The sequence below is a fragment of the Streptomyces sp. NPDC020489 genome, assembly GCF_044386545.1.
Lineage (GTDB): Bacteria > Actinomycetota > Actinomycetes > Streptomycetales > Streptomycetaceae > Streptomyces.
Genome location: NZ_JBIRUZ010000003.1, coordinates 161,241 through 218,911, shown reverse-complemented (window position 1 = coordinate 218,911; position 57,671 = coordinate 161,241). Strand labels below are relative to the sequence as shown.

Here is a 57,671-nt window from a genome sequence, read left to right as displayed (position 1 = left end):
GGGAGCGAACAGAAATCCCGCGACGAACCGGTACTGCCCTTTGCGCATGGCGTTTTCCTGCCCCTGATGTCCCGTTCCGGGCCGGATCCCTCCGGCCCGGAACGCGGTCGGCCTCGCGGGATCAGTCCCGGTGGTTCTTCTTGGACTCCGGGTCCTTGGCCTGCTTGTCCACGGCGGCCTGGGCCCGCTTCAGCCACTCCTTGGGCTGGATGCGCTTGGCCATCAGCTCGTTGGAGGCGTTCTCGATGGCCGTCCCCATCTCGCTGTACCACTCCGTGTACAGGAAGCGGAAGGTGTTCTCCCCGGCCGCCTTGGACGCCTCGACCGTGGACTGGGTGCCCGGGCGCAGCTGGACGCCGGTGTCGACGCCGTCCTTGAGGATGGTCAGCGAGTTCGCCTCCTTGGCGAACGACGTCGACCACTCCTTGGAGAGCATCATCCGCATGAACTCCTTGGCCGCGGGGAGGTTCTTGGCCTTGGACGGGATGATGAAGGGCTCACCGGAGCCGGCCCGGATCGCCTCGAAGGGCAGCTTGCTGTCGGGCAGCAGCGGCATCGGCAGGAACTTCATGTCGAAGTCGGACGGTGTCGTCTTCAGCTGCTCGTTCTCCAGCCAGGAGCCGCTGGTGATGAAGACCGCCTTGTACTGGTTCCACCGGGTCTGGGACTCGGTGTGCGTCAGGCCGTTGGTGCCGGGCATCAAGTAGCCCTTCTCCACGAGCTCGTAGACCGCCTCGACGGCGGCCGCGGCGGCGTCGGAGCCGACGAACGCGTTGGGCTCGAGGTTGTCGATCGCCTTCATGGCCTCCAGGCCGCCGGTCTTGGCGATGAGGTCCATGATCGCGACGTTGATGTAGTACGGGTACTTGCCCTGGTGGGCGAGGCCGCCGATGCCCTGGGACTTGGCGTCCTTGCAGATGGCGAGGAAGTCGTCCCAGGTCTTGGGCTCGGTCCAGCCCTTGTCCTTGAAGAGCTTGCCGGAGTACCACAGGCCCCACACCGTGTAGATGTAGTTCAGGGCGACGACCTTGCCGCCCTGCATGCCCGATTCGAGGGTGCCGGGGACGAGGGTGTCGCGGACCTTCTTGGCCGGGTCGTCGACCGACGGGGCGTCGAGGACCTCCGCGAGGTCGAGCAGCTGGCCGTTCTTGTGGAGCACGTCGATCGGGATCTGCTGGGCGCCCGAGTCGTCCACGATGTCCGGCGGGTTGCCCGCGTTGAAGCGCGGCTGGAGCTTGCCGGTGATCTCCTGGGTGCCGGTGTGGGTGGAGGTGACCCCCCACTTCTTCTGGAAGCTCGCCTCCCACGCCTTGGCGTAGTCGTCGCCGTAGCCGCCCTTGAAGATGACGACGTCGAGCTTGCTGCCCTTCTTGACGCCGAAGGGATTGTCCTTGGACGTCTTGCCCTCGGTGTCGTTGTCGGAACTGTCGTCCCCGCCACCGCTGGCGCAGGCGGACAGGAAGCTCATGGTGGGGACGGTGATCAGACCGAGGGCGGCGGACCGCTTGATCAGATCGCGGCGGCCTACAGAGCTTTCGGTGTTCTCGGCGGAAGTGGATCCCATGCTCAAGTCCTCGCCTTCTCCAGGACTCAGGCGGTGAACCGGATCCTCCCCGGCACCGCGATCGGGTCACGCTGGGTCGTGCAGGAAGTGCGGTGAATCGCCGACAGGTATAGTCCACTTCCCGCCAAGGGAGCAAGATCGAATGCAAGGTTGGCCATGGGTCTTTTCCGAGTTGAGACCTGGCGGAAATATGTACGGCCTGTGCGTTCCCTGACGGAAAAACACGTGTCATTGCGCCCGAATGCCACAGCCAACGCCCTTGACATCCTTGACCACTTGAGACACAACTGATCCTTGCGCATCGAAGTTGACAACGTTGTCCGCGATGGCAGGAGGGTGCTGACGCATGCGGCACAGACGGTGTTCGGCGGTCGTTCTCACGGCCGCCTTCGCTTTGGCGACGAGTGCACAGGGGGCGGCGACGGCACTGCCGGAGGCCCCCGACCGGGGCCGGGCGTTCGCGTCCTCCTTCGAGGCGGACGACCCGCCACCGGACTGGCTCAACACCGTGGAGCGCTCCTCGGGCGTCGACGGCGGCTACAGCACCGGCATCCCCGGCAACGTGACCGACCATGTCACCGACGTCCGCGCGAGCGCCGAGAACACGGGCGGCGGCGAGGTGAAGGAGAACCTCACCGACGGCGAGCCCGGCACCAAGTGGCTGGCCTTCGAGACCACGGGCTGGGTGGAGTTCGACCTGGACAAACCGGTGAAGGTCGCGACGTACGCCCTCACCTCCGCCAACGACCACGCCGAACGGGACCCCCGGGACTGGACCCTGAAGGGCTCGGCCGACGGCAAGGAGTGGAAGACCCTCGACACCCGCGCCGGGGAATCCTTCGCCGAACGCTTCCAGACCAGGTCGTACCAGCTCGCGGACCCGGCCGGGTACCAGCACTTCCGCCTCGACGTCACCGCGAACAACGGCGCCGACGGCCTCCTCCAGCTCGCCGACGTCCAGTTCTCCACCGGCGACGGCGAGGGCCCGGTCCCACCGGAGATGCTCTCGCTGGTCGACCGCGGCCCCAACGGCTCCCCCACCGCCAAGGCGCGGGCCGGCTTCACCGGGAAGCGGGCGCTGCGGTACGCGGGACGGCACACGGCCCCCGGGCGGGCGTACTCGTACAACAAGGTCTACGACGTCGACGTGGCCGTCGTCCGGGACACCCGGCTCTCCTACCGCGTCTTCCCGTCGATGGCGGACGGCGACCTGGACTACGCGGCGACCAACGTGGCCGTGGACCTCGCCTTCACCGACGGCACCTATCTGAGCGCGCTCGGCGCCCGGGACCAGCACGGCTTCGAGCTGTCCCCGCGCGGGCAGGGCGCCGCGAAGGTGCTGTACGTCAACCAGTGGAACGACGTCGCCTCGCGGATCGGCTCGGTGGCGGCCGGGAAGACCGTCGACCGGATCCTGGTGGCCTACGACGCCCCGAGCGGGCCGGCGAGGTTCCGCGGCTGGCTGGACGACGTACGGATCGAGCCGGTGGCCCCCGAGAAGCCGAAGGCCCATCTCTCCGACTACGCGCTGACCACCCGCGGCACCCACTCCAGCGGTGCCTTCTCCCGCGGGAACACCTTTCCCGCGGCCGCCGTGCCGCATGGCTTCAACTTCTGGACGCCGGTGACCGACGCCGGTTCGCTCAGCTGGCTGTACGACTACGCGCGGGCCAACAACGACGACAACCTGCCGACGATCCAGGCGTTCAGCGCGAGCCATGAGCCCAGCCCCTGGATGGGCGACCGGCAGACCTTCCAGGTGATGCCCTCGGTGGCCGCCGGTGTCCCGGACACCGGGCGCCAGGCGCGGGAGCTGGCCTTCCGGCACGAGAACGAGACCGCGCGGCCGTACTACTACGGGGTGCGCTTCGAGAACGGGCTGAAGGCGGAGATGGCGCCGACCGACCACGCGGCGGCGCTGCGCTTCACCTACCCGGGCGACCGGGCGAGCGTCCTGTTCGACAACGTCACGGACCAGGCGGGGCTGACGCTGGACCAGGCGAACGGGGTGGTGACCGGCTACTCGGACGTGAAGTCCGGGCTCTCGACGGGCGCGACCAGGCTGTTCGTGTACGGGGTCTTCGACCGGCCCGTGAAGGACGGCGGGGCGCAGGGGGTGAAGGGCTACCTGCGGTTCGACGCCCCCACCGTGACCCTGCGCCTGGCGACCTCGCTCATCAGCGTCGACCAGGCCCGGGAGAACCTGCGGCAGGAGATCCCGGACGGCACCTCCTTCGAGACCGTCCGGGACCGTGCCCAACGCCAGTGGGACCGGCTGCTCGGCACGGTCGAGGTCGAGGGCGCGACACCGGAGCAGCTCACCACGCTCTACTCCAGCCTGTACCGGCTCTATCTGTACCCCAACTCCGGTTTCGAGAAGGTGGGTTCCACCTACCGGTACGCCTCGCCCTTCTCGCCGATGCCCGGACCCGACACCCCGACGCACACCGGCGCGAAGATCGTGGACGGCAAGGTGTACGTCAACAACGGCTTCTGGGACACCTATCGGACCACCTGGCCGGCGTACTCGCTGCTGACACCCACTCAGGCAGGCGAGCTAGCCGACGGTTTCGTCCAGCAGTACAAGGACGGCGGCTGGACCTCGCGCTGGTCCTCCCCCGGTTACGCGGACCTGATGACCGGCACCTCCTCGGACGTCGCCTTCGCGGACGCATACGTCAAGGGGGTCGACCTCGACGCGGGATCCGCCTACGAGGCGGCCGTGAAGAACGCGACGGTCGTGCCGCCGACGCCGGGCGTGGGCCGCAAGGGCATGGAGGCCTCGCCCTTCCTCGGCTACACGAGCACCGAGACGCACGAGGGCCTGTCGTGGGCGCTGGAGGGCTACCTCAACGACTACGGCGTCGCGCGGATGGGACAGGCGCTCTACGCGAGGACGGGCGAGAAGCGATACCGGGAGGAGTCGGCGTACTTCCTCAACCGGGCCCAGCAGTACGTGAACCTCTTCGACTCCCGGGCCGGGTTCTTCCAGGGGCGCGACCGTGCCGGTGACTGGCGCGTGGACTCCGCGACGTACGACCCGCGCGTGTGGGGCTACGACTACACGGAGACCAACGGCTGGGGGTACGCCTTCACCGCCGCCCAGGACAGCCGGGGCCTGGCCAACCTCTACGGCGGCCGGCGCGGGCTCGCCGACAAGCTCGACGAGTACTTCGCCACCCCGGAGACCGCCTCGCCGGACTTCGTCGGCTCCTACGGCGGCGTCATCCACGAGATGACGGAGGCACGGGACGTCCGGATGGGCATGTACGGGCACTCCAACCAGGTCGCGCACCACGTGACGTACATGTACGACGCGGCCGGGCAGCCGTGGAAGACTCAGCGCACCGTCCGTGAGGTGCTGTCCCGGCTGTACACCGGTAGTGAGATCGGGCAGGGCTACCACGGCGACGAGGACAACGGCGAGCAGTCGGCCTGGTTCCTCTTCTCCGCGCTGGGCTTCTATCCGCTGGTGATGGGCAGCGGGGAGTACGCCGTCGGATCACCGCTGTTCACCAAGGCGACCGTGCATCTGGAGAACGGACGGGACCTGGTGGTGAGGGCGCCGAAGAACAGCGCGCGCAACGTGTACGTTCAGGGCCTGAAGGTCAACGGGAAGACCTGGACGTCCACTTCGCTCCCGCACTCGCTGCTCGCCAAGGGCGCGACGCTGACCTTCGACATGGGTCCCCGGCCCTCTTCCTGGGGCACGGGCAAGAACGCGGCACCGGTGTCGATCACCCAGGACGACGAGGTGCCGACGCCCCGCGCGGACGTGCTGAAGGGTCCGGGCGGCCTCTTCGACGACACCTCGGCGACCGAAGTCATCCTGTCGGAGGTCGAGTTGCCGGTGACCAAGGGCGTCGAGGCCGTGCAGTACACCCTCACCTCACCCGCCGACCGGGCGAAGGCGCCCACGGGCTGGGAGCTCCAGGGATCGGCCGACGGGACCTCGTGGCGGACCGTGGACAGGCGGTCCGGTGAACGGTTCGCCTGGGACAGGCAGACACGCGCGTTCACGGTGGGGACACCGGGTACGTACGAGAGGTACCGCCTCGTCCTGGACGGCGAGGCGACCGTGTCGGAGGTCGAACTGCTGGCCTGAACCGAGGAGTTGGGGTCTCATGCAGGGTGTCGACGCCGCCTGGCTGCCGGACGGGGCGTTCCGGCAGGTCGGCACCCGGCGGACCCTCGTGCGCGGGACCGGGCCGCTGGTGGAGACGGTGCGCCACGAAGTGGACCGGGCCCGCGCCCGGTTCGGGGGCGGCGTCGCGGGGGACGGCGACGCCGACCTGGTGCTGGAGCTGACCGGCGACGACGGCGGCGAGGCGTTCACCTACGAGCGCCGTGACGGCCGCACGACCGTCACGGCGAGCGGCGGGCCCGGGCTCCTCCACGGCTTCTTCCATGTCGTACGGCTCGGGAAGGCGGCGTTCGAGGGTTCCTGCGCCCGACAGTCGCATCGGCCCGGGTTGGCGCTGCGCATGCTGGACCACTGGGACAACGTGGCCGTGCACCCGGTCATGGGCCAGGTGGAGCGCGGGTACGCGGGTGGGTCGCTGTTCTGGGCGGACGGGCGGGCGCGCGGGGAGCTGGAGCGGGTGCGGGCGTACGCCAGGCTGCTCGCGTCCTGCGGGATCAACGCCGTGGCCGTGAACAACGTCAACGTGCACGCGGTCGAGGCGCGCCTGCTGACCGACCGGATCGGCGAAGTCGCCGCGATCGCCGCGCAGTTCAGGGCGTACGGCATCCGGACCCATCTGTCGGTCACCTTCGCCGCGCCGGTGCTGCTCGGCGGACTCGCCACCGCCGATCCGCTGGACCCGAAGGTGCGCGCCTGGTGGGCGGAGGCGACCGCACGGGTGTACGCGGCGATACCGGACTTCGGCGGTTACGTGGTGAAGGCCGATTCCGAGGGGCAGCCGGGGCCGTTCGCGTACGGGCGTACGCACGCCGAGGGCGCCAACATGCTGGCCGCGGCCCTCGAACCGCACGGCGGCACCGTCCACTGGCGCGCCTTCGTCTACGACCACCGCCAGGACTGGCGGGACCGGACGACGGACCGGGCGCGCGCCGCGTACGACCATTTCGTGCCGCTGGACGGGGAGTTCGCGCCGAACGCGGTGCTCCAGGTCAAGCACGGGCCGATGGACTTCCAGGTGCGCGAGCCGGTCTCCCCCCTGATCGGCGCGATGCCGGGCACGCGGCTGGCGGTGGAGCTCCAGGCCACCCAGGAGTACACCGGGCAGCAGCGGCACGTGTGCTGGCTCGGACCGATGTGGAGCGAGGTGCTGCGGTTCCGGCCCGAGGGGGCGGCGGTGGCGGAGCTCGCGGACGCCCTGGTCGCCGTCTCCAACGTCGGCGACGACCCGTTCTGGACCGGTCACCCGCTGGCCCAGGCGAACCTCTACACCGTCGGACGGCTCGCCTGGCAGCCCGAGGCGGACCCGGCCGCGATCCTCGACGAGTGGATCCGGCTCACCTTCCCGGCACCGGCGGCCGCGGGGGTGCGCTCGGTGATGCAGGAGTCGTGGCGCACGTACGAGAAGTACACCGCGCCGCTCGGGGTCGGGTTCATGGTGCAGCCCGGTCACCACTACGGGCCGAGCGTCGACGGCTACGAGTACAGCCCCTGGGGGACCTACCACTTCGCCGACCGGGACGGCGTCGGCGTCGACCGGAGCGCGGCGACCGGCACGGGGTACGCGGCGCAGTACGGCCCCTCCTGGGCCGAGGTGTACGAGTCGCCGCGGACCTGCCCCGACGAGCTGCTGCTGTTCTTCCACCACGTGCCGTACGGGCATGTGCTGCACAGCGGGAAGACCGTGATCCAGCACATCTACGACACCCACTTCGAGGGGGTCGAGGAGGTGGAGAAGGCCCGGACGGTGTGGGCCTCGCTGGCGGGTCTCGTCGACGACGGGTGCCACGCGCGGGTGGCGGAGCGGTACGAGGAGCAGCTCCGCGGCGCCCGCGAGTGGCGTGACCAGGTGAACAGCTACTTCTTCCGGAAGTCGGGGGCGCCCGACGCACACGGGCGCCGCATCCACTGAACGCGCTCGGGGTCGTGGTCGCCGCCGCACCGGACCGTGCCGGTCATGCGGTGAAGTCCTCCCGGGTCTCGGCGATCACCGCGCGGCTGCCGTGCAGCAGGGACAGCAGCAGCGGGGTGGCCAGCAGGGCGGGCAGGGCCTCCGTGCACAGGGCCGTCCCCGCGGCGGTCAGGACGAGCAGCGAGGCGGCGGCGAGGTCGGCGCGGGGGTGCCGCACGAGGAAGTACGCGGCGAGGCGGGCGGTGTCGCGGGTGCGGAAGCTGAAGAGGGAGGTCAGGACGAGCGCGTGGGCGCCCCACAGGAGGGAGCCCAGGCCGATCGCCGCGAGCAGGACCGCCCACCAGCCGGGCAGCCCGGTCGCGGAGAAGTGGGTGAGGGTGAAGGCGATGACCGTGAGCCAGCCGAGCAGCGGCGCCCAGAGCGTCAGGGCGGGCAGGGCGTTGAGCCGCCAGCCGCGCCGGTACGCGCGGGCCGGGTGCAGGTCGGTGAGGTCGCGGTCGCGGTGGTGCAGGGCGTAGAGGGCGGCGGAGCAGGCCGGGCCGAGCGGAAGCAGGCAGCAGGCCGCGAGGGGGAGGTTGGCGGGGGCGGGCCCGAGCAGGAACAGGCCGGTCAGGCCGGGGGCGGCGGTGAGCAGTAGGAGCGCCTCGACGGTGACCAGGGTGTGCAGGAGGGCGGCGGCCCGGGAGAGGGGGCCGGCGCCGAAGGCGGTGGCGGGCGCGCTCATCGCGGGCCCCTTCCCGGCAGCCGCGGCATCACCCGTTCTCCTTCTGGAACCGGTCGTACGCCGTGTTGTGCAGGTCGACGAACTGCTGCATGTTCTTCGACTTCAACTCGGAGACGTACGCGTCCCATTCGGACAGCGGGCGTTTGCCCAGGACGAACTTCAGGGTGTTCTGGATGACGTGGTCCTTGAGCGGGGTCTCCCAGAGGGTCGCCTGCTCCTGCTCCACGGACTGAAGCGGGTGTGCCGGGGCGATGGGCAGCTGGGTGCGCTGGGCCATGGCGTCCTGAAACTTCTTCTCGTCGGGGCTGAAGTTGGAGGAGACCAGGTCCCAGCTGCCGCCGTAGGTGAAGACGCCGTTGAAGAAGCCGAAGTCCTTCTGGAGGTCCTTCGGGGCGCCCGGGTCGGAGCCCATGAGGGAGATGCCGGGCTTCAGCCGGTACCGGCCGCCGGACTCCGTGTAGGTGGTGCCCTCCACACCCCACTTGCAGAACTTCTGGCCTTCGTCGGAGTACCAGAGCCAGTCCACGAACTGCATCATCGCCACGAAGCTGTCGCTCTTGAGGGCCTTGCTGGAGATCATGATCCCGTTCTCCAGCCGCGCGCCGTCGAGCACCACCGGACCGGCCGGGCCGAGCGGCACCGGCAGCATCTCGATCGTGGCGCCCTTGACCTGCTTCTCCAGGTTGAACCGGTACTCCTGGACCAGCACCTGCGGGTTGGCGCTGATCACATAGGACTTCTCGGCGAGCAGCTTCTGCAGGGCCTGGTCGTCCTGCTGGGTGAAGCTCTCCGGGTCGAGGAGCTTCTCGGCGACCAGCTTCCGCATGAACTCGACCATCTGACGCCAGGTGTCCATGGCACCGGTGAAGACGAACTGCTTCGCCTTGCTGTCGAAGGTGGTGGTGTCGAACGTCCAGCCCGCCTTGATCCCGTAGGCCTGCCCGAGATAGCTGAACAACGCCCCGCACGGGAAGGGGGTGTTGGTGCTCCAGCGGTCGCTCCAGGGGTACGTGCCGGGGTACTCGGACCTCAGGGCCGTGAGGACGTCGTAGACCTGGTCCCAGGTCTCCGGCAGGGCGAGGCCCAGGCGGTCGAGGACGTCGGTGCGCAGGGCCATCGAGTAGGTGGACTTGGCCTTCTCGTGCAGGCCCGGCAGCAGGTAGTACTTGCCGTCGGACTGGCGTATGGAGTCCAGTTCGGGCTCCAGGCGCCACTTGCGCACCTTCTCCCGGAAGTTGGGCATCAGGTGCACGTACTCGCTGACCGGCAGGATCGCGCCCGAGGAGACGAAGGCGACCTCGCCCGGGTGGTACGTCTTGGGGATGAGGAAGGGGGCGTCGCCGGCGCCGATGAGGACGCTGCGCTTCTTCTCGTAGTCCGCCAGCGGGACGTCGAGCGGCTTGAGGGTGATCCCGGTGCGCCGGGTGACCTCCTTCCAGAACAGCCAGCCGCTCTTCATCGGGTAGACCGGGTTGTTGTTGTGCAGCAGGGAGAAGGAGAGCGGCTTCGTGGCCCTGAACTGCTGTCCGGCGCGGTACTCCTTCATCGCGCCGTCCTGCTTCTTGGAGAGGTCCTTGCCGTCCCCGCCGTCGTCCCCGCCGCCGCAGCCGGTGAGGGCGGCGAGTCCGGCGAAACCGGCGGCGGCCAGGAGCTGACGCCGTGACAACTGCTGTGCCTTCTGCACTGGTACTCCCTTGTTAGCCCTTGACGGCGCCGAGCATCACGCCCGAGACGAAGTAGCGCTGGACGAACGGGTACACGCAGATGATCGGAAGCGCGGTGAGCACGATGGTGACCGCCTGGATGTTCGCCCCGACCTGGCTGAGCTGGTCCGTGGTGGCACCGGCGTTGGAGCCGCCGGTGGCGCCCTGGATCATGTTCCGCAGATAGACGGTGACCGGCATCAGGTCCGAGCTGTCCATGTAGAGGAACGCGCTGAACCAGGAGTTCCAGAACGACACCGAGTAGAAGAGCACCATGGTCGCCACGACCGCCTTGGACAGCGGCAGCACGATCCTGAGCAGGGTGCCGTAGGTGCCCAGACCGTCGATCTGCGCGGCCTCCTCCAGCTCGGTCGGCAGACTCTCGAAGAAGGCCTTCATCACCAGGAGGTTGAAGACGCTGATCGCGTTGGGCAGCGCGATCGCCCACACGCTGTTCTTCAGACCGAGGCTGGTGATCAGGACGTACTGCGGGATCAGGCCACCGGTGAAGAACATGGTGAAGACCGCGATGCCCACCAGCGCGGTACGGCCCTTGAGGTGCTTCTTCGAGAGCACGTACGCGTAACAGGTCGTCAGGACCATGGCCACGGCCGTCGACACGAGCGTGTAGAAGACGGTGTTGCCGTAGTTGCGCCAGAACATCGGGTCCTGGAAAACGATCTTGTACGTGGTGAGGTTGAACCCCTGCGGCCACAGGGTCACTTCACCGGCGCGGATCTGGCGCTCCCCGCTGAAGGACCGCGCGACGATGTTGACGAAGGGGTACAGCGTCACCAGCACCACGAGGGACAGCACCACCGCGTTCACGCCCTGGAAGACCCGGTAGGGGCGGCTCGGCCTCACCACAGGCTGGTCCCCACCGTGCGGCGCGAGAGCTGGTTGGCGGAGACGATCAGGACCAGGCCGATGACCGCCTCGAAGAGACCGATGGCGGCGGCGTAGCTGAAGCTGTTGGACTCCACACCGGTCCGGTAGACGTAGGTGGAGATCACGTCGGCCGTCGGATAGGTCAGCGCGTTGTACAGCAGCAGCACCTTCTCGAAGCCGACCGCCAGGAACGTGCCGATGTTGAGGATCAGCAACGTGATCATGGTGGGGCGGATACCGGGCAGGGTGACGTGCCAGATCTGCCGCCAGCGGTTGGCGCCGTCGATGCGCGCGGCCTCGTAAAGGTCCTCGTCGATGGTGGTGAGCGCGGCGAGGTAGAGGATCGTGCCCCAGCCGGCGGTCTGCCAGATCTCGGAGCCGACGTAGATCGTGCGGAACCACCCGGGTTCCTGGACGAAGCGGATCGGGTCGTGCCCGAACCAGCCCAGGACGTGGTTGACGGGTCCGTCCGTGGCCAGCATCTGCAGGGTGATGCCGGCGACGATCACGATCGACAGGAAGTGCGGGAGGTAGGAGACCGACTGCACGAAACGCTTCAGGGAGCGCCGGCGCACCTCGTTGAGCAGCAGGGCGAGCACGATCGGGATCGGGAAGCAGAAGACGAGGGTGAGGCCGCCGATCCAGAGGGTGTTGCGGAACACCTGCCAGAACGTGGGGTCGTTGAGGAACATCTCGACGTACCGCAGGCCCACCCACTGCTCGCCGAAGATCGACCCGCCGGGCTGGAAGCGGCGGAACGCGATCACGTTGCCGAGCATCGGCAGATAGCGGAAGACCAGGAAGAACAGCAGCGGCAGCAGCGCCAGCGAGTACAGCTGCCAGTCGCGGCGCAGCGCCCGCCTCCAGGTGCCGCGTGCGGTGGGTACCGGGGGCCGGGCGGGTGCGGGCGGGTCCTGGATGCCGGGCGGAGAGGCCGACTTGGTGGAGGTGCTCATGCTCGGTCCTCACAGGAGGGGGGAGTTGAACCGAAACTTTCGAGCGCTTACCGGTAACTTCGCGGCAACTTAGAGGCAGCAGGAAAGCGCTGTCAATGGTGTCGCAGCGGGCGTCTGAGGCCTGAGTGGGGAGTTGGAGCCCGCCGCGCGCGGGGTAGGACAGGGAGACCAGGCCCAGCGATCTCCGCAAGTTTCCCTTCTCTGACCGACTCCTGCGAGGTGTCCCGTGCCCGCGTTCGACCTGCCGCTGACGGAACTGGTGAACCACCGGCCGCTCCCCGAGGAGCCCGCCGACTTCGACGAGTTCTGGCAGGGGACCCTCAAGGAGGCGGCGCGGCACGAGGTGTTGGTGTCGGCCCGCCCGGTGGACAACGGACTGCGGCTGATCCGGACCTGGGACGTGACGTTCCGCGGCTTCGCCGGCGAGCCGGTGCGCGGCTGGTTCAGCAGACCTGCGCAGGCGCCCGAACTCCTGCCCGCCGTCGTCGAGTTCGCCGGTTACGGCCGCGGCCGCGGACTCCCGCACGAGCGCCTCACCTGGGTCAACGCCGGGTACGCGCATCTGCTGATGGACAACCGCGGCCAGGGCGACCAGTACGGCAACGGCGGCGCCACCCCCGACCCGCACGCCTCCTCCCCCGGCGGCCCGGGCCCGGCCGTCCGCGGCCTGCTCGCACCGCACGACTACCACTACCGGCGGCTCGTCACCGACGCGGTGCGCGCGGTGGCGGCGGTCCGCGCCCTCCCCGGGGTGGACGCCGAACGCGTCGCCGCGGCCGGCAACAGCCAGGGCGGCGGCCTCGCGCTGGCCGTCGCCGGACTCGTCCCGGACCTGGCGGCGGCCCTGGTCACCGCACCCTTCCTGTGCGGCATCCAGCGCGCCCTCGACCTCACCGACGCGAGCCCGTACGGCGAGATCTCCGCGTACCTCGCCGTCCACCGCGGCGCCGAGGAGGCCGCCCACCGCACCCTCGCCTATGTGGAGGGCGTCTCCTTCGCCCGCCGCGCCCACGCCCCGGCCCACTTCGGCGTGGGCCTGCGCGACACCGTCTGCCCGCCGAGCGGGGCGTACGCCGCCTTCAACCGCTACGGCGAACTCTCCGGCGCCGCCCCGCACGCCGAGATCCACGCCTATGCCTACAACGGACACGAGGGCGGGGACGCGGTGCAGGTGCGGCGCCAACTGGACTGGCTGGGGCGGATGTGGGTGGGGTGACGTCCCGCCGTGCGCGAGTGAAGACACCGGACACCAGCGGCCAGAGGCCCCCCTACGACCAGCACGACCCGCCGACGGACGTGCCCCGGAGGGTTCTTTCCGTGTGACCGGCAGCCCGTGGTCGACGCGGCCACCGCCTCGGGTGAGGCGGCTCCAACTGGGTTGACGGCGTCGCCCGTTGGCAGGATAGAGTGAGGTTTAGACCACTCGACAACGTTGTCCGTGCGGAGCGGTGACGCCAGCGTCGCCTTCCGCGTCACGTGCCGTTGGGTGTCGTCGCCGACCAACCGTCACCCGGGCAGGGTCTCCCCCCGTTCGCCTGCCCGGCATGCGGACCCGGTGGAGGTGTCCACCGGGTCCGCACAGGCCCGCCCCGCACCCCGGCCCGGCCCCTACCCTGTCCGGATGACCTCCACCGAGCTCCTCCGGCGCGCGCTCGACGACCCCGGCCACCCCCCGCTGCGGCCCCTGCCGGACCAGGCGGCGGATCTGCTGAGGAAGCTCGACGCGCCGCCCCGCCTGGCCGCGCATCTGCGGGCGGTGCACGATGTGGCCCACCGCCTGGTGGAGTGGCTGTCGCAGCGCCACCCGTCGCTCCTGCTGGACCGCGAAGCCGTACTGTTCGGCGCGGCCACGCACGACATCGGCAAGACCGTCCATGTCGCGGAACTCTCCGGCCCGGGCTCGTCCCACGAGGACGCGGGCCGCGAGCTGCTCCTCTCCCACGGAGTCGCCCCCCGCCTCGCCCGCTTCGCCGCCACCCACGCCACCTGGACCCTCCCGGACATCGCCCTGGAGGACCTGCTGGTGAGCCTCTCCGACAAGGTCTGGAAGAACAAGCGCGTCCCGGAGCTGGAGGACCTGGTGGTCAGGAGGCTGGCCGGGGCGAGCGGGCGGACGGTGTGGGAGGAGTTCATGGACCTGGACGATCTGCTGACGTCGTTGGGGGAAGGGGCGGAGGGGCGGCTGGCGTTCCAGGGGTCGTATCCGGTCTGAGCCGGAATCAGGGCGCCTCGGGGCGGCGCGGGAGGCCCCTCGGCGGCCCCCTCGGCGGTCCCTCGACGGCCCCCCATCGGTACTTCGGCGGCCCCTCGGCGGGCGACGCCTCACGCTCCACCGGTTTACAGCAGCCCCAGTTCGCGCTAGCTTCCGCAACAGGCGGGGTGGGAGCGCTCCCATACGGGCGGACCGGAACCTGTCCCGAGGGAGCCCCCCGCCCCGCTCATCCGCAGCCACGCCCGAAGAGACGCGCGCACGGCTCTCCGCACCCGCATGTGCACGCCTATCCGCGCACGCGCACGCGCACGCACACACGCACGCATGCGCACCCCCTCCGCACACGCATCCGCACGGCCCGCACCCCTAGGAACGGACTGGACTGTCATGATCCCGACAAAGACAGCGGCGTCCCCGGGTCGCCTCTCAACGCTCCCCACGCGTGCCAGAGCCCTCTTCCTCGTCCTGGTCTCCCTGCTCGCCACCATCCCGGCCGTCGCCCTGGTGATGTCGACCGGCGGCGCGGCCGAGGCCCACGGCACTCCCATGAAGCCCGGCAGCCGCACCTTCCTGTGCTGGCAGGACGGGCTGACCGACACCGGTGAGATCAAGCCGGTCAACCCGGCCTGCAAGAACGCGCAGACGGTCAGCGGCACCACACCGTTCTACAACTGGTTCTCCGTACTGCGCTCGGACGGCGCCGGCCGCACCCGGGGCTTCGTGCCGGACGGCCAGTTGTGCAGCGGCGGCAACACCAACTTCACCGGCTTCAACGCCCCGCGCGACGACTGGCCGCTCACCCACCTCACCGCGGGCAGGACGGTCGACTTCTCCTACAACGCCTGGGCCGCGCACCCGGGTTGGTTCTACGTCTACGTCACCAAGGACGGCTTCGACCCGAAGAAGACCCTCACCTGGGACGACATGGAGGCCCAGCCCTTCCTCAGCGTCGACCACCCGCCGCTCAACGGCAGCCCGGGCACGGTCGAGGCCAACTACTCCTGGACCGGGCAGCTTCCGGCGAACAAGTCGGGCCGCCACATCATCTACATGGTCTGGCAGCGCTCGGACAGCGCGGAGACCTTCTACTCCTGCTCCGACGTCGTCTTCGACGGCGGCAACGGCGAGGTCACCGGCATCCACCAACCGGGCAACCCGAGCGAGCCCGTGCCGGGCACCTGCACCGCTACCCGTAAGAGCACGGGCAGTTGGAACAACGGCTACCAGTCCGAGGTGACCGTCACCAACACCGGCAACGTGCCGATGCTGGGCTGGATGGTCGACTGGACGCTGCCGACCGGACAGAAGGTCGACAGCCTGTGGAACGGCACCCCGACCTACAACGGCCAGGCGGTGATGGTCCACAACGCCAACTGGAACGGCTCGCTGAGTCCGGGGCAGAGTACGACGTTCGGCTACGTCGTCACCGGCTCCGGCGGCGACACGGCGACGAACCTGCCCTGCCGGGTGGGTTGAGCCGAGGCGTAGGGAACACAGCGAGGGCCGCACCCCCGTTCGGGGAGTGCGGCCCTCGACTGGCTTGCGGTACCGCTTAGTTGCGGATCAGCGAGCGCAGCACGTACTGCATGATGCCGCCGTTGCGGTAGTAGTCGGCCTCACCGGGGGTGTCGATGCGGACGACCGCGTCGAACTCGACGCCCGTGTCGGTGGTGACCTTGACCGTGCTGGGGGTGGTGCCCTCGTTGAGCTCGGTCACGCCGGTGATGGAGAAGGTCTCCTCGCCGGTCAGACCGAGCGAGTCGGCCGTCTGGCCGGCCGGGAACTGCAGCGGCAGGACGCCCATGCCGATGAGGTTCGAGCGGTGGATGCGCTCGTACGACTCGGTGATGACGGCCTTGACGCCGAGGAGGGCGGTGCCCTTCGCGGCCCAGTCGCGGGACGAACCGGAGCCGTACTCCTTGCCGCCCAGGATGACCAGCGGGATGCCGGCGGCCTGGTAGTTCTGCGACGCGTCGTAGATGAAGGAGACCGGGCCGCCCTCCTGCGTGAAGTCGCGGGTGTAGCCGCCCTCGGTTCCCGGCGCGATCTGGTTGCGCAGGCGGATGTTGGCGAAGGTGCCGCGGATCATGACCTCGTGGTTGCCTCGGCGCGAGCCGTAGGAGTTGAAGTCACGACGCTCCACACCGTGCTCGGTGAGGTACTTGCCGGCCGGGGTGTCGGCCTTGATGGCGCCGGCGGGCGAGATGTGGTCGGTGGTGACCGAGTCGCCGAGCTTGGCCAGGACCCGGGCGCCGGTGATGTCGGAGACCGGGGTGGTCTCCATCGTCATGCCCTCGAAGTAGGGGGGCTTGCGGACGTAGGTCGACTCCGGGTCCCACTCGAAGGTGTCGCCGGTCGGGATCGACAGGGCCTGCCACTGGGCGTCGCCCGCGAAGACGTCCTGGTAGGACTTGGAGAACATGTCCTCGCCGATGGCGTTGGCGACGACGTCGTTGACCTCGGCCTCGGTGGGCCAGATGTCCTCCAGGTAGACCGGCTTGCCGTCCTGGTCGGTGCCGAGGGCGTCCTTGGTGATGTCCACCTTCATGGAGCCGGCGAGGGCGTAGGCGACGACCAGCGGCGGGGAGGCCAGGTAGTTCATCTTGACGTCGGGGTTGATCCGGCCCTCGAAGTTCCGGTTGCCGGAGAGGACCGAGGTCACCGCGAGGTCATGGTCGTTGACGGCCTTGGAGACCTCCTCCGGCAGCGGGCCGGAGTTGCCGATGCAGGTGGTGCAGCCGTAACCGACGAGGTTGAAGCCGACCTTGTCGAGGTAGGGGGTCAGGCCCGCCTTGTCGAAGTAGTCGGTGACGACCTTCGAGCCCGGGGCGAGGGTGGTCTTGACCCACGGCTTGCGGGTCAGGCCCTTCTCCACGGCCTTCTTCGCGACGAGCGCGGCGGCGACCATGACGTACGGGTTCGAGGTGTTGGTGCAGGAGGTGATGGCCGCGACCGTCACCGCGCCGTGGTCGATCTCGTACGTGGAGCCGTCGGGGGCGGTCACGGTGACCGGGTTGGACGGGATCGCCGCACCGGTGCCGTCGGCGTGCTGCGGGGCGCCGGCGCCGTTCTCCTGGCTGCCGTAGGCGGGGGCGTCGGAGGCCGGGAAGGACTCGGCGCTCGCCTCGTCGACCGGGGAGGCGGCGGTGCCGGCCTGGACGGTGGGCACCTCGACGTAGTTGAGGACGTCCTTGGCGAACTGCTCGGCGGCGTTCGCGAGGACGATGCGGTCCTGCGGGCGCTTCGGGCCGGCGATGGACGGGACGACCGTGGACAGGTCCAGCTCGAGCTTCTCGGAGAAGTCCGGCTCGGCGGCCGGGTCCAGCCAGAGGCCCTGCTCCTTGGCGTACGCCTCGACCAGCGCGAGCTGCTGCTCGGAACGGCCCGTGAGCTTCAGGTACTTGATGGTCTCGCCGTCGATCGGGAAGATCGCGGCGGTGGAGCCGAACTCCGGCGACATGTTGCCGATGGTGGCGCGGTTCGCGAGGGAGGTGGCGGCGACGCCCTCGCCGTAGAACTCGACGAACTTGCCGACCACGCCGTGCTTGCGGAGCATCTCGGTGATGGTCAGCACCAGGTCGGTGGCGGTGGTGCCGGGCTTGAGCTCACCGGTGAGCTTGAAGCCGACGACGCGCGGGATGAGCATCGAGACCGGCTGGCCGAGCATCGCGGCCTCGGCCTCGATGCCGCCGACGCCCCAGCCCAGCACACCGAGGCCGTTGACCATGGTGGTGTGGGAGTCGGTGCCGACGAGGGTGTCGGGGTACGCCTGGCCGTTGCGCACCATGACCGTGCGCGCCAGGTGCTCGATGTTGACCTGGTGGACGATGCCGGTGCCCGGGGGGACGACCTTGAAGTCGTCGAAGGCGGTCTGGCCCCAGCGCAGGAACTGGTAGCGCTCCTTGTTGCGGCCGTACTCCAGGTCGACGTTCTGCTTGAAGGCGTCGTGGGTGCCGAACTTGTCGGCGATGACCGAGTGGTCGATGACCATCTCGGCCGGGGAGAGCGGGTTGACCTTCGCCGGGTCGCCGCCGAGGGCCTTGACGGCCTCACGCATGGTGGCGAGGTCGACGACACAGGGCACACCGGTGAAGTCCTGCATGATCACGCGGGCCGGCGTGAACTGGATCTCCTGCGACGGCTGGGCCTGGGAGTCCCAGTTGCCGAGGGCGCGGATGTGGTCGGCGGTGATGTTCGCGCCGTCCTCGGTGCGGAGCAGGTTCTCGAGCAGAACCTTGAGGCTGTACGGAAGGCGAGCCGAGCCTTCCACCTTGTCCAGCCGGAAGATCTCGTACGACTCGTCGCCCACGCTCAGCGTGGCACGGGCGTCGAAGCTGTTCGCCGACACGACAGTCTCCTTCATTGATGTGCGCGTAACTCACCACGATCCTGCCGCCACGGCATCTTGGCCGATCCGCTAAGGTAAGGCTAAGTTAGGTACGCCTTACCACCGGGGTGCCGATGCGGGCGGCTGCGGTGCGCCTAGGCAGATATCTCGATGTCGAGATAACTCTAGTACACGGGGGCGGGATGGTCATGCCCCGACTCCGTTTGTGATGTCTCACACGGTCGGGGACCGTCCGGGACGCGGGGCCATCAGTCGGCCGAGTCGGGGTAACCGACAGGTACATGTCCGCGACTCAGACGGGAGCCACGATGCCCCTCACGTTCCGCAAGAGTTTCCGGATCCTTCCCGGTGTCCGACTGAACATCAACCGCCGCTCCTGGTCCATCACCACCGGCGGGAAGAACGGACCCAAGCAGACCCACAGCAGCACGGGACGTCGTACGACATCAGTGGATTTGCCCGGACCTTTCGGGTGGCGCCGCACCCGTACCGCCAGGCGGGGTTGACGCACCGTCAGGCCCGTCACTCGGACGGACCCTCCGAAATGCGCCATCTCATATCTGAGATAGCCTCAACCCCATGGCAGACGATTACCTCGTACGCATCGGCAAGCTCATCCGTGACGCCCGGCAACACCGGGGCTGGACACAGTCGCAGCTCGCGGAGGCGCTGGGCACCAGCCAGAGCGCCGTCAACCGCATCGAGCGCGGCAACCAGAACATCAGCCTTGAGATGATCGCTCGCATCGGTGAAGCCCTGGAGAGCGAGATCGTCTCTCTGGGCTACGCGGGCCCGATGCATCTGCGGGTCGTCGGCGGACGCAGGCTCTCCGGCGCCATCGACGTCAAGACGAGCAAGAACGCGTGCGTGGCACTGCTGTGCGCCTCCCTGCTCAACAAGGGGCGCACGGTGCTGCGCCGCGTCGCGCGCATCGAGGAGGTCTACCGCCTTCTGGAGGTGCTGAACTCCATCGGGGTGCGCACCCGCTGGATCAACGACGGCGTCGACCTGGAGATCGTGCCGCCGGCCGAGCTGGACATGGCCGCGATCGACGCCGAGGCGGCCGTGCGCACCCGCTCGATCATCATGTTCCTGGGCCCGCTGCTGCACCGCATGGACCGCTTCCGGCTGCCCTACGCCGGCGGCTGCGACCTCGGCACCCGCACCATCGAGCCGCACATGATCGCGCTGCGCCGCTTCGGGCTCGACATCGCCGCGACCGAGGGCATCTACCACGCACAGGTCGACCGGTCCGTCTCCCCCGAGCGCCCGATCGTGCTGACCGAGCGCGGCGACACCGTGACCGAGAACGCGCTGCTGGCCGCCGCCCGGCACGACGGCGTCACGGTCATCCGCAACGCCTCCTCCAACTACATGGTCCAGGACCTCTGCTTCTTCCTGGAGGCGCTCGGCGTCCGGGTCGAGGGCATCGGCACCACGACCCTGACCGTGCACGGCGTGCCCACCATCGACGTCGACGTGGACTACTCCCCCTCCGAGGACCCGGTCGAGGCGATGAGCCTGCTGGCCGCGGCGGTCGTCACGGAGTCGCAGCTGACGGTGCGCCGGGTGCCGATCGAGTTTTTGGAGATCGAGCTGGCGGTCCTGGAGGAGATGGGCCTCGACCACGACCGTACGGCGGAGTACTTCGCCGACAACGGCCGCACCCGGCTGGTCGACCTGACGGTCCGCCCCTCCAAGCTGGAGGCGCCGATCGACAAGATCCATCCGATGCCGTTCCCCGGCCTGAACATCGACAACGTGCCGTTCTTCGCGGCCATCGCGGCCGTCGCCTCGGGCAAGACCCTCATCCACGACTGGGTCTACGACAACCGCGCGATCTACCTCACGGACCTGAACCGCCTCGGCGGCCGGCTCCAGCTGCTGGACCCGCACCGGGTACTGGTCGAGGGCCCGACCCGCTGGCGCGCCGCCGAGATGATGTGCCCGCCCGCCCTGCGCCCCGCCGTGGTCGTCCTGCTGGCGATGATGGCGGCCGAGGGCACGTCGGTCCTGCGGAACGTGTACGTCATCAACCGCGGTTACGAGGACCTGGCCGAGCGGCTGAACTCGATCGGGGCGCAGATCGAGATCTTCCGGGACATCTGACCCGGCTCGACGTCCCCCCTCCGGCCGCGGCTCCCTCGGGAATCGCGGCCGGAGCGCTGTCTGCGGCGAGCCTCACCGGCTGTCCGGGTCAGCGCTGGGTCAGCGTGATCCCCTGCTGCCGGGCCGCGTGGAAGTGGGGCAGCGGCAGGCCGCCCTGCGGGCGCAACTCCATCACCGTGGCCTCCACCTGGGCGGTGCCGGGCTCCAGCGAGCCGGGCGCGGGCCTGCCGGTGTTCTCCCAGCGGTGCTCGACGCCGTCGCACACAGCGCGGGTGCCGCCGATGCCGTGGCGGAGGGTCGGGGACTTCTGGCCGATGGAGGAGCTGACGAACGCCGGGCCGGTGCTGCCGAGGCAGCGGTAGGTGCCGGAGAGGGTGACCGTGCCGTCGGCGGCGACGGTGCCGGTCGGGTCGACGGTGACCGTCTCGTAGGAGTCCGCGGCGGCGGTGGGGGCGGCCGCCAGCAGGAGCAGGGCGGCGAGGACGAAGGCGGGGCGGACGGGCATGGAAGAGCCTCCCGGGAAAGGGGAACAGGGGCCTCCACTGGTACCGGCAAGGCGGGGCGACCGGCGTGATCGTCACTCCTTCGGTGGCGAGTCCGCGGCGGTCTTCGTGGATCGGTCAGGGTGTTGTCCGCGTGTTGTCACGGTTGCCGCCCGGCTGTTCCGATGCGTCCGCGGCGGGCGCATGGTCTATCCATACGGACGACCCGTACGGATCGTCCTCCCGCCGTGGAGGTCGCCATGTGTTCCCACCAGTCTTCCTGCCCCGTCTCCGACACCCACGCCGCGCACGTCGTGGCCGCCCGGCCCGAGCAGGGCTGGAGCCTGCTGTGCGACGGGGCGATCGTCTTCGACGACACCGGTGAGCTGCGGCCGGACGGGAGCGTCGTCGGGCCGGTCACGCAGCTCGCGATGGCCGCGTGAGCGCTCGGCCGTGAGCGCTCGCCCGTGAGCGCCCAGCCGTGAGCCCTCGGCCATGAGCGCCCGGCCGTGAGCGCCCAGCTGTGAGCCCTCGGCCGGCGGTGCCCGGATGGGCTGTCCGGCGGCGCGGGTGCGCGTCCCTCCGCGGCGCGTCCGGCTACGGCAGCACCGCGAAGCCGTCCAGTTCCACCAGCGCCTCCTCGTCCCACAGCCGTACGACCTCCACGACCGCCATCGCCGGGTAGTCCCGGCCCGCCAACTCCCGCCAGATCCGCCCCAGTTCAGGGGCCCGAGTCCGGTAGTCCGCCACATCCCTGGCGTAGACGGTGACGCGGGCGAGGTCGGCGGGGGTGCCGCCGGCGGCCCGCAGCGCGGCCAGCAGATTGGTGAGCGCCCGCTCGAACTGTGCCACCAGCCCCTCCCCCACGACCTTGCCGTCCGTGTCGAGGGCGGTCTGGCCCGCCAGGAAGACCACACGGGTGCCGGTGGCGACGACGGCGTGGGAGAACCCCGCGGGCGGGGAGAGCTCGGGCGGGTTGACGCGCTCGGTGCTCATCGCTCCGCCTCCGTCCGGGCGTACAACTCCTTGGCGATGATGCCGCGTTGTACTTCGCTCGCGCCCTCGTAGATCCGCGGGGCGCGTACCTCGCGGTAGAGGTGTTCGAGGAGGTGTCCGCGGCGCAGGGCGCGGGCGCCGTGCAGTTGGACGGCCGCGTCGACGACGTACTGCGCGGTCTCGGTGGCCAGCAGCTTCGCCATCGCCGCGCGCTTGGGGACGTCCGGGTCGCCTTCGTCGTACGCCGTCGCCGCCGCGTACACCATCAGGCGGGCCGCGTCGGTGCGCAGGGCCAGTTCGGCGACCCGGTGGGCGACCGTCTGGAGGTCCTTCAACTTGCCGCCGAACGCGTCCCGTCGGGCGGTGTGCGCGAGGGTGGCGTCCAGGGCGGCCTGGGCCATGCCGACCGCGAACGCGCCGACGCTGGGCCGGAACAGGTTGAGCGTGCCCATCGCGACCCGGAAGCCGCGGTCGGGCTCACCGAGGACGTCGTCGGCGGTGACGGGCACGCCCGCGAAGTCGAGGGCGCCGATGGGGTGCGGCGAGAGCATGTCCAGGGCGGTGCCGGTGAGGCCGGGGCGGTCTGCGGGGACCAGGAACGCGGTGACCCCGCGGGCGCCGGCGCCGGGCGTGGTCCGGGCGAAGACGGTGTAGAAGTCGGCCTCGGGGGCGTTGGAGATCCAGCACTTCTCCCCGGTGAGCCGCCAGCGGGCGGTGCCGTCTGGCTTGGCGGTGAGGGGCGGGTCGGGGCGCGGGGCACCGCCGGACGAGTCCGCGGCGAGCACGTCACCGGGGGCGCCCGCACCCGGCGCCCCGCCCGCCTCTGACTCCGTCTCCGTCCCCGCCTCCGCCCGCAACTCCAGCCCCGCCGCGTCCGACCCGGCCCCCGGCTCGCTCAGCGCGAACGCCGCCACCGCGTGGCCCTCCGTCACCGCGGGCAGCCACCGCTCCCGCTGGGCCGGGGTCCCGTGGGCGTGCACGGGGTGGGCTCCCAGGCCCTGGAGCGCGAGGGCGGTCTCCGCCTCCGTGCAGGCGTAGGCGAGGGACTCGCGCATCAGGCAGAGGTCCAGGGCGCCGGAGGTGAACAGCCGCCGTAGCAGGCCCAGTTGCCCCAGCTCGGCGACCAGAGGCCGGTTCACGCGCCCCGGCTCGCCCTTCTCCGCCAGCGGGCGCAGCCGGTCGGCGGCCGTGGCACGCAGCTCCGCACACCAGGCGGTTTGTGCCGGATCGAGCGAGAATGCGGGCATTGCCGGTCCCCTCTCTCCACTGGACCCTTCGACGATATCGCGTCCCATTGACTGTCGTCACCAACGCGATACGCTCCTTCCGCGAGCCCACCCACGACGCCCACGAGGCAGGCCATCAGGCAAGGGGGCGAACCGCCATGAACGTCTCGGCACACGTCGACACCTTCGCGCGCGACCATCTCCCCCCGCCCGGCCAGTGGCCCGAACTGGTCTTCGATCTGCCGGAGCTCCGTTACCCCGATCGGCTGAACTGCGCCGCCGAGCTGCTGACCGGCCCGCCCGACGACCGTCCGGCCTTCCACACCCCTACCGGCCCCACCTGGACCTACGGCACGCTCCGCGCCCGCGTCGACCGGATCGCGCATCTGCTCACCGACGACCTCGGCGTCGTCCCCGGCAACCGCGTGCTGCTGCGCGGCCCCACCACCCCCTGGCTCGCGGCCTGCTGGCTGGCGGTGCTGAAGGCGGGGGCGGTCGCCGTGACCGTCCTGGCGCAGGCACGGCCGCACGAGCTGGCCACGATGTGCGAGATCGCGCGGGTCGGGCACGCACTGTGCGACATCCGCTCGGTCGACGACCTCGCGAAGGCCGAGATACCGGGGCTCAGGATCACGACGTACGGCGGTGACGCGCCCGAGGACCTGCTGCGCCGGACCGCGCCCGACACCCCGTACCCGGCCGTGGCGACCGCGTCCGACGACGTGGCGCTGATCGCCTTCACCTCCGGCACCACCGGGCGCCCCAAGGGGTGCATGCACTTCCACCGGGACGTGCTCGCGACAGCCGACACCTTCTCGCGGCATGTGCTGCGGCCCCGGCAGGACGACGTCTTCGCCGGCAGTCCGCCCCTGGGGTTCACGTTCGGTCTCGGCGGGCTCGTGATCTTCCCGCTGCGCGCCGGGGCCAGCGCCCTCCTCCTCGAACAGGCCGGTCCCCGGCAGCTGTTGCCCGCGATCGCCGAGCACCGGGTGTCCGTGGTGTTCACCGCGCCGACCGCCTACCGCGCGATGCTCGACGAACTTCCCGCCTACGACACCTCCTGCCTGCGCCGCTGCGTCTCCGCCGGCGAGAACCTGCCCGCGGCCACCTGGCGGGCCTGGCACGAGCGGACCGGGCTGCGGATCATCAACGGCATCGGCGCCACCGAGCTGCTGCACATCTTCCTCTCCGCCGCCGACGAGCGGATCCGGCCGGGGACCACGGGGGTGCCCGTACCGGGGTGGCAGGCGCGCGTGGTCGACGAGGAGGGCCGGGACAGGCCGGACGGGGAGCCCGGACTGCTCGCGGTGCGCGGGCCGGTCGGCTGCCGGTATCTCGCCGACCCCCGGCAGGGCGAGTACGTGCGCTTCGGCTGGAACATCACCGGGGACACCTATGTCCGCGAGGACGACGGCTACTTCCGCTATGTCGCCCGCGCGGACGACATGATCATCTCGGCCGGGTACAACATCGCGGGCCCCGAGGTCGAGGACACGCTGCTGCGGCACCCGGACGTCGTGGAGGCCGCGGTGGTGGGGCGGGCGGACGAGGCCCGCGGACAGGTCGTGGTGGCCTACGTGGTGGTCAAGGAGGGCGCCGAGCGGGACGCCGAGGCACTGCGCGCCTTCGTCAGGGCCGAGTTGGCGCCGTACAAGTGTCCGCGCGAGTTCGTCTTCCTGGACGCGCTGCCGCGCACGGCGACCGGCAAGCTCCAGAGGTTCAGGTTGCGCACCGAGGGTGACCAGCCGTGATGCCGACGACCTAAGATGATCAACGTGTCCGACCAGCATGCACCACGGTCTCTCATCGTCACGCTCTACGGCGCCTACGGCCGCTTCGTGCCCGGCCCGGTACCGGTCGCCGAGCTCATCCGCCTGCTCGCGGCGGTCGGCGTCGACGCCCCTTCGGTACGCTCCTCGGTGTCCCGCCTCAAACGCCGCGGTCTGCTCGTGCCCGCCCGTACCGCACAGGGGGCGGCGGGGTACGAACTGTCGCCGGACGCGCGCCAGTTGCTCGACGACGGCGACCGGCGCATCTACGCCGTCGAACCGCCCGAGGACGAGGGCTGGGTGCTCGCCGTGTTCTCCGTGCCGGAGTCGGAGCGGCAGAAGCGGCACGTGCTGCGCTCCCGGCTGGCCGGACTCGGCTTCGGCACCGCGGCGCCGGGTGTGTGGATCGCGCCCGCGCGCCTGCACGAGGAGGCCCGGCACGTGCTCCAGCGGCTCGGCCTGGACCCGTACGTCGACTTCTTCCGCGGCGAGCACCTCGGCTACGCCCCGACCGCCGAGGCCGTCGCCCGCTGGTGGGACCTGGCCGCGATCGCCAAGGAGCACGAGGAGTTCCTCGACCGCCACGCGCGCGTGCTGCGGCGCTGGCAGGAGCGCGCGGCCGAGGACACCCCGCCCGAGGAGGCCTACCGCGACTACCTCCTCGCCCTGGACTCCTGGCGCCACCTCCCCTACGCCGACCCCGGGCTGCCCGCCCGGCTGCTGCCGCAGGACTGGCCGGGCAGCCGCTCGGCGGCGGTGTTCCGGGAGCTGCACCGACGGCTGCGGGACGCGGGGGCGGCGTTCGTCGGCGGGTGAGTCGGGCGGGGGGAGGAGCGCTGTCCGGGCCGGTCACTCCCCCGGCCGCTCACGTGCCGAGCGTCAGACGGGGCTTGGGGGCGTCCGTGCGCCCCGTCCGCGGAGGGCGGCTGCCCGCCCGGTACGGGTCCGGCCAGACGACCCCGGGGCCGTCGTAGCCCTGCTCGGCGGCCGCGTGCAGTGTCCAGTGCGGGTCGTACAGGTGCGGTCGGGCCAGTGCGCACAGGTCCGTCCGCCCGGCCAGGATCAGGGAGTTGACGTCGTCCCAGGAGGAGATCGCGCCGACCGCGATCACCGGGACGCCGGTCTCGTGGCGGATGCGGTCCGCGAAGGGCGTCTGGTACGACCTCCCGTACGCGGGCCGTTCCTCGGCCACCACCTGCCCCGTCGACACGTCGATGGCGTCGGCGCCGTGCGCGGCGAAGGCGCGGGCGATCTCGACGGCGTCGGCGCCCGACGTCCCGCCCTCCGCCCAGTCGGTGGCGGAGATCCGTACGGTCATGGGCCGTTCCTCGGGCCACACGCCCCGGACGGCGTCGAAGACCTCCAGGGGGAAGCGGAGCCGCTTCTCCAGCGAGCCGCCGTAGGCGTCGGTGCGGAGGTTGGTGAGCGGGGAGAGGAAACCGGACAGCAAGTAGCCGTGAGCGCAGTGCAGTTCGAGCAGGTCGAACCCGGCGCGGGCGGCTCGGCAGGCGGCCGCGGTGAACTGCTCGCGCAGGTCGGTGAGGTGGGCGCGGGTGAGCGCGCGCGGGGTCTGGTTCCCGGGCCGGTAGGGGATCGAGGAGGCGGCCACGACCGGCCAGTTGCCGTCGGGCAGCGGTTCGTCGATGCCCTCCCACATCAGCCTGGTCGAGCCCTTGCGGCCGCTGTGGCCGAGCTGGACCCCGATCGCCGTGCCGGGGGCCTGGGCGTGCACGAAGTCGGTGATCCGCCTCCAGCCCTCGGCCTGCTTCCCGGTGTACAGGCCGGTGCAGCCCGGGGTGATGCGGCCCTCGGCGGAGACGCACACCATCTCCGTCATCACCAGCCCCGCCCCGCCGAGCGCCCGCGCCCCCAGATGGACGAGGTGGAAGTCGCCGGGGAGGCCGTCGACGGCCGAGTACATGTCCATCGGCGAGACCACGACCCGGTTGCGCAGGGTCAGACCGCGCAGCCGGAACGGGGTGAACATGGGGGGCGTGCCCGGCGGGCAGCCGAACTCCCGCTCCACGGCGGCGGTGAAGCGGGCGTCGCGCAGGCGGAGGTTGTCGTGGGTGACGCGGCGGCTGCGGGTGAGGAGGTTGAAGGCGAACTGGCGGGGCGGCTGGTCGAGATAGCGGCCGACGTTCTCGAACCACTCCAGGCTGGCGCGGGCGGCTCGCTGGGTGGAGGCGACGACGGGTTTGCGTTCGGTCTCGTAGGCGGCCAACGCCTGCTGAAGGGACGGCTGTTCCTCCAGGCAGGCGGCCAGGGCGAGGGCGTCCTCGACGGCGAGCTTGGTGCCCGAACCGATGGAGAAGTGCGCGGTGTGGGCGGCGTCGCCGAGGAGGACGGTGTTGCCGTGGGACCAGTGGTCGTTGACGACCGTGCGGAAGGTGGTCCAGGCGGAGGTGTGGAAGCGCAGCGGCCTGCCGCCGAGCGCGTCCGTGAAGATCTTGGCGCAGCGGTCGACGGATGCGGCGGTGTCGAGTTCGTCGAAGCCGGCGGCGCGCCAGACCTCCTCGCGCATCTCGACGATGACGGTGGAGGCGTCGGATGCGTACGGGTAGCCGTGCAGCTGCATCACGCCGTGTTCCGTCTCGGCGATCTCGAAGCGGAAGGCGTCGAAGGCGAAGTCGGCGGCCAGCCAGACGTAGCGGCAGCGGTGGGTGGTCACGTGGGGGCGGAAGACCTGGGCGTGCCGCTGCCGGGTGGTGCTGTTGACCCCGTCGGCGGCGATGACGAGGTCGTGGGTGGTCGCGAGGTCGGGCGGGGCCTCGGTGCGAAAGCGGAGGTCCACGCCGAGGTCGTGGCAGCGGGTGTGCAGGATGTCCAGGAGGCGTTTTCTGCCGAGGGCGGCGAAGCCGTGGCCCCCGGAGGTGTGCCGGGTGCCACGGTGCACGATGTCGATGTCGTCCCAGCGGATGAACTCCTGGTGCAGGGCCCGGTAGACCTCGGGGTCGGCGTGTTCGATGCCGCCCAGGGTTTCGTCGGAGAGGACCACCCCGAAGCCGAAGGTCTCGTCGGGCGGGTTGCGCTCCCAGACGGTGATCTCGCGGGCGGGGTCGAGGCGTTTGAGCAACGCCGCCGCGTAGAGGCCGCCGGGGCCGCCGCCGATGATCGCGACGCGTAGGGGGTGGCTGGTCATCGTCGGCGACTGAAGGTCCCCTGTGGCTGGTCGCGCCCGCGCGGCGGTGGCCGCAGGTGTGACACAGCCCCGCGCCCCTGACGGCGTCATGGTCACCGCCCCTGCCACTTGGGAGGCCGTTTCTCCGTGAACGCCTGGTGGAACTCGGCGTAGTCCTCGCCGTTCATCAGCAACGCCTGCGTGGACGCGTCCAGTTCCACGCTCGCCGCCAGCGGCATGTCCAGCTCCGCTGTGAGCAGGGCCTTCGTCTGGGCGTACGCGAGGGCCGGGCCGTCGGCGAGGCGGCGGGCCAGCGCCGTGGCCGCCTCGTGCGCCCCGCCCTCGTCCGTGAGTTCGCTGATCAGGCCGATGCGTTCGGCTTCCGGCGCCCGCACCGGCTCGCCCAGCATCAGCAGGCGGGTCGCATGGCCGAGTCCCACCACCCGGGGCAGCAGGTACGCGGCGCCCATGTCCCCGCCGGACAGTCCCACCCGGGTGAAGAGGAACGCGAACCGGGCCGTCGGGTCGGCAACCCGGAAGTCCGCGGCGAGGGCCAGGACCGCCCCCGCGCCCGCCGCGACCCCGTGCACCGCGGCGATCACCGGGAACGGGCACTCCCGTACCGCCCGCACGACCTGCCCGGTCATCCGGTTGAAGTCGAGGAGCTGGGCGGTGTCCATGGCGAGGGTCGCGCCGATGATCTCGTCGACGTCGCCGCCGGAGCAGAAGCCGCGGCCCTCGCCGGCCAGCACCAGGGCGCGCACCGAGCGTTCCCGGGACAGCTCGGCGAGGAGGTCGCGCAGGTCGGCGTAGGCGCCGAAGGTGAGGGCGTTGAGTCGGTCGGGGCGGGCGAGGGTGACGGTGGCGACGCCGGCGGTGATCTCCACGCGCAGGTGTTCCCAGCGGGCGGTGCGGGCGGCGGAGCCGGTGAAGGGACTCATGCGGTGCGGCCTCCTCGTACACGGACAAGGTGCGCGATCCCACGCTCTACCCCCCGAAGCTATCACTCATCTTTGACTGTCGTCACGAGTGCGCGATAACACGAGGGTGCGACCGGGCCGCCGGATGTGACCTGGTCCCGTCACATCCGTCACGGCTCGTCGACAGAGCGGCTACGGCGGGAGCAGCCGCGCGAGGCAGGGCGTTGTGCGGGGTAAGCCGCCCGTCAACGGGGCCGAAGGTCCCCCGCGGTGCCCGTCGGACGCCTCTGCCGACGGCGCCGTACCATTCATACGGTTGAAAGCAGGACAGCCTGCTCATGAACGGAACCGCCTTGCAAGATCGCCCCTCCGCCGCCTCCGCCTCCTGGCGCATCGCGCTGCCGCACTCCGCAGCGGCCGTCCCCGTCGCCCGCGCACTGGTGCGCACGGCGCTGGCCGAGTTGAAGCACGGGGCGGACTGCGACACCGCGGAGCTGCTGACCGCCGAGCTGGTCGCGAACGCCGTGGAGCACACCGCGGGGGACGCGCCCATAGAGCTGGTCGTCGAACTGCTGCCGAGCGGCTGCCAGGTCGAGGTGCACGACCCGGACCCGGCGCCGCCGGGCGATCTGACCCGCCCGGCCGACGTGGCGCCGGACCCCTGGCAGGAGCACGGGCGGGGGCTGCTGCTGATCCGGGCGCTGAGCTCGTCCTGCGGGCACCGGCCCACGGAGTCGGGCAAGGCGGTGTGGTTCAGGCTGCCGGCGAGGCCCCCGCAGTGGCGGCCGGCGTGACCGTCAGGCCAGGGTCGCCACCAGTACGGCCTTGATCGTGTGCATCCGGTTCTCCGCCTCGTCGAAGACGACGGAGTGGGCGGACTCGAAGACCTCGTCCGTGACCTCCAGGCTCTCCAGGCCGTGGGAGTCGTGGATCTCCTGGCCGACCTTGGTGCCGAGGTCGTGGAAGGCCGGGAGGCAGTGCAGGAACTTGACGTCCGGGTTGCCCGTCGCCCGCAGGACGTCCATGGTAACGGCGTACGGGGCGAGGGCGGCGATCCGCTCGTCCCAGACCTCCTTGGGCTCGCCCATGGAGACCCAGACGTCGGTCGCCACGAAGTCGGCACCGCGCACGCCCTCCGCCACGGACTCGGTGAGCGTGATCACGGCACCGCTGTCCGCGGCCAGCTCGCGGGCACGCTCGATGACGTGCTGGGCGGGCCAGTAGGACTTCGGGGCGACGATCCGGACGTCCATCCCGAGCAGGGCGCCGGTGATCAGGTAGGAGTTGCCCATGTTGAAGCGGGCGTCGCCGAGGTAGGCGAGCACGAACCCGTCGTCGACCAGGCTCTTGCTGCTGTGCTCGGTCATCGTGAGCACGTCGGCGAGCATCTGGGTGGGGTGCCAGTCGTCGGTGAGGCCGTTGTAGACGGGCACGCCGGCGTACGCGGCCAGCTCCTCCACCTTCTGCTGACTGTCCCCGCGGTACTCGATGGCGTCGAACATCCGGCCGAGCACGCGCGCGGTGTCCCGGACGGACTCCTTGTGGCCGATCTGCGAGCCCGACGGGTCGAGGTACGTCGTCGAGGCACCCTGGTCCGCCGCCGCGACCTCGAACGCGCAGCGGGTGCGCGTCGAGGTCTTCTCGAAGATCAGCGCGATGTTCTTGCCGCGCAGGTACTGGGTCTCGGTCCCGGCCTTCTTCGCGGCCTTCAGATGCGCGGACAACTCGACCAGAGCGAGGAACTCCTGCTCGGTGAAGTCGAGTTCCTTGAGGAAGTGGCGCCCGGCGAGGGCGGTCGGGACGGTCGCCATGCGGGCGCTCCAGAGATGCGGGTGACAGGTACTCCTGGAAGTCTATACGACGCTTGGCATTTATATACAGCAGGGTGTGCGACTATACGGCCGCACGTTCGACCGGGCAGCTCATACAGCGCGGCCCGCCCCTCCCCCGACCCAGCTCGCTGCCGGGGATCTCGATGACCTCGATGCCCTGCTTGCGCAGATGGGTGTTGGTGGTGGAGTTCCGCTCGTAGGCGACGACGACACCGGGCTCGACGGCGAGGACGTTGCAGCCGTCGTCCCACTGCTCGCGCTCGGCGGCGTGCACGTCCTGGGTGGCGGTCAGCACACGGATCTCGCTGAGCCCGAGGGCGGCGGCGATCGCGCGGTGCATGTGCTCCGGCGGATGGTCGGTGACCTTCAACTCCTTGTCTCCGACGCCCGGTTCGATGGTGTACGACCGGAGCATGCCGAGCCCGGCGTACTGGGTGAAGGTGTCGCCGTCGACCATCGTCATCACGGTGTCGAGGTGCATGAAGGCGCGGCGCTTGGGCATGTCGAGCGCCACGATCGTCTGCGCGGAGCCGGCGGCGAACAGCTTGTGCGCGAGCATCTCCACGGCCTGGGGGGTGGTCCGTTCGCTCATGCCGATCAGGACCGCGCCGTTGCCGATGACGAGGACGTCGCCGCCCTCGATGGTGGACGGGTAGTCGGACTGCCCCTCGCTCCACACCCGGAACGTCTCGTCACGGAAGAGCGGGTGGTGCCGGTAGATCGCCTCGAAGTGGACGGTCTCCCGCTGCCGGGCCGGCCAGCGCATCGCGTTGACGGACACGCCGTCGTAGATCCAGGCGGAGGTGTCGCGGGTGAACAGGTGGTTGGGCAGGGGGGCGAGCAGGAACTCGTCCAGGTCCATGACGTGGAAGCGGACGGAGACCGGTTCCTCGTGGGCGTCCAGGAACTCCCTCTTGGTCATGCCGCCGACCAGCGCCTCGGCGAGCTCGGGCGCGGGCAGTGACTCGAAGGCGGCACGGAGGTGGTCGGTGGCCAGGACACCGTACTCCTTCTCGTCGAAGACCCGGTCCAGGACGAGGGTGCGGGCCGCCGGGATCGCCAGGGCCTCGGTGAGCAGGTCGCCGAAGAGGTGGACGGCGACCCCGCGGTCGCGCAGCACGTCCGCGAAGCCGTCGTGCTCGGCGCGCGCCCGGCGCACCCAGAGCAGGTCGTCGAAGAGGAGCGCGTCCTTGTTGCTGGGGGTGAGCCTTTTGAGCTCGAGATCCGGCCGGTGCAGGATGACGCGGCTGAGCCGCCCGGCCTCGGAGTCGACATGGAATCCCATGCCTCCATCCTGACCACCGAAGACCGTCTTCACCCCCACCTTGACCCACTTCGCATATTCGTCCCCTTGACGATAAGCGCGCCCCACGGTTATCGTCCACAAGACGAAAAGAGGGGGTCTCGTGGCCGACATCACCCGGCGCCTGGGCTGGCGCCATCTGCGCGGAGCGCCCACGGCGCACATCCGGCACCACCGCGGCGGAAAGCTGCTGCACGACGGACCGGGCCTGAGTTTCTGGTTCCGGGCACTGACCGCCGCGCTCTCCGAAGTCCCGGTCGACGACCGGGAGTTGGCGATGACCTTCCACGCCCGCACCTCCGACTTCCAGGACGTGACGGTGCAGGCGACGGTGACCTACCGGATCAGCGACCCGGCGCTCGCCGCGGCCCGCATGGACTTCTCCGTCGACCCGGACACGGGCGCCTGGCGCGGCACCCCGCTGGAGCAGCTCGGCACCCTGCTCACCGAGACGGCCCAGCAGCACGCGCTGGACGTCCTCGCCCGTACGACGCTGGCGTCGGCGCTGGTCGACGGGGTGGCGGCGGTCCGGGAGCGGGTGGCGGCGGGCCTGGCGACGGAGCCGCGGCTGCCTGCCACCGGCATCGAGGTGGTGGCGGTCCGCGTGGTCGCCCTGCGCCCCGAACCGGACGTGGAACGAGCCCTGCGGACACCCGCCCGCGAGCAGATCCAGCAGGAGGCGGACCGGGCGACCTACGAGCGGCGAGCGGTGGCGGTCGAGCGGGAGCGGACCATCGCCGAGAACGAACTGGCCAGCCAGATCGAACTCGCCCGCCGCGAGGAGCAGTTGGTCGAGCAGCGCGGCACCAACGCCCGGCGTGAGGCGGAGGAGCACGCGGCGGCCGACGCGGTACGGGCCGGCGCGGAGGCGGCGCGGTCGCTGAAGCTCGCCGAGGCCGAGGCCGAGCGGTCCGTGCGGCTGGCCCGCGCCGAGGCCGAGGGCGCGCGAGAGATCGGCGAGGCGCGGGCCCAGGCGCAGGCCGCCTGGCTCCAGGTGCACACCGGCGTGGACGTGGCGGTCCTGCACGCCCTCACCGGGACCCGGCTGGCGGAGAACCTGCCGAGGATCGACAGCCTCACGCTCTCCCCCGACGTCCTCACGAGTCTGCTGGCCAAGCTGGGCACACGGGACCCGGCATGAGCCTCGCCCCGCGGGTCGTCCTCGTCCACCGCACCACGGAGTACGAGGAGTTGGTGGCCCACCACGGCACCCACGGCCAGGCCGCGTTCTTCCTCTCCTCCCGCGGCCGGAACATCGAGGAGGTCGCCGCACGCCACCGCCGTACCCGCGCGGCGCTGGCGGAGGTGACCTCGGCGATCCCCCTGACCTGGCGTCAGTCCCGGGTCGAGCGGGCGGACCTGGACCGTTTCCTGTTCGCCCCGGAGGACGTGGTGGTCGTGGTCGGCCAGGACGGACTGGTGGCGAACGTCGCCAAGTACCTCTCCGGCCAGCCGGTGCTCGGCATCGACGCCGACCCCGGCCGCAACCCCGGGGTCCTGGTCCGGCACCGCCCCTCGGACACGGCCGCCCTGCTGCGGGCCACCGGCTCGGCGGCCGAGGAACTCACCATGGTCGAGGCCGTCGCCGACGACACCCAGCGCCTGGTCGCCCTCAACGAGATCTACCTGGGCGCCCCCGGCCACCAGACCGCCCGCTACCGCCTGGGCCTCGACGACGACGGGGGTGCCGTCGAGGCCCAGGCCTCCTCGGGCGTGCTGGTGGGCACGGGCACGGGCGCGACCGGGTGGGTGCGGTCGGTCTGGCAGGAACGCGGCAGCGGCCTGCCCCTGCCCCGCCCCACCGACGACCGCCTCCTGTGGTTCGTCCGCGAGGCCTGGCCGTCGCCGGCCACCGGCACCTCGCGGGTGGCCGGCGAACTCCCGGCGGGGTCCGCGCTGCGGCTCACCGTCGAGTCCGAGCGGCTGATCGCCTTCGGGGACGGCATGGAGTCCGACGCCCTGGAACTGACCTGGGGCCAGACCGTGCGGGTCGGCGTGAGCCGGGAGCGCCTCCGGCTGGTCGGCTGACCGTCACAGCCGCGGGTCCACCGGCTCCGACTCCAGCGCCAGCACCCCGAACACCGCCTCGTGGACCCGCCACAGCGGTTCCCCCTCGGCCAGGCGGTCCAGAGCCTCCAGGCCGAGCGCGTACTCGCGGATCGCGAGGGAGCGCTTGTGGTTGAGGAACCGCTGGCGCAGCCGCGTCAGGTTGTCCGGTCGGGTGTACTCCGGGCCGTAGATGATCCGGAGGTACTCGCGGCCACGGCACTTGATGCCGGGCTGCACCAGACGGCCCTCGGCGCCGCGCACGACCGCGTCCAGCGGCTTGACGACCATGCCCTCACCGCCGCGGCCGGTCATCTCCAGCCACCAGTCGACGCCCGCCTGCACCGACTCGGGGTCGGCCGTGTCGACGTAGAGGCGCCGGGTGGTCTGGAGCAGGCCGGTGCCGTCGTGCTCCACCAGGCGGTCCAGCAGGGCCAGTTGCCGGTCGTGCGGCAGGGACGCGAGGTTGCGGCCCTGGACCGCGAGGACCTGGAAGGGGGCCAGGCGTACGCCGTCGAGGCCGTCGGTCGTCCAGCAGTACCGCCGGTACGCCTCGGTGAACGCCTCGGCGTTCGCGGCGCGTTCACGCTGGCGGCCCAGCAGGTCCGTCACGTCCACGCCGCGCTGTGCCGCGCCCTCCAGGGCGGCCAGCGCACCGGGGAACACCGCCGCGGACGCGGCGCCGACCGCCGCGTACTGCGAGCGCAGCAGTCCCGACGCCTTCAGCGACCACGGCATCAGCTCGGCGTCGAGCAGCAGCCAGTCGGTGTCCAACTCCGCCCACAGGCCCGCCTCGTCGGCCGCCGCCCGGATCCGGCCGAGGATCTCCTCGGTCACCGACGCGTCGTCGAAGAACGGGCGGCCGGTACGGGTGTAGAGGGAGCCCGTCGGGCCTGCCTCGCTGCCGGCCTCGCCGGAGGGGGCGGTGCCCCCGACGCCGAAGCGCCTGCGGGCCGTCTCCGCGTCGCGGCAGACCAGCGCCACCGCCCGCGACCCCATGTGCTTCTCCTCGCACACGACCCGGGCGACCCCGTCCTCGGCGTACTGCCGGAACGCCTCGGCCGGGTGCTCCAGGTAGCCGTCGACGTGACTGGTCGCGGTCGGGGCCATCGTCGGCGGGAGGTACGGCAGCAGTCGCGGGTCCACCGCGAAACGGCTCATGACCTCCAGGGCGGCGGCCGCGTTCTCCTCGCGGATCGCGACTCGTCCCTGGTGCCGGGTCTCCACGACCCGTCGGCCCCGCACGTCCGCCAGGTCCAGCGGCCGGCCGTCGTGGCCGCCCGGCGCCTCCGCCTTGAGCGGCTTCACCGGCTCGTACCAGACCCGCTCCGCCGGTACGTCGACCAGCTCCCGCTCCGGGTAGCGCAGAGCGGTGAGCTTGCCGCCGAAGACGGCACCGGTGTCCAGGCAGATGGTGTTGTTCAGCCAGGTCGCCTCCGGGACCGGGGTGTGGCCGTAGACGACCGCCGCCCGGCCCCGGTAGTCCTCGGCCCACGGGTAGCGCACCGGCAGCCCGAACTCGTCCGTCTCGCCGGTGGTGTCGCCGTACAGCGCGTGCGAACGGACCCGGCCGGAGGTGCGGCCGTGGTACTTCTCCGGCAGTCCGGCGTGGCAGACGACCAGCTTGCCGCCGTCCAGGACGTAGTGGCTGACGAGAGAGTCGATGAACTCCCGCACCTCGGCCCGGAACTCGTCAGAGACGCTCTCCATCTGCTCGATGGTCTCGGCCAGGCCGTGGGTGTGCTGGACCTTGCGGCCCTTGAGGTGACGGCCGTACTTGTTCTCGTGGTTGCCCGGCACACACAGGGCGTTGCCCGACTTCACCATCGACATCACGCGGCGCAGCACGCCCGGACTGTCCGGGCCGCGGTCGACGAGGTCGCCGACGAAGACCGCGGTACGGCCCTCGGGGTGCACGCCGTCGACGTAGCCCAACTTGCCCAGCAGCGACTCCAGTTCGGACGAGCAGCCGTGGATGTCGCCGACGATGTCGAACGGGCCGGTGAGGTGGGTGAGGTCGTTGAAGCGCTTCTCGGTGCGGACGGTGGCGTTCTCGATCTCCTCCACGCCCCGCAGGACGTGCACCTTCCGGAAGCCCTCGCGCTCCAGGTGCCGGATGGAGCGCCGGAGTTCGCGGATGTGGCGCTTGATGACCCGCACCGGCATGTCGGCGCGGTCGGTGCGGCCCGCGTTGCGCTCGGCGCACACCTCCTCCGGCACGTCGAGCACGATGGCGATGGGCAGGACGTCGTGCTGCCTGGCCAGGTCGATCAGCTGCCGCCGGGAGTCCGACTGCACGCTGGTGGCGTCGACGACCGTGCGGCGGCCCGCGGCGAGCCGCTTGCCGGCGATGTAGTGGAGCACGTCGAAGGCGTCCCGGGTCGCGCTCTGGTCGTTCTCGTCGTCGGAGACCAGGCCCCGGCAGAAGTCGGAGGAGATGACCTCGGTGGGCTTGAAGTGCCGCCGGGCGAAGGTGGACTTGCCCGAGCCCGAGGCGCCGACGAGGACGACGAGGGAGAGGTCGGTGACGGGCAGGACACGCCCCTTGGTCAGGTTCTCGGTCATGCCGCCTTCGCCTCCTTCTCGGTCCTGATCACGAACACGGCCATCTGGGTGGGCGGGCCCACCTCCGGGTCGTCGGGTCCCACGGGTACGAACTCCACGTCGTAGCCGTGGCGTTCGGCCACCGAGGACGCCCAGCTCCGGAACTCCTCGCGGGTCCACTCGAAGCGGTGGTCGCCGTGCCGGACGTGGCCGGCCGGGAGGGACTCCCAGCGGACGTTGTACTCGACGTTCGGGGTGGTCACCAGGACCGTGCGGGGACGGGCCGCGCCGAACACCGCGTACTCCAGGGCGGGCAGCCGGGGCAGGTCGAGGTGCTCGATGACCTCGCTGAGCACGGCGGCGTCGTACCCCTTGAGCCGCTTGTCGGTGTACGCCAGCGAGCCCTGGAGGAGCTGGACCCGGGAGGCCATCCGCTCCCCCATGCGGTCCAGCTTCAGCCGCCGGGAGGCGATGGTGAGAGCCCGCATCGACACGTCGACGCCCACGATCTCGGTGAACCGCACGTCCTTGAGCAGCGCCTGCACCAACTGGCCCTGCCCGCAGCCGAGGTCGAGCACGCGTGCGGCGCCGGAGGCCTGGAGGGCGGCGATGATGGCGTCCCGGCGCTGCACGGCGAGCGGGGTCGGCTTCTCCTCGTCCTCGGTCTCCGCCTCGACGGCGTTGTCGATCTCCTCGACCTCGCTGTCGTCTGCCTCGGCCAGCCGGACCAGCTCCAGGCGTTCCATCGCGGCGCGGGTGAGGGACCAGCGGCGCGAGAGGTAGCGGCTGGTGATCAGCTTCTGCTCGGGGTGGTCGGGCAGCCAGCCCTCACCGGCGCGCAGCAGTTTGTCGACCTCGTCGGAGGCGACCCAGTAGTGCTTGGCGTCGTCGAGGACCGGCAGCAGGACGTAGAGGTGGCGCAGGGCCTCAGCGAGGGTCAGGCGCTCCGACTCCAGGACGAGCCCGACGTACCGGGAGTCCCCCCACTCGGGGAACCGCGCGTCCAGGGCGACCGGTTCGGCGGTGACCGCCCAGCCGAGCGGCTCGAACAGCTTGCGCACCAGGTCGGGGCCGCCTCGGGCGGGCAGCGCGGGCACCTCGATACGCAGGGGCAGGGGCTGCGCGGCCCGCTCCGGGCGGGCGTTGCACACGCCGCGTATCGCGCTGGAGAACACCGCGCTCAGCGCGACGGCGAGCAGCGAGGACGCGGCGTAGGGACGGTCGTTGACGTACTGCGCGAGCGCCGCGTCGGGGGCGCCGCCGCGCCCCTTGCCCTTGCCCCTCCGGACCAGTGCCACCGCGTCGACCTCCAGCAGCAGCGCCGCCGTGCAGCGCTCGGCGTCGGCCTCGGGGTAGAGGACGTGCGCGGTGCCGTAGGAGGTGGAGAACGTCTGCGCCTTCTCGGGATGCTTGTGGAGCAGGAAGCCGAGGTCGGTCGCCGGGCGTTCGGGGGTGCCGGTGGTACTGATCGTGAGGAACACGGTGATTACACCTCTGGGATCCTTCTGAGCTGCGGCTTCTCGCCGTTCTGCAAGGTGATGGGCCCGCTCAACGTACCCTGGGGCGCCCCGTACGCACTCTCGATTTATCGTCCCTGGACGGCGCCTGCGGCGTCCCAGGTCTCGCGGGCGGCGGCGATGGCCGGGCGATGGGCGATCGACCAGTCGGCGAGCGCCTTGACGAGGTGGGTGAGGCTATGGCCCAGGTCGGTCAGCTCGTACTCGACCTGCGGCGGGATGGTCGGGTACACCGTCCGCCGCACCAGCCCGTCGCGCTCCAGGCGCCGCACGGTGAGGGTGAGCATCCGCTGGGAGATGTTCCCGGGGATCGCGCGCTGGAGCTCCTTGAACCGCCGTATGCCTGAGGCGAGTTCGACGACCACGTAGACCGACCACGTGTCACCGAGCCGGTCCAGGACGTCCCGGACGCCGCACTCGTCCTGCGGGGTGTCGCAGACGATCACCGGCTCGTCCGGCGTGCGCGGCGCGGCGGGGGCGGCGGGGGCGGTTACCGCGGTGTGCCCTGCTGACATCGATGTGCCTCCTTATGCGATCCGGATCCGCTTCCCATGATGGGAACACACAGCTCAGGAGGGGGAATTCCGATGATTCTGGTGACCGGCGCGGGCGGCGCGCTCGGACGGCTCGTGGCGGCCGAACTGGCGGGGCGGGACGACGTGGTCCTCGGCAGCCGCACCGCGCGTTCGGCGGCCGAGCGGCGCGTGGACTTCGACGACCCGGACTCGCTCGACTTCACGGGCGTGGACACACTGCTGCTGATCTCCGCCGGGTACGGAGAGGACGACGTGGTCGTCGCACGGCACGAGGCGGCGATCACGGCGGCCGAGCGGGCGGGGGTGGGGCACCTCGTCTACACGAGCCTCAGCGGGGACGGCGACCACCTGCCCTACGCGCTGGCCCACCGCTGGACCGAACGGCGCCTGCGGCGCTCCCCGGTCGCCTGGACGGTCCTGCGCAACGGCCTCTACGCCGAGTTCCTCGCGGACATCGCCGCCCCGGCGCCCGACGGGACGATCACGGCCCCGCTCGGTGCGGGCCGGCTGGCCGCCGTCGCGCGCGCCGACCTCGCGGCGGTGGCGGCCCGGGTGGTGAGCGCGCCGCGGGAGCATGCCGGGCGGGTGTACGAGCTGGTCGGCGAACGGACGGTGGGGGGTGCGGAGTTGGCGGCGGCGGTCGGGGGCGCGTACGTCCCGGCCACGCTGGGTGCGACGCGCGAGGCGCTCATCGCGGGCGGTGCGGCACTGCCGTATCAGGTGCCGATGCTGGTGGGGACGTACTCGGCGATCGCCGGCGGGTTCCTGGACGGCGCCGGGATCGCGGAGAACGCGCTACGGGCGCTGTTGGGGCGGGCGCCGCGGTCGGCGCTGGAGGTCTACCGGGCGGCGGCGGGCACGGCGCCGGGCCACGGGCACCGGCCCGCGGCCGACCGGGCCGCCGCCTGCCCGTGAGGGCGGCGGCGAGCCCGCGCGGACGGTCCGGCGGACCGGGGCCGTGGGGCGCGGTCCGCCGGGCGGTCGTCGTGCGGCGTCACGCCAGCTGCGACAGCACCTGTGCGGAGATGAGCTCCAGGTGGTCCAGGTCGTGCAGGTCGAGGAGCTGGAGGTAGATCCGGCTGGAGCCGACCTCGGCGTAACGGCCGATCTTGTCGACGACCTCGGCCGGGGAACCGGCGAGACCGTTGGCCTTCAGCTCCGGCACCTCGCGGCCGATCGCGGCGGCGCGGCGGGCGACCTCCTGGTCGTCCTTGCCGACACAGACGACCAGGGCGTTGGAGTACGTCAGCCCGTCACCCCCGCGGCCGGCCTCCTCCGCGGCGGCGCGCACCCGGCCGAACTGACGCCGGGAGTCCTCGACGGACGCGAAGGGCATGTTGAACTCGGTGGCGAACCGGGCCGCCAACCGCGGGGTGCGGGAGGGTCCGTGGCCGCCGATGAGGACCGGGATCCGGTCCTGGACGGGCTTGGGCAGCGCGGGCGAGTCGGTGAGGTCGTAGTACGTGCCGTGGAAGTCGAAGGTGTCACCGGCCTTGGTCCCCCACAGGCCCGTGACGATCTCCAGCTGCTCCTCCAGGCGGCCGAACTTCTCCTTGGGGAAGGGGATGCCGTACGCCTTGTGCTCCTCCTCGAACCAGCCCGCGCCCAGGCCCAGTTCGACGCGGCCGCCGGACATCTGGTCGATCTGGGCGACCTGGATGGCGAGCACGCCGGGGAGCCGGAAGGTGCCGGCGGTCATCAGGGTGCCGAGGCGGATGCGCTTGGTCTCACGGGCGAGGCCGGCGAGGGTGATCCAGGCGTCGGTGGGGCCGGGCAGTCCGTCGCCGGAACCCATCCTGAGGTAGTGGTCCGACCGGAAGAACGCGTCGAACCCGAGGTCCTCCGTGGCCTTGGCGACGGTGAGAAGGGTGTCGTAGGTGGCGCCCTGCTGGGGCTCGGTGAAGATGCGAAGATCCATATCTCCATCCTGCACGCTGCCGTACCGGTCGGCCCCGTCCGCCCCTGCCGTCCGGCCCCTGCCCGGTCGGGTGAAATTGCGTCAACGCGGCGCACGGGGGCTGCCCGGGCCAGTGACCCGGTGAAGGTGATGATCGTTGCTCGACCGGAGCCGGACCGACCGGCGCCCGCGCCGGCCGGTCAGCGCCGGGCGTCACCCGTGTCGGCCTCCGGTGGGGGCCTGGGCCGAGGAGGCCGTCTTGTCCGAAGAATCCGTCCCGCAGCAGGGTGCCGGGCCCACTGGTCAGCCCAAGGGGCTGCTGCAACAGATGGAGGAACTGATGGCGGCCCTCAACGCGGACCTCTCCGCCCTGGACGCGGATCTGCAGTCGGCGGGGCGGACCGTGGAGGAGAACGAGGTGCGCTGAGGCGGGGGCGGCGGGGTGCGGGGGCCGGGGCGCCCGGAGGCCAGGACGTCCAGACGCCGGGGCGGCGGGGCGGCGGGAGGCCAGGGCGCCCGGGCGCCGGGGCGGCGGCAGGCCAGCGCGGCGGGGCGCCAGGGTGCCGGGACGCCGGGGCGGCGGGACGGCGAGGCGCCGGGAGACCAGGGCGCCAGGGCGCCGGGGCGGGCGGGGCGCCCAGACGCCGGGACGCCGGGGCGCCGCACGGTCCTCGACGGCCGGGACGGCCGGGCGCCGGGACACCGGGAGACCGGGGCGGCGGGGCACCGGGACGCCGGGGCGGGCGGGGCGCCCGGAGGCCAGGGCGCCCAGACGCCGGGAGGCCAGGGCGCCACGAGGCCAGGACGCCCAGACGCCCGGAGGCCAGGGCGGCGGGACGCCGGGGCGGGCGGGGCGCCCGGAGGCCGGGGCGGCGGGGCGCCGGGAGACCAGGGCGCCAGGACGCCCAGACGCCGGGAGGCAGGGCGCCGGGACACCAGGGCGCCAGGACACCGGGAGACCAGGGCGCCAGGACGCCCAGACGCCGGGACACCAGGGCGCCGGGGCACCGGAGACCAGGGCGCCGGCGGGGCGCCGGCGGGGCGCCGGACGGGCATCGCCGCCCGCTCCCCCGTGGGTTCAGCCCGCCTCCCGTTCCGGGAACGCCTGGTCCTGGTCGGCCAGTTTGCTGAGCATCTCCAGGACGCGGTCGCGTGCTTCGTCGGCCGCGTCGATCGCTTCCATGCACTGCCAGTAGGCGCCCTCGTCGTCCGCTGCGCAGGCCAGGCCGACCAGGGCGATTCCGACCTCGCCGAGCAGGCCGCCGAGGCAGAGCAGGACCTGGCGGGCGTCGCCCAGTTCGGTGAGCTGGGCGGCGCGCAGGTCGTCCGTCGCCAGTTCGGGGGTGTCCAGGACGCCGCAGCCCCTGCCCGCCAGTTCGGTCAACCCCAGTGCCTCGCCCCGGAGTCGGGGCGGGCCGGAGACCGCCAGCCTGCTGCCGATCGCCTGGGCCAGGGCCTGCGCCTGCCAGACCTCCGTCAGGATCTGAGGCACCGCGCCACTCGCCGCGAGGGCACGCCTGCTCGTCACTATGAGCCGCACCGCATCCATGCGCCGCCCCTGTCCGCCGCCCGAACTCCGTTGTCCACTACCCAGAGTGAGGGTCGGCGGGACGAAAAGCCAGAGGAAGGCGGAAATCTGCGGACAACAAATCGATTTCGGGCCGGATTTTGACTGCGGAGAGTGAAAGCGGATCGAGTCGCTCCCCCTGCGGACCCGGTCCACTCTTCCCGCGGGCCCGCCTCAACTCCCCGTGGCCCACCTCAACTCCCCGCGGCCCCGCTCCACCCACCCCGCGGGCCCGCCCCAACTCCCCGCGGACCCGCTTCACCTCTGCTCCACCCACCCCGCAACACCCCTACGGCGCCGGAAACCTCCGCTCGTTCCGGTCGATCTTCGCGTCCAGGGCCGCCAACGGGTCGATGCCCAGCACCTCGCAGAGCTGGAGCAGATAGGCGAGGACGTCGGCGACCTCGTCCGTGACGCGGTGCGCGGTGTCGGGGTCGTCCATCACCCGGGCCGACTCCTCCGGCGTCAACCACTGGAAGATCTCGACCAGTTCGGACGCCTCCACGCTGAGCGCGGCGACGAGGTTCTTGGGGGTGTGGTACGGCTGCCAGTTCCGCGCCGCCGCGAACTCGGCCAGCCTGCGCTGGAGTTTCGGCACATCGAGAGGGTCTGTCACGCGTCCAGGTGTACCACCGTGACCCCCTCGGCCCGCGCCGCCCAGGACGCGTCGGTCACCGTGCCGAGCAGCCGGATGTGCCCGCGGTCGCACATCCGGGCCGCGAGCCGCAGGAGTTCGTCCCGTTGCCGCGGGTCCAGGCGCCGGTCGAAACCGTCGGCGAGCACGGTGAGCGTCTGCATCGCCGCCGGCACCTCACCGACCGGGTCGACCTCCAGCACCCCGGGTCCGGTGAACAGCACGAGGGCGAGCGCGAGGTACCTCAACTCGCCGTCCCCGAGCCGCTCCAGCGTCGTACCGCCGCCGGGCCGCCCCGGCACCGCACCGCCGACCGCACCCCCGGCCGCGCCGCGGTCGAGGACCGCGCGGACCGTGCCGTCGCCGAGGAGTTCGGCGCGTACACCGGTCACCACTCCCGCGCACCCGGCGTCGACCGCCGCGACGAACTGCGCGTGCCGGCGGACGCACTCGGCGCGGGTGCGGAACACCACGTCGGCGAGGTTGTCGCAGCCGCCCAGGAGACGGCCGGAGCCGGTGGGGACGGGCGCGCGCATCCGGTCGGGCCGGGGGTCGCAGGCGAACACGGACCGCAGGGCGACGACCATCTGCTCGGCGGCGGCGAGCACCCGGCGCTGGCCGTCGGTCTTGCCCGCCACGCGCAACGGGAGCAGCGCGGTGCCGAGCCGGTCGTCGGGGAGCGGGGCGCGGGTCACCGCGGCGGACCCGGCGGTGTGCCAGGCGGCCTGCACCGCCCGCCGCGAGGGGTCGCGCAGCGCGGTCTCCAGCAGGACGACCCCGTCCGCGGTCAACCGCTCCCCCACGATCCGCAGTTCGGGCTCGGCCTGCACCGCGACGTCGAGGCGCACCGGCCCCTCGGGTCCGTCGGCCGTGCATCCGATGTGGAAGCCCCGCCGCCGTCCGGCGTCGGGCCGCGCGCTTTGCGGCACGCAGGCCCCGGGGTCCGGGAACACCTCCCCGACCTCGCCGCCCGCGCCGAGCCGGGCCAGCGCCTCGTACGCCCGCAGCGCGCTCGTCTTGCCGGACCCGCTGGGGCCGACCAGGAGGGTGCACGGGCCGAGGGGCAACCGGACGCGGCGGTGGACGGCGAAGGCCGCCAGACGCAGTTCGCTGAGGTGGGGGCGGCTAGGCCGGGTCTCCGCGTCCACCGGGACCCGGGGAGAGGGGACCTGGTGCCCTTCGTGCTCGTCGTGCCGTTCGTGATCCTGCTGCTCTTCGTGAGCGCCGGGGGGCTCGGCGGACACGGACGCCTCTGACGCTGGGTGCACGGCCATGTCCGGACCGTAGAACTCCGCCTGTCAGGCGAACCGTTCCGCCGACGCGGCTTCCCACGATCGGGGGACCGGGCTCAGAGGCCGGGCGCGCCCGCCGTCTCCATCAGGCCGCTGACCTCCATGCCGGGCGGGGTCAGCAGGAAGACGTTGCGGTCGACGCGGTGCATGCCGCTGGCCAGGCCGAAGACGACGCCGGTGCTGAAGTCGAGGACCCGCTTGGCGACCTCGCCCTCCGCGCCGGTGAGGTCGAGCAGGACCGGGATACCGGCCATCAGGGTCTCGGCGACCTCGCGGGCGTCGCCGAAGACGTTGACCCTGAGGACGACGAAGCGGCGGCGGGGTTCCGTCACCGCTTCCGGCGGCACCCGGTGGTCCACCGCGGACGGCCAGGCGTCCCGGCCACGCAACGGAACGACCTGGGCGAGCCCTTCCCACTGTTCGTCGGTGACGTCGTACCTGTTCACCGGTTCCCCCCGGACTCGCTCGCCTTCATTGCCTGCACCAGCCAATTCTTACGCCAAGTCACCCGTTCGGCCCAACAGCGACACGGACCGCGACAGACCCGTTCCCTCACATCGGGCCCCGGGCGGCTGTGTGGCCGACGTAACTCCTCATGATCGAGCCATGTGACATCGGCGTAATGGGCGATTCGTACGCTCTCGACCACGACCGACCGCCGATGAAGGGCCCCGTGTGACCCCCACCACTGCCACGTCCCAGGTGCGCTCGGTCTGCTCGTACTGCGGCGTGGGCTGCGGCATCGTGCTGGACGTCGGGATGGGGCCCGACGGGCGGCGCACGGTCCTGAAGGCCACCGGGGACAAGGCGCACCCGGCGAACGCGGGGCGGTTGTGCACCAAGGGGGCCACCACCGCCGACATGCTGTCCGCGCCGGGACGGCTGACCACCGCGCTGGTCCGGGACGACCGGGGTGAGGAGCCGATCCCGGTGCCCGTGGCCGACGCGATCGGGGAGACCGCGCGGCGGCTGCGGGCGATCATCGACGAGCACGGGCCGGACGCCGTCGCCTTCTACGTGTCCGGGCAGATGAGCCTGGAGGCGCAGTACCTGGCCAACAAGCTCGCCAAGGGTTTCGTCCGCACCAACCAGATCGAGTCCAACTCCCGGCTGTGCATGGCGAGCGCGGGGGCCGGCTACAAGCTGTCGCTGGGCGCCGACGGGCCGCCCGGGTCGTACGACGACCTCGACCGGGCCGATGTCTTCCTCGTCATCGGGTCGAACATGGCCGACTGCCACCCGATCCTGTTCCTGCGGATGATGGAGCGGGTCAAGGCGGGCGCCAAGCTGATCGTGGTCGACCCGCGGCGTACCGCGACGGCCGCCAAAGCCGATCTGTTCCTCCAGGTCAGGCCGGGGACCGACCTCGCCCTCCTCAACGGCCTGCTGCACCTGCTCGTCGAGAACGGGCACACCGACCCCGCCTTCGTGGAGGCCCACACCGAGGGCTGGGAGGCGATGCCGGAGTTCCTCGCCGACTACGCGCCCGCCTCCGTCGCCGAGATCACCGGTCTCGCCGAGGACGACCTGCGCGAGGCCGCCCGGCTGATCGGGGAGGCCGGTGAGTGGACGAGCCTGTGGACGATGGGCCTGAACCAGTCCACGCACGGCACCTGGAACACCAACGCCCTGGTCAACCTGCACCTCGCCACGGGAGCCATCTGCCGCCCCGGCAGCGGCCCGTTCTCCCTGACCGGCCAGCCCAACGCCATGGGCGGGCGTGAGATGGGCTACATGGGCCCCGGGTTGCCCGGCCAGCGGTCCGTACTGGTCGACGCCGAGCGGGAGTTCGTCGAGGACCTGTGGGAGCTGCCGGAGGGGACCCTGCGCAAGGACGGCGTCGGCAAGGGCACCGTCGAGATGTTCCGGAAGATGGCCGACGGCGAGATCAAGGCCTGCTGGATCATCTGCACCAACCCGGTCGCCTCGGTCGCGGGCCGCCGCACGGTCATCGAGGGCCTGGAGGCGGCCGAGTTCGTCGTCACCCAGGACGTCTTCACCGAGACGGAGACCAACGCCTACGCCGACGTCGTGCTCCCCGGCGCGCTGTGGACCGAGGGCGAGGGCGTCTTCGTCAACAGCGAGCGCGGCCTCACCCTGACCCGCCAGGTCGCCGACCCGCCCGGCGAGGCGATGGCGGACTGGCGGATCATCGCGGCCGTCGCCCGGGAGATGGGGTACGAGAAGGGCTTCTCCTACGACAGTGCCGAGCAGGTCTTCGAGGAGATCCGGCGCGCCTGGAACCCCGTCACGGGGTGGGACCTGCGCGGGGTGAGCCACGAACGGCTGCGCGCCACGCCCGTGCAGTGGCCGGCCGCCGAGGAGACCGGGCCCGCCCGCAACCCGATCCGGTACGTCACCGACGGCACGCTGCGGTTCCCGACCCCGAGCGGGCGGGCCGTCTTCCACGCGCGGCCGCATCTGCCGCCCGCGGAACTGCCGGACGACGACTTCCCGTTCGTCCTGAACACCGGGCGGGTGCAGCACCAGTGGCACACGCTGACCAAGACCGGGAAGGTGGCCAAGCTCAACAAGCTGAACCCCGGGCCGTTCGTGGAGCTGCATCCCGAGGACGCGCGGCGGCTGGGGATCGCCGAGGGCGACGGGGTGGAGGTCGCCTCGCGGCGGGGGCGGGCGGTGCTGCCCGCGGTGCTGACCGACCGGGTGCGGCCGGGCTGCTGTTTCGCGCCGTTCCACTGGAACGACCTGTTCGGCGAGTACCGCTGCGTCAACGCGGTGACCAGCGACGCCGTGGACCCGATCTCCTTCCAGCCCGAGTTCAAGGTGTGCGCGGTGTCCCTGACCCGGGTCTCCTCGGCACCGGCTCCCGCACCGGCCCCGCTGCCCGCGCCCGAGGCCGTCGTCCCGACCTCGGTGATCCCCGCCGCCGACCCCTTCGGGCTCGACCCGGCCCCGCCGCCCGTCCTGACCGCGCAGGAGCGCCTGTATCTCACCGGCTTCCTCGCGGGCATCGACTCCGGCGCCCCCGGCGTCCCGGTCCTCCCGCCGGACGCGCCCTTCAGCGCCGAGCACGCGTTGTGGGTGAACGGCGTCCTGGCCGGCATGTACTCGCGGACGACGTCGGCCCCCCGGCCCCAGCCCGGCCGTGAGGTGGTCGTGCTGTGGGCCTCGCAGACCGGGAACGCGGAGGGCTTCGCGGGCGCCGTGGCCGACCGGCTCTCCGCGAGCGGGCACCGGCCGGTGCTGGTCGGCATGGACGACACCGACCCGGGCACCCTGCCGACCGGCGCCGACCTGCTGCTGATCACCAGTACCTTCGGCGACGGCGACGCCCCCGACAACGGCTCGGGCTTCTGGGACCGGCTCGCCGCCGAGCAGGCCCCGCGCCTGGACGGGGTCCGCTACTCCGTGCTGGCGCTCGGCGACTCCTCCTACGACGACTTCTGCGGCCACGGGCGCCGGCTCGACGCCCGCCTAGACGAGCTGGGCGGGGTGCGGCTGGCGCCGCGTACGGACTGCGAGCCTGACTACGAACCGACCGCGGACGCCTGGCTGGACGAGGTGCTGTCCGCGCTGGGCGGCGCACCCTCGCCGGTCCGGGCCCCGGCGAAGTCCGCCCGCGCGCCCCAACCCGCGCCCACCACCGGCCGGTTGGTCGGCAACCGGCTGCTGAGCCTGCCCGGCGCGGGCAAGGAGGTCCGGCGGTTCACCTTCGACACCAGCGGGACCGGCCTGTCGTACGAGGCCGGGGACGCGCTCGGGGTGCGGCCGGTCAACTCCTCCGCCCTGGTGGAGGAGTGGCTGGCGGTGACCGGCGTCGACGGGTCGGCCGTCGTGACGGTCGCCGGCGTCGGGGAGGTCCCCTTCGGCGAGGCCCTGCACCGGCATCTCGACATCACCCGCGTCACGCCCGACCTGCTGCGGTTCGTCGCCGAACGGGTCCGGGACGGGCGGGAGTTGCGGAAGCTGCTGCGGCCCGACAACAAGGACGGCCTGGCGCAGTGGAGTTGGGGCCGGCAGGCGGTCGACGTGATCGCCGAGCACCCGGTGCGGGCGGACGCCCGGGACTGGGCCGGGGTGCTGAGGAAACTCCAGCCGCGCCTGTACTCCATATCGTCCAGCCCGCTCGTCGACCCGCACCTGGTCTCGCTGACCGTCTCGGTGGTGCGGTACGAGAACCTGCGCGGCATCCCGCGCGGCGGGGTCTGCTCCCCGTTCCTCGCGGACGCCGCGCCGGGCACCGAGGTGCCGGTCTTCGTGCAGGCCTCCCCGCACTTCCGGCCGCCCGCCGATCCCTCGACGCCGATGGTGATGGTCGGGCCCGGCACCGGCGTCGCGCCCTTCGTGGGCTTCCTCCAGGAGCGGCGCGCGCTCGGGCACCGGGCGCCGAACTGGCTGTTCTTCGGGGAACAGCACCGGGCCAGCGACTTCTACTACGAGCAGGAGCTGACCGAGCTGCTCGACGAGGGCACGCTCGCCCGCCTCGACACCGCCTTCTCCCGCGACCAGCGTCAGAAGGTCTACGTCCAGGACCGGATGCGCGAGCACGGCCCCGAGCTGTGGCGGTGGCTCCAGGACGGCGCCCACTTCTACGTCTGCGGCGACGCCTCCCGGATGGCCAAGGACGTGGACCGGGCGCTGAGGGACATCGCGGTCGCGCACGGCGGGCTGGGCGAGCAGGAGGCTGCGGCCTATGTGAAGCAGCTGGCCTCGACGAAGCGGTACGTACGGGACGTGTACTGACCCGCCCACCTCCCCGTCTCCGTCCGACCGGCTGACATGCCCACCTCCCCTTCTCAGTCCAACCGGCTGACACGCCCCGCCTCCCTGCCCCAATCCAGCCGACCGCCTGGCGAACGGCGGGCGAACGCCGGGTCACGCGACCTCGCACAAAATTGGAACGAATCCATTTCTTGAACCATTCGTGTTTGTGGGGGTAGGTTGGCCCCCATGACTTCACCGCAGCCCCCGACCACCGCAGAGGACCTGCGGGGCGCCGGCCTGCGGGTGACGGCCGCCCGCGTCGCGCTCCTGGAGACCGTCCGCGCAGGCGACCACCTCGGGGTCGACGCCCTCGCCTCCGGGGTGCGGGACCGGGTCGGCCACATCTCGGTGCAGGCCGTCTACGACGCCCTCCACGCGCTCACCGCGGCGGGACTCGTCCGACGTATCGAGCCCCCGGGCAGTCCCGCCCGGTACGAGGGCCGGGTCGGCGACAACCACCATCACCTGGTCTGCCGGGAGTGCGCGGCGGTCGTCGACGTCGACTGCGCGGTCGGCCACGCGCCCTGTCTGACCGCCTCCGACGACCGCGGCTTCTCGATCGACGAGGCCGAGGTCATCTACTGGGGCCTGTGCCCCACCTGTTCCACCGCCCGCAAGGCTTGAGCACCACACCCGGAAGGATTTCCCCACATGTCCGAGAACAGCGCCGCTGAAGGCACATGCCCGGTCGCACACGGCCGCGCCGCACACCCCACCCAGGGCGGCGGCAACCGTCAGTGGTGGCCGGAGCGGCTCAACCTGAAGATCCTTGCGAAGGACCCGGTCGTCGCGAACCCGCTCGGTGCGGACTTCGACTACGCCGAGGCGTTCGGCAACCTCGACCTCGCGGCCGTCAAGCGGGACATCGCCGAGGTCCTGACCACCTCCCAGGACTGGTGGCCGGCGGACTTCGGCCACTACGGCCCGCTGATGGTCCGGATGGCCTGGCACAGCGCCGGCACCTACCGCATCAGCGACGGCCGCGGCGGTGGCGGCCGTGGTCAGCAGCGTTTCGCGCCGCTGAACAGCTGGCCGGACAACGTCAACCTGGACAAGGCCCGCCGTCTGCTGTGGCCGGTCAAGAAGAAGTACGGCCAGTCCATCTCCTGGGCCGACCTCATGATCCTCACGGGCAACGTGGCGCTGGAGACGATGGGCTTCGAGACCTTCGGCTTCGCCGGCGGCCGCGCCGACGTCTGGGAGGCCGACGAGGACGTGTACTGGGGTCCCGAGACCACGTGGCTCGACGACCAGCGCTACTCCGGCGACCGCGAGCTGGAGAGCCCGCTCGGCGCCGTCCAGATGGGTCTGATCTACGTCAACCCCGAGGGCCCCAACGGCAACCCGGACCCGCTCGCCGCGGCCCGCGACATCCGTGAGACGTTCCGCCGGATGGCGATGAACGACGAGGAGACCGTCGCCCTCATCGCCGGTGGTCACACCTTCGGCAAGACCCACGGCGCCGGCCCGGCGGACAACGTCGGCGCCGACCCCGAGGCCGCCCCGATCGAGGACCAGGGCCTCGGCTGGGCCAGCACCTACGGCACCGGCAAGGGCGGCGACGCCATCACCTCCGGTCTCGAGGTCACCTGGACCACCCAGCCCACCCGGTGGACCAACGATTTCTTCGACATCCTCTTCGGCTACGAGTGGGAGCTCACCCAGAGCCCCGCCGGCGCCCACCAGTGGGTGGCCAAGGACTCCGAGGAGATCATCCCGGACGCCCACGACCCGTCGAAGAAGCGTCGCCCCACGATGCTCACCACCGACCTCTCGCTGCGCTTCGACCCGATCTACGGCGAGATCTCCAAGCGCTTCCACGAGAACCCGGACCAGTTCGCGGACGCCTTCGCCCGCGCCTGGTACAAGCTGACCCACCGTGACCTGGGCCCGAAGTCCCTGTACCTCGGCCCGGAGGTCCCGGCGGAGACGCTGCTGTGGCAGGACCCGCTGCCGCAGGCCGAGGGCGCGCCCATCGACGCCGCCGACGTCACCGCGCTCAAGGCCAAGCTGCTCGCCTCGGGCCTGACCGTCTCGCAGCTGGTGTCGACCGCGTGGGCGTCCGCGTCCACCTTCCGCAACAGCGACAAGCGCGGCGGCGCCAACGGCGCCCGCATCCGTCTCCAGCCGCAGGTCGGCTGGGAGGTCAACCAGCCCGACGAGCTGGCTCAGGTCCTGCGCGTCCTGGAGGGCGTCCAGGCCGACTTCAACGCGGCCTCCGGCGCCAAGAAGGTCTCGCTGGCCGACCTGATCGTCCTCGGCGGTGCCGCCGCGATCGAGAAGGCCGCCAAGGACGCCGGGTACGACGTCGAGGTGCCGTTCACCCCGGGCCGTGTCGACGCGACCGAGGAGCACACGGACGCCGAGTCGTTCGCCGCGCTGGAGCCGACCGCGGACGGCTTCCGCAACTACCAGGGCAAGGGCAACCGCCTGCCGGCCGAGTACCTGCTGCTCGACAAGGCGAACCTGCTCGGCCTGAGCGCGCCCGAGATGACCGTCCTCGTCGGCGGCCTGCGTGTCCTGGGCACCAACCACGGCGGGACGTCCCTCGGTGTCCTCACCGAGACCCCCGGTGTCCTCACCAACGACTTCTTCGTCAACCTGCTCGACCTGGGCACGGAGTGGAAGTCGACCTCCGAGGACCAGACCCACTTCGAGGCCCGTGACGCCTCGGGCGCGGTCAAGTGGACCGGCACCCGTGCCGACCTGGTCTTCGGCTCCAACTCCGAGCTGCGCGCCCTCGCCGAGGTCTACGCGAGCGACGACGCGAAGGAGAAGTTCGTGAACGACTTCGTCGCGGCGTGGGTCAAGGTGTCGAACGCCGACCGCTTCGACCTGGTCTGAGTCAGCGCACCGGGGACGCCCCGGCCGGCCCGTGCGGGCCGGCCGGGGCGTCCCCTTTTGCCCGGTGCGGGGCGTCAGGCGGCCGTGTACCCCAACTGCCTGCGCATGTACGGCGTCATCAGGGTCTTCGCCTTGGCCAGGACGGAGGTACGGCCGCCCAGGACCGCGCTCTCCCCGCCCGGCACCGGCAGCAGCGTCAGGCCGTCGGCCCCTCCGAAGGGCACGATCAGCGGGGTGCGGTGCACGGGACGGTAGAAGCGGGGTTCCTTGCGGTGCCTGCCGGGGCTCTGGAGCTGGGCGCGGATGTTGTGGACCGCGAGGTCGGCCTGGGCCAGGGCGGCGGGGGTGATCTTGAGCTCGGTGGCGTCGTTGACGTCACCGACCGCGAAGACGTCCGGCCGGCCGTCGACCCGGAGCGTCCGGTCGACCTTGACGTGCCCGGAGGGGTTCAGCCAGTCCCCGTGGCCGCCGAGGCGGAGCCAGAGCGTGTTGGGCGTGGTGCCCGTGGCCCAGTACGAGAGGTCGGCCTCAAGGACCTCGCCGCGCGCGTCGCGATAGGTGCCGAACTCGAGGCCGGGTGACATGAACGACTTCAGCCGCACCTCCACGTCGTGCGCCTCCAGCCAGGCCAGCGCCTTGCGTCCGGCGCGTTCGCTGCCCGTGCCGTGCAGCAGGGCGGGACCGGAGTGGGCGAGCGTGACCCGCGCGTCCGGCCGGGCCAGCCGTATCTCCGCGCTGAGTTCGACCCCGGAGGGCCCACCGCCGACGACGAGGACGTGCCCGGCGCCGGCGACGGCCTGCTGGTGCCCGGCGAAGGCCTTCGCGGCCTCCTCGACGGTGGTGCCGTTGAAGCGGGCCGGTTCGGGGTAGTCGGCGCCGGTGGCGATCACCACCACGTCGTAGGGCAGCCGCTCCCCCGTGGCCAGGACGACCTGCCGGGCCTCGGTGTCGATCCGCAGTGCCTTGCCCAGCACCACCTGGCCGCCGCTGAGCAGCCGGTCGTACGGGATGAAGGGGGTCATCGACCACTCCGGCCGGACGCCCGCCCGCAGCGAGGCGACGCGGTGGAAGAAGACCTCCTTGCGGTCCACCAGCGTGACCCGCGCGGTCGCGTCCAGCCTCCTCGCGATGCGGACTCCCGCGTAGCCGCCGCCGATCACCACTACGTCGCCGTCGCTCACACGACTCTCCTGTGCTGTGGGGGAGCCTGCACAGTAACGCTTGAACTTTAAAGTTGTGGGGGCCTGATGTGTGCGTTCCGTGAAGCGATGCGCTACGTCAGCCCGGCGACGAACGTCCCGAGGCGGGCCAGGCCCTCGCGCAGCGTGTCGCCGGAGGCCGCGTACGACAGGCGCACGTGCGTGTCCGCCGTCCCCACCCCGAAGTCACGGCCCGGGGTGAGCGCGACATGCGCCTCCCGCAGTGCCCGGGCGCAGAACTCCCACGAGGTGAGCCCGGTGCCGCTGACGTCGAAGTAGACGTAGAACGCCCCGTCGGGCGGCACCGGCACCGGCAGCCCGATCCGCGCCAGGCCGTCCAGGACGAGCGCGCGCCGGCGCCCGAACTCGGCGCGCCGCTCCTCACAGACGGCGAGGGAGTCGGGGGTGAAACAGGCCAGGGCGGCGTGCTGGGCCGGGGTGGAGGCGCACAGGAAGTAGTTCTGGGCGAGGCGTTCCAGGGCCGGTACGAGGATCTCCGGGACGACGCACCAGCCGAGCCGCCAGCCGGTCATGCCGAAGTACTTGGAGAAGCTGTTGATGACGACGGCGTCGGGGTCGTACGACAGGGCGCTGCGGGGCGGCCGGTCCTGGTCGTCGTGGTCGCCGAGGTCGAGGTAGATCTCGTCGACGATCCGCCAGGCCTGGCGGTCCCGGACGAGTGCGCACAGCGCGGCCAGCTCGTCGCCCGGTACCGAGGTGCCGGTCGGGTTGGAGGGCGTGGCGACCATGACCCCGCGCGTGCCGTCCGTCCAGTGTTCCCGCACGGAGTCCGCGTCCAGCTGGAAGCGCGAGGCCGCGCTGGTCGGCACCAGCCTGACCCGGGCGCCGAAGCTCTCCATGATCTGCCGGTTGCAGGGGTAGGACGGGTCGCCGATCAGCACCTCGTCCCCGGGGTCGACGAGCGCGGCGGCGCCCAGCACCAGGGCGGCCGAGGCGCCGGCAGTCACGACGACGCGGCCCGGGTCGACGTCGACGCCGTGGCGCTCGCCGTAGAACCCCGCGATCGCCTGCCGCAGGGCGGGCATGCCGAGCGCCTCGGTGTAGCTCATGGGCCGGCCGTCCATGGCCGCGCGCATCGCCTCCACGACGGCCGGGGGCGCGCCGAAGTCGGGCTCGCCGAGGCTGAGCTTGACCACGTGGTGGCCCTGGGCCTCCAGGGCGGCGGCGTGCTTGCCGAACTCCATGGCGTAGAAGGGGGCGACGGACTCGGCCCGCTGCGAGATCCGCATGCGGCGACCTCCGGCTCGACGACGGACGGGACGTGCTGACCCTAAGCGGTCACGAGAGGGGCTGGTCCGCGGGCCCGCCCCTCGGGTCACCTCCTGGCCGTCAGGCCCGGGCGTGCTCCCGGCCGCCGCGGCTGTACGGGGGTGCCGTCGCGCACCGCGGGCGTGGATCCCGCGGTGCGCGCGGCGTTCGGCTCCGCCCCGGTGTGCGCCCGGTACGAGCCGGGGGGCGCCGTCTGCGCGCCCCCTGTCGGCGCTTGCCAGCGCCTTGACGAGGGCACTACTCTCGCCAGGCCTTGGTGAACGGGAAATCCGGTGTGATGCCGGTGCGGCCCTCGCCACTGTGATCGGGAAGTCCGGCTCCGGCCCTCGCGGGCAGCCACTGGGTCCTTGTGACCCGGGAAGGCGGAGCACCGGGCGGTGGGACCCGTGAGCCAGGAGACCGGCCAAGGCGCGTCAACCATCCACGAGGTGCTGGAGAGGGTCTGCTGAGCCATGCACATAGCCGAGGGATTTCTGCCTCCGGCGCACGCGGTCGCCTGGGGCGTCGCGTCCGCGCCATTCGTCGTCCACGGAGTGCGCTCACTCACGCGTGAAGTCAGGGAGCATCCGGAGAGCACCCTGCTCCTCGGCGCCTCGGGCGCCTTCACCTTCGTCCTGTCCGCACTGAAGCTGCCCTCGGTGACGGGCAGTTGCTCCCACCCCACCGGCACGGGCCTGGGCGCCATCCTGTTCCGCCCGCCGATCATGGCGGTGCTGGGCACCATCACCCTGCTCTTCCAGGCGCTGTTGCTGGCCCACGGCGGCCTGACCACGCTGGGCGCGAACGTGTTCTCGATGGCCATCGTCGGGCCCTGGGCCGGATACGGCGTCTACAGACTGCTGCGGCGTCTCGGTGCGCCGCTGATGGTGGCGGTGTTCTTCGGCGCGTTCCTCGCCGACCTGTCCACCTACTGCGTCACCAGCGTGCAGTTGGCGCTCGCCTTCCCCGACCCCGGCAGCGGATTCCTGGGCGCGCTCGGCAAGTTCGGCTCCATCTTCGCCGTCACGCAGATCCCGCTCGCGGTGAGCGAGGGGCTGCTGACGGTGTTCGTGATGCGTCTGCTGGTCCAGTCGAGCAAGGGCGAACTGACGCGGCTGGGCGTGCTGTTGAGCCGTCCGGAGAAGGCCGCGGCCGACACCGGGACGCAGGCGGTGGCCCGATGAGCCGGAACGCGAAGATCAACACGCTGTTGCTGCTCGTCGTGGTGGCGCTCGCCGTGCTGCCGCTGGCCCTCGGGCTGGGCGACCACAAGGAGGAGCCCTTCACGGGCTCCGACTCCGAGGCCGAGACCGCGATCACCGAGATCGAGCCGGACTACGAGCCCTGGTTCTCGCCGCTGTACGAACCGCCGTCCGGCGAGATCGAGTCGGCGCTGTTCGCCCTCCAGGCGGCAGGAGGCGCGGGCGTCCTCGCCTACTACTTCGGACTGCGCCGGGGCCGTCGGCAGGGCGAGGCCCGGGCACTGGCCGGACAGAAGTCCGAGGACGCCCGGGACGAGTCCGCCACCGAGCGGACCTGATCCCGCGTGCTGCCGATCGACGCGGCCGCGCACAGCAGCCACTGGCGCCGCCGCCATCCCGTGGACAAGGCCGTCCTCGGCCTGGGCCTGACGGTCCTGGCCATCTCCCTGCCGCCCTGGCCGGGCGCCGCCCTGGTGCTGCTGACGTCCGTCACCGTCCTCCTGGGCCCGGCGGGGGTGCCCGCCCGGCGGCTGTGGCGCGCCTACCGGGTACCGCTGGGCTTCTGCGCGACCGGGGCGCTCACCCTGTTGGTCCAGGTCGGCGGCCCCGACGGTCTCGTCGCCCCGGCCGACGGCGGCTGGGTGCGCGCCGGGGAGCTGTTGCTGCGGACGTCGGCCGCCTCCCTCGGCGTGCTGCTGTTCGCCTTCACCACCCCCATGTCGGACCTGCTGCCCCGGCTGGTCAGGGCGGGCGTGCCCGCACCCGTCGTGGACGTCGCCCTGGTGACGTACCGGATGAGCTTCCTGCTCCTGGACTCCGTGCGCCGCGTGCGGGAGGCGCAGGCCGCGCGGCTCGGGCACACCGGCCGGGCCGCGGAGTGGCGGTCGCTGGCCGGGCTCGGCGCGACCGCCTTCGTCCGGGCGTTCAGCCGGGCCGCCCGGCTCCAGGACGGTCTCGCCGGACGCGGTTACGACGGCACCTTGCGCGTGCTGGTGCCCGAGGCCAGGGTCTCGGTCCGTTTCACGGCCGCCAGCGTCGCGCTGCTCGTGGCGGTGGCCGCCCTCACCCTCGTCCTGGAAAGGCCGCTGTCATGAGCGAGCCCGCACTGGTCGCCCTGCGGGGCGCGTCCTTCGCCTACGAGGACGGTCCGACCGTGCTCGACGGCCTCGACTTCGAGGTGCGCGAGGGGCGGGCCCTCGCCCTGCTGGGCCGCAACGGCAGCGGCAAGACCACCCTGATGCGGCTGCTCAGCGGCGGACTGCGGCCGCACCGCGGCGCGTTGTCGGTCGAGGGGCGGTCGGTGTCGTACGACCGCAAGGGGCTGACCCGGCTGCGGACGACCGTGCAGCTGGTCGTGCAGGACCCGGACGACCAGCTGTTCGCCGCCTCCGTCGCCCAGGACGTGTCCTTCGGACCGCTCAACCTCGGTCTGCCCGACGCGGAGGTACGGACCCGGGTGGCCGAGGCGCTGGCCGCCCTGGACATCAGCGCGCTCGCCGACCGGCCCACCCACCTGCTCTCCTACGGCCAGCGCAAACGGACCGCGATCGCGGGCGCCGTGGCGATGCGACCGCGCGTGCTGATCCTCGACGAGCCGACCGCCGGACTCGACCCGGACGGCCAGGAGCGGCTGCTGACCACCCTCGACGCCCTGCGCGCCTCGGGCACCACGGTGGTGATGGCCACCCACGACGTCGACCTCGCCCTGCGCTGGGCCGACGACGCCGCGCTGCTCACCCGTGCCGGCGCGCACACCGGCCCCGCCGCCGCGATGCTGGCCCGCACGGAACTGCTGCGGGAGGCGGGGCTGCGGCTGCCCTGGGGGGTCGCGGCCGCCCGACTGCTCCGGGAGCAGGGGCTGTTGGCCGACGACTCCCCAGGTCCGCGGACCCCGGACGAGCTCGCCGCGGTGTCGCCCGACGCCGCCTCCCGCTGACGCCGAGCTGGGTCGCGGCGCTCAGGCCGCCAGGACGGGTTCCTCCTCCCCCGCCGGGCAGGCGGCCCCGTCGTCCGGGACCCCGGACGAGCTCGCCGCGGTGTCGCCCGACGCCGCCTCCCGCTGACGCCGGGCCGGTTCGCGGCGCTCAGGCCGCCAGAGCGGGTTCCTCCTCCCCCGCCGGGCAGGCGGCCCCGTCGTCCGGGACCCCGGACGAGCTCGCCGCGGTGTCGCCCGACGCCGCCTCCCGCTGACGC

46 protein-coding genes and 1 riboswitch (1 of these 47 only partly in view) are annotated in these 57,671 nt (G+C 71.7%); of the genes, 22 read left to right on the top strand and 24 right to left on the bottom strand.

Annotated features, from left to right (window positions below):
- Together ACH41F_RS08095 and ngcE are read right to left on the bottom strand one after the other, a co-directional pair.
- Positions 1-48: the 5' end (the start) of a carbohydrate ABC transporter permease gene (locus ACH41F_RS08095; protein ID WP_398833855.1), read on the bottom strand. Its footprint begins 882 nt before the window's first position; 48 of the gene's 930 nt are visible here — the first part of the coding sequence; its start codon is at positions 46-48; its stop codon lies beyond the left edge, outside the window.
- Positions 49-121: 73 nt separating this feature from the next.
- Positions 122-1,564, bottom strand: a complete 1,443-nt coding sequence (gene ngcE / locus ACH41F_RS08090) for an N-acetylglucosamine/diacetylchitobiose ABC transporter substrate-binding protein (protein WP_391233795.1) — start codon at positions 1,562-1,564, stop codon at positions 122-124.
- Between the two features lie 346 nt (positions 1,565-1,910).
- On the opposite strand from ngcE, the gene ACH41F_RS08085 reads away from it, so the two are divergent.
- Positions 1,911-5,669, top strand: coding sequence for a GH92 family glycosyl hydrolase (locus ACH41F_RS08085; protein WP_398833853.1), 3,759 nt, complete (start codon positions 1,911-1,913; stop codon positions 5,667-5,669).
- Between the two features lie 19 nt (positions 5,670-5,688).
- Entirely contained in the window at positions 5,689-7,617 is a 1,929-nt protein-coding gene (locus tag ACH41F_RS08080) for an alpha-glucuronidase (protein ID WP_398833851.1), read from the top strand.
- A gap of 43 nt (positions 7,618-7,660) precedes the next feature.
- Here ACH41F_RS08080 and ACH41F_RS08075 read toward each other — a convergent pair whose 3' ends face one another.
- Genes ACH41F_RS08075 through ACH41F_RS08060 form a run of 4 tightly spaced genes read right to left on the bottom strand, consistent with a single transcriptional unit; the run spans position 7,661 to position 11,888 of the window.
- Complete coding sequence (locus tag ACH41F_RS08075) at positions 7,661-8,341, bottom strand: hypothetical protein (protein ID WP_391233792.1); 681 nt, start codon at positions 8,339-8,341, stop codon at positions 7,661-7,663.
- Between the two features lie 28 nt (positions 8,342-8,369).
- A complete protein-coding gene (locus ACH41F_RS08070) occupies positions 8,370-10,025 on the bottom strand; it encodes an extracellular solute-binding protein (RefSeq protein WP_398833849.1) in 1,656 nt (551 codons plus the stop codon).
- A 13-nt stretch (positions 10,026-10,038) separates the two neighbouring features.
- Positions 10,039-10,911 (bottom strand): carbohydrate ABC transporter permease, encoded by an 873-nt coding sequence (locus ACH41F_RS08065; protein WP_398833847.1) that lies wholly within the window; start codon positions 10,909-10,911, stop codon positions 10,039-10,041.
- On the bottom strand, positions 10,905-11,888 hold the full coding sequence (locus tag ACH41F_RS08060; RefSeq protein WP_391233789.1) for an ABC transporter permease subunit: 984 nt from the start codon (positions 11,886-11,888) through the stop codon (positions 10,905-10,907). Before ACH41F_RS08060 ends, ACH41F_RS08065 begins: the two co-directional genes overlap by 7 nt.
- Positions 11,889-12,114: 226 nt before the next feature.
- Here ACH41F_RS08060 and ACH41F_RS08055 point away from each other — a divergent pair, with 226 nt between their 5' ends.
- The 3 genes from ACH41F_RS08055 (at position 12,115) to ACH41F_RS08045 (ending at position 15,576) form a co-directional block, all read left to right on the top strand.
- Positions 12,115-13,104: an acetylxylan esterase gene (locus ACH41F_RS08055; protein WP_391233788.1), complete on the top strand. Its 990-nt coding sequence runs from the start codon at positions 12,115-12,117 to the stop codon at positions 13,102-13,104.
- 405 nt (positions 13,105-13,509) lie between these two features.
- Positions 13,510-14,100: an HD domain-containing protein gene (locus tag ACH41F_RS08050; RefSeq protein ID WP_391233787.1), complete on the top strand. Its 591-nt coding sequence runs from the start codon at positions 13,510-13,512 to the stop codon at positions 14,098-14,100.
- Between the two features lie 387 nt (positions 14,101-14,487).
- Positions 14,488-15,576 (top strand): lytic polysaccharide monooxygenase, encoded by a 1,089-nt coding sequence (locus tag ACH41F_RS08045; protein ID WP_391233786.1) that lies wholly within the window; start codon positions 14,488-14,490, stop codon positions 15,574-15,576.
- A gap of 76 nt (positions 15,577-15,652) precedes the next feature.
- On the opposite strand, the gene ACH41F_RS08040 is transcribed toward ACH41F_RS08045, so the two are convergent.
- A complete protein-coding gene (locus tag ACH41F_RS08040; protein WP_391233785.1) occupies positions 15,653-18,448 on the bottom strand; it encodes an aconitate hydratase AcnA in 2,796 nt (931 codons plus the stop codon).
- Between the two features lie 308 nt (positions 18,449-18,756).
- Here ACH41F_RS08040 and ACH41F_RS08035 point away from each other — a divergent pair, with 308 nt between their 5' ends.
- Complete coding sequence (locus tag ACH41F_RS08035) at positions 18,757-18,954, top strand: DUF4236 domain-containing protein (RefSeq protein ID WP_391233784.1); 198 nt, start codon at positions 18,757-18,759, stop codon at positions 18,952-18,954.
- A gap of 73 nt (positions 18,955-19,027) precedes the next feature.
- The gene (locus tag ACH41F_RS08030) at positions 19,028-20,557 is read left to right on the top strand and encodes a UDP-N-acetylglucosamine 1-carboxyvinyltransferase (protein ID WP_391233783.1); all 1,530 of its coding nucleotides are present in this window, start codon (positions 19,028-19,030) and stop codon (positions 20,555-20,557) included.
- Between the two features lie 88 nt (positions 20,558-20,645).
- Here the strand turns inward: ACH41F_RS08030 and ACH41F_RS08025 are convergent, their stop codons facing one another.
- Entirely contained in the window at positions 20,646-21,062 is a 417-nt protein-coding gene (locus ACH41F_RS08025) for a DUF6299 family protein (RefSeq protein WP_398833842.1), read from the bottom strand.
- A 237-nt stretch (positions 21,063-21,299) separates the two neighbouring features.
- Here ACH41F_RS08025 and ACH41F_RS08020 point away from each other — a divergent pair, with 237 nt between their 5' ends.
- A complete protein-coding gene (locus ACH41F_RS08020) occupies positions 21,300-21,482 on the top strand; it encodes a DUF5999 family protein (protein ID WP_398833841.1) in 183 nt (60 codons plus the stop codon).
- 154 nt (positions 21,483-21,636) lie between these two features.
- Here the strand turns inward: ACH41F_RS08020 and ACH41F_RS08015 are convergent, their stop codons facing one another.
- Positions 21,637-22,035, bottom strand: coding sequence for a Rid family hydrolase (locus ACH41F_RS08015; protein ID WP_391233780.1), 399 nt, complete (start codon positions 22,033-22,035; stop codon positions 21,637-21,639).
- The gene (locus ACH41F_RS08010) at positions 22,032-23,282 is read right to left on the bottom strand and encodes an acyl-CoA dehydrogenase family protein (RefSeq protein ID WP_391233779.1); all 1,251 of its coding nucleotides are present in this window, start codon (positions 23,280-23,282) and stop codon (positions 22,032-22,034) included. Before ACH41F_RS08010 ends, ACH41F_RS08015 begins: the two co-directional genes overlap by 4 nt.
- Before the next feature lie 137 nt (positions 23,283-23,419).
- Between ACH41F_RS08010 and ACH41F_RS08005 the strand changes: the two genes are divergently transcribed.
- Together ACH41F_RS08005 and ACH41F_RS08000 are read left to right on the top strand one after the other, a co-directional pair.
- Positions 23,420-25,012 (top strand): AMP-binding protein, encoded by a 1,593-nt coding sequence (locus ACH41F_RS08005; RefSeq protein WP_391233778.1) that lies wholly within the window; start codon positions 23,420-23,422, stop codon positions 25,010-25,012.
- A 15-nt stretch (positions 25,013-25,027) separates the two neighbouring features.
- Positions 25,028-25,846, top strand: coding sequence for a PaaX family transcriptional regulator C-terminal domain-containing protein (locus ACH41F_RS08000; RefSeq protein ID WP_391233777.1), 819 nt, complete (start codon positions 25,028-25,030; stop codon positions 25,844-25,846).
- A gap of 49 nt (positions 25,847-25,895) precedes the next feature.
- Here the strand turns inward: ACH41F_RS08000 and ACH41F_RS07995 are convergent, their stop codons facing one another.
- Together ACH41F_RS07995 and ACH41F_RS07990 are read right to left on the bottom strand one after the other, a co-directional pair.
- Complete coding sequence (locus ACH41F_RS07995) at positions 25,896-28,262, bottom strand: bifunctional salicylyl-CoA 5-hydroxylase/oxidoreductase (RefSeq protein WP_391233776.1); 2,367 nt, start codon at positions 28,260-28,262, stop codon at positions 25,896-25,898.
- A gap of 2 nt (positions 28,263-28,264) precedes the next feature.
- Positions 28,265-29,092: an enoyl-CoA hydratase family protein gene (locus ACH41F_RS07990; protein WP_391233775.1), complete on the bottom strand. Its 828-nt coding sequence runs from the start codon at positions 29,090-29,092 to the stop codon at positions 28,265-28,267.
- Between the two features lie 317 nt (positions 29,093-29,409).
- Between ACH41F_RS07990 and ACH41F_RS07985 the strand changes: the two genes are divergently transcribed.
- Complete coding sequence (locus ACH41F_RS07985; protein ID WP_391233774.1) at positions 29,410-29,865, top strand: ATP-binding protein; 456 nt, start codon at positions 29,410-29,412, stop codon at positions 29,863-29,865.
- A 3-nt stretch (positions 29,866-29,868) separates the two neighbouring features.
- Here ACH41F_RS07985 and argF read toward each other — a convergent pair whose 3' ends face one another.
- Both argF and ACH41F_RS07975 read right to left on the bottom strand, forming a co-directional pair.
- On the bottom strand, positions 29,869-30,882 hold the full coding sequence (gene argF / locus ACH41F_RS07980; protein ID WP_391233773.1) for an ornithine carbamoyltransferase: 1,014 nt from the start codon (positions 30,880-30,882) through the stop codon (positions 29,869-29,871).
- Between the two features lie 82 nt (positions 30,883-30,964).
- Positions 30,965-32,188, bottom strand: a complete 1,224-nt coding sequence (locus ACH41F_RS07975; RefSeq protein WP_391233772.1) for an arginine deiminase — start codon at positions 32,186-32,188, stop codon at positions 30,965-30,967.
- A 121-nt stretch (positions 32,189-32,309) separates the two neighbouring features.
- On the opposite strand from ACH41F_RS07975, the gene ACH41F_RS07970 reads away from it, so the two are divergent.
- The gene (locus ACH41F_RS07970) at positions 32,310-33,347 is read left to right on the top strand and encodes an SPFH domain-containing protein (protein ID WP_398833836.1); all 1,038 of its coding nucleotides are present in this window, start codon (positions 32,310-32,312) and stop codon (positions 33,345-33,347) included.
- The gene (locus ACH41F_RS07965) at positions 33,344-34,234 is read left to right on the top strand and encodes a hypothetical protein (protein WP_398833834.1); all 891 of its coding nucleotides are present in this window, start codon (positions 33,344-33,346) and stop codon (positions 34,232-34,234) included. The genes ACH41F_RS07970 and ACH41F_RS07965 overlap by 4 nt, the downstream gene beginning before the upstream one ends.
- A 3-nt stretch (positions 34,235-34,237) precedes the next feature.
- Here the strand turns inward: ACH41F_RS07965 and ACH41F_RS07960 are convergent, their stop codons facing one another.
- The 3 genes from ACH41F_RS07960 to ACH41F_RS07950 all read right to left on the bottom strand — a co-directional run bounded on the left by ACH41F_RS07960 (position 34,238) and on the right by ACH41F_RS07950 (position 38,828).
- Complete coding sequence (locus tag ACH41F_RS07960; RefSeq protein WP_391233769.1) at positions 34,238-36,817, bottom strand: polynucleotide kinase-phosphatase; 2,580 nt, start codon at positions 36,815-36,817, stop codon at positions 34,238-34,240.
- The gene (locus ACH41F_RS07955; RefSeq protein WP_398833832.1) at positions 36,814-38,277 is read right to left on the bottom strand and encodes a 3' terminal RNA ribose 2'-O-methyltransferase Hen1; all 1,464 of its coding nucleotides are present in this window, start codon (positions 38,275-38,277) and stop codon (positions 36,814-36,816) included. Before ACH41F_RS07955 ends, ACH41F_RS07960 begins: the two co-directional genes overlap by 4 nt.
- A 104-nt stretch (positions 38,278-38,381) precedes the next feature.
- Complete coding sequence (locus ACH41F_RS07950) at positions 38,382-38,828, bottom strand: winged helix-turn-helix transcriptional regulator (protein ID WP_398833830.1); 447 nt, start codon at positions 38,826-38,828, stop codon at positions 38,382-38,384.
- Positions 38,829-38,900: 72 nt separating this feature from the next.
- Between ACH41F_RS07950 and ACH41F_RS07945 the strand changes: the two genes are divergently transcribed.
- Positions 38,901-39,764 (top strand): NAD(P)H-binding protein, encoded by an 864-nt coding sequence (locus tag ACH41F_RS07945; RefSeq protein ID WP_398833828.1) that lies wholly within the window; start codon positions 38,901-38,903, stop codon positions 39,762-39,764.
- Between the two features lie 79 nt (positions 39,765-39,843).
- Here the strand turns inward: ACH41F_RS07945 and ACH41F_RS07940 are convergent, their stop codons facing one another.
- Entirely contained in the window at positions 39,844-40,767 is a 924-nt protein-coding gene (locus tag ACH41F_RS07940; RefSeq protein WP_398833826.1) for an LLM class F420-dependent oxidoreductase, read from the bottom strand.
- Positions 40,768-41,005: 238 nt separating this feature from the next.
- Between ACH41F_RS07940 and ACH41F_RS07935 the strand changes: the two genes are divergently transcribed.
- The gene (locus ACH41F_RS07935) at positions 41,006-41,173 is read left to right on the top strand and encodes a hypothetical protein (RefSeq protein WP_398833824.1); all 168 of its coding nucleotides are present in this window, start codon (positions 41,006-41,008) and stop codon (positions 41,171-41,173) included.
- A 651-nt stretch (positions 41,174-41,824) separates the two neighbouring features.
- Here ACH41F_RS07935 and ACH41F_RS07930 read toward each other — a convergent pair.
- The 4 genes from ACH41F_RS07930 to ACH41F_RS07915 form a co-directional block, all read right to left on the bottom strand.
- A complete protein-coding gene (locus ACH41F_RS07930) occupies positions 41,825-42,295 on the bottom strand; it encodes a DUF6099 family protein (protein ID WP_391233763.1) in 471 nt (156 codons plus the stop codon).
- Between the two features lie 307 nt (positions 42,296-42,602).
- Positions 42,603-42,929, bottom strand: coding sequence for a MazG-like family protein (locus ACH41F_RS07925; RefSeq protein ID WP_391233762.1), 327 nt, complete (start codon positions 42,927-42,929; stop codon positions 42,603-42,605).
- The gene (locus ACH41F_RS07920; RefSeq protein ID WP_398833822.1) at positions 42,926-44,221 is read right to left on the bottom strand and encodes an ATP-binding protein; all 1,296 of its coding nucleotides are present in this window, start codon (positions 44,219-44,221) and stop codon (positions 42,926-42,928) included. The genes ACH41F_RS07925 and ACH41F_RS07920 overlap by 4 nt, the downstream gene beginning before the upstream one ends.
- Before the next feature lie 74 nt (positions 44,222-44,295).
- The gene (locus ACH41F_RS07915) at positions 44,296-44,685 is read right to left on the bottom strand and encodes a cell division protein SepF (RefSeq protein WP_391233760.1); all 390 of its coding nucleotides are present in this window, start codon (positions 44,683-44,685) and stop codon (positions 44,296-44,298) included.
- Positions 44,686-44,914: 229 nt separating this feature from the next.
- On the opposite strand from ACH41F_RS07915, the gene ACH41F_RS07910 reads away from it, so the two are divergent.
- From ACH41F_RS07910 to katG, 3 genes are all read left to right on the top strand, one after another.
- Positions 44,915-48,943, top strand: coding sequence for a molybdopterin-dependent oxidoreductase (locus ACH41F_RS07910; RefSeq protein WP_398833819.1), 4,029 nt, complete (start codon positions 44,915-44,917; stop codon positions 48,941-48,943).
- Positions 48,944-49,150: 207 nt separating this feature from the next.
- On the top strand, positions 49,151-49,588 hold the full coding sequence (locus ACH41F_RS07905) for a transcriptional repressor (protein ID WP_391233758.1): 438 nt from the start codon (positions 49,151-49,153) through the stop codon (positions 49,586-49,588).
- A gap of 27 nt (positions 49,589-49,615) precedes the next feature.
- The gene (katG, locus tag ACH41F_RS07900; RefSeq protein ID WP_391233757.1) at positions 49,616-51,808 is read left to right on the top strand and encodes a catalase/peroxidase HPI; all 2,193 of its coding nucleotides are present in this window, start codon (positions 49,616-49,618) and stop codon (positions 51,806-51,808) included.
- 74 nt (positions 51,809-51,882) lie between these two features.
- Here katG and ACH41F_RS07895 read toward each other — a convergent pair whose 3' ends face one another.
- Both ACH41F_RS07895 and ACH41F_RS07890 read right to left on the bottom strand, forming a co-directional pair.
- Entirely contained in the window at positions 51,883-52,989 is a 1,107-nt protein-coding gene (locus ACH41F_RS07895) for an FAD-dependent oxidoreductase (protein ID WP_391233756.1), read from the bottom strand.
- 92 nt (positions 52,990-53,081) lie between these two features.
- Positions 53,082-54,257, bottom strand: a complete 1,176-nt coding sequence (locus ACH41F_RS07890) for a pyridoxal phosphate-dependent aminotransferase (protein ID WP_398833816.1) — start codon at positions 54,255-54,257, stop codon at positions 53,082-53,084.
- A gap of 277 nt (positions 54,258-54,534) precedes the next feature.
- Positions 54,535-54,720, top strand: a riboswitch (cobalamin riboswitch).
- A gap of 29 nt (positions 54,721-54,749) precedes the next feature.
- On the opposite strand from ACH41F_RS07890, the gene ACH41F_RS07885 reads away from it, so the two are divergent.
- The 4 genes from ACH41F_RS07885 to ACH41F_RS07870 are packed head-to-tail and all read left to right on the top strand — an operon-like array spanning position 54,750 to position 57,414.
- Entirely contained in the window at positions 54,750-55,460 is a 711-nt protein-coding gene (locus tag ACH41F_RS07885; protein ID WP_398833814.1) for an energy-coupling factor ABC transporter permease, read from the top strand.
- On the top strand, positions 55,457-55,816 hold the full coding sequence (locus ACH41F_RS07880) for an energy-coupling factor ABC transporter substrate-binding protein (protein WP_391233753.1): 360 nt from the start codon (positions 55,457-55,459) through the stop codon (positions 55,814-55,816). Before ACH41F_RS07885 ends, ACH41F_RS07880 begins: the two co-directional genes overlap by 4 nt.
- A 6-nt stretch (positions 55,817-55,822) precedes the next feature.
- Positions 55,823-56,572 carry a cobalt ECF transporter T component CbiQ gene (gene cbiQ / locus ACH41F_RS07875; RefSeq protein ID WP_398833812.1) on the top strand — a complete coding sequence of 250 codons (750 nt, stop codon included), beginning with the start codon at positions 55,823-55,825 and terminating at the stop codon, positions 56,570-56,572.
- Entirely contained in the window at positions 56,569-57,414 is an 846-nt protein-coding gene (locus tag ACH41F_RS07870; RefSeq protein WP_398833810.1) for an energy-coupling factor ABC transporter ATP-binding protein, read from the top strand. The genes cbiQ and ACH41F_RS07870 overlap by 4 nt, the downstream gene beginning before the upstream one ends.
- Positions 57,415-57,671 lie beyond the last annotated feature (257 nt).

Coding starts and splice junctions, on each gene's coding strand:
- ACH41F_RS07905 (WP_391233758.1), top strand. CDS start 49,151: ATGACTTCACCGCAGCCCCCGACCACCGCAGAGGACCTGCGGGGCGCC.
- ACH41F_RS08025 (WP_398833842.1), bottom strand. CDS start 21,062: ATGCCCGTCCGCCCCGCCTTCGTCCTCGCCGCCCTGCTCCTGCTGGCG.
- ACH41F_RS08075 (WP_391233792.1), bottom strand. CDS start 8,341: ATGAGCGCGCCCGCCACCGCCTTCGGCGCCGGCCCCCTCTCCCGGGCC.
- argF (WP_391233773.1), bottom strand. CDS start 30,882: ATGGCGACCGTCCCGACCGCCCTCGCCGGGCGCCACTTCCTCAAGGAA.
- ACH41F_RS08060 (WP_391233789.1), bottom strand. CDS start 11,888: ATGAGCACCTCCACCAAGTCGGCCTCTCCGCCCGGCATCCAGGACCCG.
- ACH41F_RS07960 (WP_391233769.1), bottom strand. CDS start 36,817: ATGACCGAGAACCTGACCAAGGGGCGTGTCCTGCCCGTCACCGACCTC.
- ACH41F_RS07995 (WP_391233776.1), bottom strand. CDS start 28,262: ATGACGCCGTCAGGGGCGCGGGGCTGTGTCACACCTGCGGCCACCGCC.
- ACH41F_RS07930 (WP_391233763.1), bottom strand. CDS start 42,295: ATGGATGCGGTGCGGCTCATAGTGACGAGCAGGCGTGCCCTCGCGGCG.
- ACH41F_RS08080 (WP_398833851.1), top strand. CDS start 5,689: ATGCAGGGTGTCGACGCCGCCTGGCTGCCGGACGGGGCGTTCCGGCAG.
- ngcE (WP_391233795.1), bottom strand. CDS start 1,564: ATGGGATCCACTTCCGCCGAGAACACCGAAAGCTCTGTAGGCCGCCGC.
- ACH41F_RS07885 (WP_398833814.1), top strand. CDS start 54,750: ATGCACATAGCCGAGGGATTTCTGCCTCCGGCGCACGCGGTCGCCTGG.
- ACH41F_RS07870 (WP_398833810.1), top strand. CDS start 56,569: ATGAGCGAGCCCGCACTGGTCGCCCTGCGGGGCGCGTCCTTCGCCTAC.
- ACH41F_RS08045 (WP_391233786.1), top strand. CDS start 14,488: ATGATCCCGACAAAGACAGCGGCGTCCCCGGGTCGCCTCTCAACGCTC.
- ACH41F_RS08005 (WP_391233778.1), top strand. CDS start 23,420: ATGAACGTCTCGGCACACGTCGACACCTTCGCGCGCGACCATCTCCCC.
- ACH41F_RS08015 (WP_391233780.1), bottom strand. CDS start 22,035: ATGAGCACCGAGCGCGTCAACCCGCCCGAGCTCTCCCCGCCCGCGGGG.
- ACH41F_RS08010 (WP_391233779.1), bottom strand. CDS start 23,282: ATGCCCGCATTCTCGCTCGATCCGGCACAAACCGCCTGGTGTGCGGAG.
- ACH41F_RS07950 (WP_398833830.1), bottom strand. CDS start 38,828: ATGTCAGCAGGGCACACCGCGGTAACCGCCCCCGCCGCCCCCGCCGCG.
- ACH41F_RS08085 (WP_398833853.1), top strand. CDS start 1,911: ATGCGGCACAGACGGTGTTCGGCGGTCGTTCTCACGGCCGCCTTCGCT.
- ACH41F_RS07965 (WP_398833834.1), top strand. CDS start 33,344: ATGAGCCTCGCCCCGCGGGTCGTCCTCGTCCACCGCACCACGGAGTAC.
- ACH41F_RS07945 (WP_398833828.1), top strand. CDS start 38,901: ATGATTCTGGTGACCGGCGCGGGCGGCGCGCTCGGACGGCTCGTGGCG.
- ACH41F_RS07920 (WP_398833822.1), bottom strand. CDS start 44,221: ATGGCCGTGCACCCAGCGTCAGAGGCGTCCGTGTCCGCCGAGCCCCCC.
- ACH41F_RS07880 (WP_391233753.1), top strand. CDS start 55,457: ATGAGCCGGAACGCGAAGATCAACACGCTGTTGCTGCTCGTCGTGGTG.
- ACH41F_RS08030 (WP_391233783.1), top strand. CDS start 19,028: ATGGCAGACGATTACCTCGTACGCATCGGCAAGCTCATCCGTGACGCC.
- ACH41F_RS07890 (WP_398833816.1), bottom strand. CDS start 54,257: ATGCGGATCTCGCAGCGGGCCGAGTCCGTCGCCCCCTTCTACGCCATG.
- ACH41F_RS08050 (WP_391233787.1), top strand. CDS start 13,510: ATGACCTCCACCGAGCTCCTCCGGCGCGCGCTCGACGACCCCGGCCAC.
- ACH41F_RS07940 (WP_398833826.1), bottom strand. CDS start 40,767: ATGGATCTTCGCATCTTCACCGAGCCCCAGCAGGGCGCCACCTACGAC.
- ACH41F_RS08035 (WP_391233784.1), top strand. CDS start 18,757: ATGCCCCTCACGTTCCGCAAGAGTTTCCGGATCCTTCCCGGTGTCCGA.
- ACH41F_RS07975 (WP_391233772.1), bottom strand. CDS start 32,188: ATGGGATTCCATGTCGACTCCGAGGCCGGGCGGCTCAGCCGCGTCATC.
- ACH41F_RS08020 (WP_398833841.1), top strand. CDS start 21,300: ATGTGTTCCCACCAGTCTTCCTGCCCCGTCTCCGACACCCACGCCGCG.
- ACH41F_RS07985 (WP_391233774.1), top strand. CDS start 29,410: ATGAACGGAACCGCCTTGCAAGATCGCCCCTCCGCCGCCTCCGCCTCC.
- ACH41F_RS08000 (WP_391233777.1), top strand. CDS start 25,028: ATGATCAACGTGTCCGACCAGCATGCACCACGGTCTCTCATCGTCACG.
- katG (WP_391233757.1), top strand. CDS start 49,616: ATGTCCGAGAACAGCGCCGCTGAAGGCACATGCCCGGTCGCACACGGC.
- ACH41F_RS07990 (WP_391233775.1), bottom strand. CDS start 29,092: ATGAGTCCCTTCACCGGCTCCGCCGCCCGCACCGCCCGCTGGGAACAC.